Below are 49,305 nucleotides of genomic sequence, written 5' to 3'. Positions count from 1 at the left end.
AACACCGGTGATCTGCTGATCTTGCAGAATGAAACCAATGCCCAGGTCGAAGCGGCGCAGCTGGGGCGCAAGCTTGGCTTGACCGTCTGTTATGCCGCAGCCCCGTTTCAGGCACAGGCCGTTCAGGGCGTTCTGCCTTTTCTGGATTTTCTGATCCTGAATGAGGTGGAGGCCGAGCAACTGCGTCAGGAAACCGGTCTGAGCATCGCCGATCTGCCTGTTCGGCATGTCATCGTTACCCTCGGCTCAAAAGGCGCGAGGTACTTGCAGCAGGGCAACGATCCGGTCGAGTTTCCCGCGCATAAGGTGCGGGCGGTGGATACCACAGGGGCAGGCGACACCTTCACCGGCTATGTGCTGGCAGGCATGGATCGCGGAATGCCAATGGAACAGGCCATATTGCAGGCAAACCGCGCCGCAGCTCTGATGGTCATGCGGCACGGAACGGCGGATGTCATTCCCGATCTGAAAGAAGTGCGTGACGCATCCTTTGACTAGGACCCTGCAAATGGCGCTTCCCCGCCCCAAAGCTGCTTGACGCGCGCGTCACGACCACAGGCTTTGCGATACGCTTTGTAGGCGTTGTGCTGACGCTTTGGTCCAAAGCGGGTAAGGACCAGTTTGTTGCCTTTGTAATAATTCTGATGATACGCCTCGGCGGGGTAAAAGGGTCCTGCGCTCAGAACCGGGGTGACAATGGTCTGCCCCAGTGCTTGCTGCGCGTCTGTTTTGGCTTGTTCCGCCAGCGCCTTTTCTCCTGTGTTAGAGACGAATATCGCAGTTCGATAGCTTTCGCCCCGGTCGCAGAACTGGCCACCGGCGTCTGTCGGGTCAACCGACCGGAAAAACATGCTCAGCAACGATGCGCGAGAGACCCGCGCCGGATCGAACGTGATCTGAACCGCCTCGTAATGGCCGGTCCCCCCTTTTGAAACCTGATCATATGTCGGGTCCGCAGATGTCCCGCCGGTGTACCCCGACACCGCATCGATAACGCCGGGCACGGATTCGAAATCGGATTCCACGCACCAGAAACACCCTCCGGCCACCGTCAGCGTTTCGGTTCCTGCAGCCGGGGCAGGCAGCGCGCGCAACAGGGCAGCCAATGCAATCAGTGTAAACAGAAGGGCTGGTCTGACGGTTTCGAAATAAGCAGTCCGCATCATGTCAGGTCTCCTTTTAAGATGAGATTGACGCGGGTTCGACCGCCTTGCAATTGCCTGTCATGCAATGTCACGCGCTGGTGAGACGAGTTTATCGTCTGCGATCACCTGTATACGGCTCATTTGATGGGTGGGCGAAACCTCCGCTCATTTGCAACAGATCATGCGCGACAGGTATCCCGATGCGGAACTGCGATACACCGCGGGTGGAACCGCCAGTCTGGCTGGACTCGGACCAAAGGCCAGCTTTGCGGCAAATTCAGCCCAGCAGTTGCCCCAGCTTCATCGCAACACCCATATTGCCCGAGATCTTGAGCTTGCCCAAAGCAACGCCGGTCATCGGGTTCAGCTTTCCGGTCAGCAGCTTGGTCAGGTTTTCCTGCGAGATGCGGATTGTGCAATCCGTGTCCCGGTCCTGCGTCGATGCCTGATTGTCCGCCAGAACAATCACACCGTCCGCGCCGCAATCGAATTTGAGCGAACCGTCAAAGCTTTTGCCGTTCAGCCCTTTTTGAATTCCATCGGCGATGTCCTGAAGCATTCGGGATCCTTTCACGGTTTCCGAATGCGTAATGCGTCAGGTGCCGAACAGGCAAGGCTGACCCAACTGGAACTTCTGATCACGATGCGCCGAGGATCTGAACCGTCCGGTCACAAGGCTTACCGCCATAGAAGGCGTCCAGAACAGCACGAAACTCGGGCGGAGCATCTGCCACAGACGAAAACAATGTTATCGAAGATCGCAGCTTTTTCGCGTCAATCCCGCCCAGAATGTCGCTGGCATCGCGTCCTGCGTGCAGCAACATCAGCGAGGCCGCCTGCCTAAGCCGGTCGCGCAGTTCCGGGTGGTTCAGATAGCGTGTCGCCTCGTCCAGATCTTCAATGCCGTAGAGCTGTGCCATATGGGATTGGCCTAGCTCGGCCAGTTGCGGAAACACGAACCACATCCAGTGGCTGGTTTTCTGCCCCTGTTCAAGTTCGCGCAGGACATCGGCCCAAACCGTGTCCTGCGCCTCGATGAACATGTCGAGTTCGTCGTCGCTATCGTCTTCGTCGATCACTTGGACAGGCGCTTGTTGCGCGCAGCCAGCAGTTTCAGACGCAGCGCATTCAGTTGGATAAAGCCTGCCGCATCTTTCTGATCGTACGCACCTGCATCCTCTTCGAAGGTCACATGCGCCTCAGAGTACAGCGAATGATCCGACCAGCGACCCACGGTCGAGGCCAGACCTTTGTACAGCTTCACGCGAACGGTGCCGGTGACATGCTCTTGCGACCTGTCGATGGCGGCTTGCAGCATCTCGCGCTCGGGGCTGTACCAGAAACCGTTATAGATGAGTTCCGCATATTGCGGCATCAGCTGGTCTTTCAGATGCATCGCGCCACGATCCATGGTGATGGATTCAATGCCACGGTGCGCTTCCAGCAGGATGGTGCCGCCGGGTGTCTCGTAGATACCGCGCGACTTCATGCCTACAAAACGGCCTTCGACCAGGTCCAGACGGCCAATACCGTGCTTGCCGCCGTATTCGTTCAGCTTGGTCAGGATCGTAGCCGGGCTCATCGTCTCGCCGTTGATGCTGACCGCGTCGCCTTTTTCAAAGCCGATCTCGATGAACTCAGGCTCGTTCGGGGCGTCCTCGGGGTGGACGGTTCGCTGATAGACATAGTCGGGCGCCATATCGGCAGGGTCTTCCAGAACCTTGCCCTCGGATGAGGTATGCAGCAGGTTCGCATCGACCGAGAACGGCGCCTCACCACGCTTGTCCTTGGCAATCGGAATCTGGTTCTGCTCGGCGAATTCAAGCAGCTTGGTACGGCTGGTCAAATCCCACTCGCGCCAAGGGGCGATCACCTTGATATCGGGGTTCAGCGCATATGCTGCCAGTTCGAACCGGACCTGGTCATTGCCTTTGCCGGTTGCACCATGGGCGACGGCATCAGCACCGGTTTCGGCAGCGATCTCAATCAGGCGTTTCGAGATCAGCGGCCGCGCGATCGAGGTGCCCAGCAGGTACAGACCTTCATATTGCGCATTGGCACGGAACATCGGGAAGACGAAATCGCGGACGAATTCCTCGCGGATATCCTCGATATAGATGTTCTCGGGCTTGATCCCCAGCAATTCGGCCTTTTGGCGCGCGGGCTCCAGCTCCTCGCCCTGACCCAGATCGGCAGTGAAGGTCACGACCTCACAGCCATACTCGGTCTGCAGCCATTTCAGAATGATCGAGGTATCAAGGCCACCGGAATAGGCCAGAACAACTTTCTTGGGCGCGGACATCTGACTTCCCTTTATGCGTAGAACGATTGGCCCCTAGCGGGTTTTGGACGCGGGGGCAAGTTGTGAGGATTGACGCAGTACCTGAAATGGGGTGAAACGGGTGCAGAGAATAACAAGCATTGGTTGAAGGGGCGGTTTAAAATGTTGGGATGGCAGATTTTCTTGCATTCTGTGCGGATGGTATTTGGAAACATCAAGCAGGTGCTACAGATAACGGTTGGCCCTGCTCTAATTGCGACAATCATCATCGTGGGCGTGTTTTTGGCGCTTGGTATTCCGCTTGAGGCGCTTGAAGACAACACAGGCGCGTTGCCGCCAGGTGCAACCGCAGGTTCAGCCTTTGTCTTTGTGGTCGTTTTACTGGCGGTAATGTCCGTTACCATGTTCTGGATCGCGGTGTCATGGCACCGCTTCATCCTGATGGAAGAATATCCCACGGGAATACTCCCGACATTCCGCTTCGACAGGATTCTGGCCTATTTCGGTCGCTTTCTGATGTTGGGAATTTTGATGGCCATTGCATTCCTTCCGATGGGCTTTGTTATGTCAGCACTGAGTGGCGGCTCAATCGGATTCGCGCTTGTCGCTGTTTATGCCATCTTTCTGGTTGTCTGCTTTTATCGCCTTTCTATCGTCTTGCCAGCGGCAGCTATCGGGCACCCGGCGACTCTGGCAGATGTATGGAACAGCACTCAGGGTGCATCGGGGGCTATTATTGTTCTTTTGATCGTGAATTTTCTGTTCCAATTTCTGGTTCAGCTAATATTCACCGGGTTGGCGTTTATTCCTCTGTTAGGCATCTTACTGACATTGTTTTTTGGAATGCTGATCCTGCCGTTGATCAACGTCAGCATCCTGACAACCATGTATGGCATCTTTATTGAAAAACGCCAACTCTCCTGACCCGCGTACACATATGTATTCCTTGCCCTTATCGCGCTGATGGGGCAGGGAATGCCGCATGACTGACTTCATGACTCGCGCCCGCGCCGCCGAAAAGGCGATGCGCTCTGTCTTCCCGGCAACGCCGTTGCAGCGCAATGCCCACCTGTCCGACCGTTACGGGGCGGATATCTGGCTCAAGCGCGAAGACCTGAGCCCGGTGCGCTCCTACAAGATCCGCGGTGCGTTCAACGCAATGCGCAAGCAGCAGGGGCAGGACCTGTTCGTCTGTGCCAGCGCGGGCAATCACGCGCAGGGCGTGGCCTTCATGTGCAAGCATCTGGGCGTCCGGGGCGTGATCTTCATGCCGGTCACGACGCCTCAGCAGAAGATCCAGAAAACCCGCATTTTTGGCGGGGATAACGTCGAGATTCATCTGATCGGTGACTATTTCGATGACACGCTCGCTGCCGCTCAGGCGTGGTGCGTACAGCAGGGCGGGTATTTCCTGTCGCCTTTTGACGATGCCGATGTGATCGAAGGACAGGCGTCGCTGGCGGTTGAAATCGAAAGGCAGATGGGCGGTGCGCCCGATCACGTTGTGCTTCCCGTGGGCGGAGGCGGCATGTCTGCCGGTGTGGCTACATGGTTCGGGGATCGCACCCATTGCCTGTTCGTCGAACCGGCCGGAGGGGCCTGTCTGCGCGCAGCCCTGGCGGCGGGGCATCCTGTTTCGCTGGATCGAGTGGATACCTTTGTCGATGGCGCGGCGGTCGGGCGGATCGGTGAAAAGCCGTTCGAGTTGTTGAAATCACGTCACCTGTCGGATGTTCTGGTCCTGTCCGAGGATCGTATCTGCACCACCATGATCGAGATGCTGAATGTCGAAGGCATCGTGCTGGAACCTGCGGGGGCGCTGGCGATCGAGGCAGTAGGCGATATCCAAAGCTTTGTGCGCGGAAAGACCGTAGTCTGCCTGACATCCGGCGGCAATTTCGATTTCGAACGCTTGCCCGAGGTCAAGGAACGCGCACAGCGGTATTCCGGTGTGAAAAAGTACTTCATCTTGCGCCTGCCGCAGCGACCCGGTGCCCTGAAGGAGTTCCTGAATATTCTCGGCCCCGAGGATGATATCGCGCGGTTTGAATACATGAAGAAATCGGCGCGCAATTTCGGTTCGGTTCTGATCGGGATCGAAACCCGCAAGCCCGAAAACTTCATGCGCCTGTTTGCCCATCTGGACGATGCCGGGTTCACCTATACCGACATCACCGAGGACGAGACGCTGGCACAGTTCGTGATCTAGCTCAGGTTCTTGTTCAGCTCAGCTTCAAACATGGTTTTCGAGCTGTTGAAAGCGGCCAAAAGCGCCGGCAGATCAACCTCGGCCCCTTGCCCTGCTGCGGCCTGCCGTTCCCCATCCTGGCAGAGTTTCGAGAATTGATCGAACCCCAGGCTCAACGCGCTTCCTTTCAGGAAATGCAGGTTCTGTTCCAGCTCGGCCCGGTTGGTATCGCGGCGCAGGCGGGTGATCACGTCCTGCACCTCTTCCAGAAATATCTCTACCACCTCATCGAATTCCTCGGGGCCGACTTCATCCCGCAACTGCCTGACTCTGGCCCAGTGGATCATCCTATACACCAGCTAATGAATGGTCATGGTTCTGAATAGACGCGTCCGGTAAAAAGCAGGTTAACGGGGCCACGCTTCGGCAATCGTCACTCTTCACCGGATGTTAAATCAGTCGGCGATAGGGTCGCCATAAGTGACGAAACTCATCAGAGCTGAGGGTAAATGGTGCCGGGGGCGAGTCTTGAGGAAACCAGAACTGATCTGGATTTCGGCGCGATCCGCACGGTGCTGGTGGTGGATGACAGCCGCTTGCAACGGCGCATTCTGGTGGCCTCGCTCAGGAAATGGGGGTTCGAGGTGATCGAGGCCGATACAGGCCATGCCGCTTTGGCGCTTTGTGTCGATAATCCGCCCGATCTTGTGCTGAGCGACTGGGTCATGCCGGGGATGAGCGGCCTTGAATTCTGCTGTGCCTTTCGGGCCTTGGAAACGGATCAATACAGCTATTTCATCCTTCTGACATCCAAAAGCGAAAAGCAGGAAGTCGCGCGCGGTCTGGATGCCGGGGCCGACGATTTTCTGATCAAGCCGCTTGAGGCGGACGAACTGCGCGCCCGGATTTCAGCTGGTGCGCGCATTCTGGACATGCAGCGCGAGCTCTCCCAGAAAAACCGCCTGATTGAATCCGCGCTCAAGGAACTCAGGCTTGCGCATGACGCGATCGACAAGGACCTGATGCAGGCGCGGAAAATTCAGGAATCGCTGGTTCCCGAACTGACCCGGACATTCGGCAAATCGCGGGTCAGTTTGTTGCTGAAACCTTGTGGTCATATCGGCGGTGATCTGGTGGGGATGTTCTCGCCCGGGGTGAACCGGCTTGGGTTCTACAGCATCGACGTATCCGGGCATGGTATCACCTCGGCCATGATGACGGCGCGATTGGGGGGATATCTGTCCAGCAAGCATTTCGATCAGAACGTCGCGATGGAGCGGAGGTTCGACAAGTTTTACGCACTTCTGCCACCAGAACATGTGGCTGAAACGCTCAATTCCCGGCTGATGGCCGATGAAGGTATCGAAGAGTATTTTACGATGGTCTACGCCATCGTCGACCTGCGCAACGGGCATCTGAAGATGGTGCAAGCCGGGCATCCGCATCCCCTGCTGCTGCGGCAGGGTGGTCGCGCTGAGTTTCTTGGTGACGGAGGCTTGCCCATAGGATTGATCGAAGATGCGAGCTTTCGACAAATCGAAACGCAGATGCAGCCCGGCGACAAGCTGCTTTTGTACTCGGACGGGTTTACCGAATGCCAACTGGCTGGTGGCGGTTTGTTGGACGAAGACGGTTTGCGTCAGATGGCCCAACAGAGCATCTCGGAAAGGGGCGGGTCAGAGTTTCTGGACGACTTGTTCTGGCGTTTGACGCAAGTGATGTCACCGAAAGACGGTATCGGAGACGACGTCTCGGCCGTCTTCTTTGAATATAACGGACCTTAAAGCGAGCCGAGGTGTATTTCGGCAAAATGCCGGTCACCGTCATTTCCCAGTAAACCGACGGCGTCGGCGGTTTCCATCCACAACGCTTCGTGAAACGCCTCGGTCGGCGGGCCTATGCGGCGTACGGGGCGGGCGCGATAGATTAGGCAGACCTTCTCGGCCCACAGGTCGTATTCCGGCATATAGGTGAAGCGTCGAAAGGCGCCAATCCGTCGGGGTGCAGCAATAAGCCACCCGGTTTCTTCAAAGACTTCACGATGCAGGGCGGTAACAGGTGATTCGCCCGGATCAATACCCCCGCCGGGCAATTGCAGGTCGGGTCCGGGTTCTGTCTGGCAGGTCAGCAAAAGGTGACTTCTGCGGGGCAAAAGTGCGTAAACACCGACCCGTCGCGTGTATTTCCGCCCCGGCTCTGGGGTTTCACCGAACCGCCTGATCATGTATGGCCCCTTAAAACCTAATCTGTTCGACCTATATGGTGCCGGTATGCCAACCTGTGGCGCGTAAGGAAACCCCATGTCTCTTGGAACGAAAATCGCGTGGGACGATACCGTCCTGCCCTTTCAACTCGATGTATCGGATATGCGTGGCCGTGTGGCTCGTCTGGATGGTGTGCTGGATGGCATCCTGAAGCAGCATGACTACCCCGAACAGGTCGAGGCGCTGGTGGCCGAGATGGCCCTGCTGACCGCATTGATCGGGCAGACGGTTGCGCTGCGCTGGAAGCTGTCGTTGCAGGTGCAGTCCAAGGGGCCGGTGCGCATGATTGCGACCGACTATTACGCACCCAAGACCGAAGGCCAGCCTGCGCAGATCCGGGCCTATGCCAGCTTTGACCGTGACCGGCTCACCGATACGGCCCCCTTCGATCAGGTGGGCGAAGGGTATTTTGCCATCATGATAGATCAGGGCAAAGGCACGCAGCCCTATCAGGGCATCACTCCGCTGACCGGAGCCTCTCTCAGCGCCTGCGCCGAGGCCTATTTTGCGCAGTCCGAACAGCTGCCAACCCGGTTCTCGCTGAGCTTTGGCAAATCGACCGAGCCCGGCGTGAATGAACACTGGCGTGCCGGTGGTATCATGTTGCAGCATATGCCCAAAGCCTCGCCATTCGCCGCCTCGGGGGAAGGCAATGGCGAGATTCTGACCGCCAGCGATCTGGTCGACGGCGAAGAGGGCGAAAACTGGGGCCGGGTCAATATCCTGCTGGACACAGTCGAGGATCTTGAGTTGATCGGTCCTTCAATTGCGCCGACTGAATTGTTGGTCCGGCTATTCCACGAAGAACAGCCACGGGTCTATGATGCGCAGTCCGTGCAGTTTGGCTGCACCTGCTCCGAAGACCGGGTGCGGCAGAGCCTGTCGATCTATTCGGCAAAGGACCTCGAAAAGATGACGACGCCCGAAGGTCAGGTCACTGCCGATTGCCAGTTCTGCGGCGCACATTACGTGCTTGATCCGTCAACGGTTGGCTTTGAAGCCGAAGACCGCAAGGGTGCTTGACCCGATTGAACAGATCCGGACGGCACTGCGCCGTCCCGGTCACGGGTCCAGCGACTTTGACCTGAACCCGGACACTGTCCTGCCGCCCGGGCGCCGCCTGCGCCCGGCGGGGGTTCTGGTTGCAATCTCGCTTGCAGATGACACCCCTCGGGTGATTCTGACGAAACGGTCCTCGGCCCTCAAACACCATCCGGGTCAGATCGCGTTCCCCGGCGGCAAACAGGATGAAGGGGATGCAGATGTCACGGCTACGGCCCTGCGCGAAGCACAGGAAGAGATTGGTCTTCCCGCGGATCTTCCAGAAATTCTGGGTTACCTGCCGACGCATGAAACAGTCACCTCTTTCACGGTTACACCCGTGGTGGCCGTTCTTCGAAAGGGATTCCAACCTGTTCCGGAACCCGGCGAAGTCGACGAAGTCTTTTCGACCCCCCTTGCGCATCTCTTGAATCCCAAGAACTATCTGGTTGAATCGCGCCGCTGGCGTGGCCAGAAACGCAGATATTACACAGTTCCGTACGGCCCTTATTACATATGGGGCGCGACGGCCCGCATATTGCGCGGGCTTGCTGCACGGGTGAATGAATGATGCAGATTGAAGAACTTTGGGTCAGCGAACCGGCGACCCAAAAGGTATGCGCCGCCCTGACCTCATCCGGGGCGCAAGCGCTTTTTGTGGGCGGGTGCGTGCGCAATGCGCTGCTGGGCGCGCCGGTTTCGGATATCGACATTGCCACTGACGCCCGGCCTGAACAGGTTGTCGAGATGGCGCAGGCTGCGGGCCTCAAGGCCATCCCCACCGGTATCGACCATGGCACGATTACAGTGGTCAGCGCCGGTATCCCGCACGAGATCACCACTTTCCGGCGTGACGTCGAAACTGATGGCCGCCGCGCCGTCATCGCCTTTTCCGATCACGTCGAAGAAGATGCCGCGCGGCGCGACTTTACCATGAATGCGCTTTATGCACTGCCAGATGGCACCGTGTTAGACCCGCTTGGCGGGCTTCCCGACCTTCAGGCCCGGCGCGTGCGGTTCATCGGCGAGGCTCAAGATCGCATTCGCGAAGACTATCTGCGGTCACTGCGCTATTTCCGGTTTCACGCCTGGTATGGTGACCCGGATGCCGGTTTCGACCCGGACGCGCTGGCTGCCATTGGTGCCAATCTTGATGGGCTGACCTCGTTGTCGCGGGAACGCGTCGGGGCCGAGCTGCTGAAACTGCTGGGCGCGCCTGATCCGGCCCCGGCCATTGCGACGATGCGCAGCACCGGCGTATTGGCGCAATTGCTGCCGGGCGCGGATGACCGGTCGCTGGCACCGCTGGTCGCTTTGGAAAATGCGGCAGGTGCCGAGCCGAACCCCCTGCGTCGTCTGGCGGCTATCGCGACGCCCGATGATGCCGCAACCCTGCGCCTGAGCCGTTCGCAACTGCAACGCCTGACCGGAATGCGGACCGAAGCGCAGTCAACCACCAGCGTGGCTGAACTGGGCTATCGGTATGGTGACGAAGGCGGTTTGAACAAAACCCTTTTGCGGTGCGCCTTCTTTGAACAACCCTGGTCCGAAAACTTCAGACAGGACCTGCACGCAGGTGCAGCCGCGCGTTTCCCGATACAGGCCAAGGACCTGATCCCCGGGTTCACCGGCCCGGCGCTGGGCCAGAAACTGGCCGAGCTTGAAAGCCTCTGGATCGCGTCGGGTTTTGAGCTGTCACGCGAAGACTTGCTTGCAAGCTGATGTTTAGTCTCAAAAGGGGATGACAACTTTTGCCCATTGTGGTTAGGTGCGCCCGTCATATGGATGGAGGAATGCGAATGTATTACGGGATCTGGTTCGGCTAAAGCCGGGACACTTGCCCCGTAAAGGGTGGTGTTCAGGCGCCATCTGTCTTCGCATGTCTTTTTCTCTGCTCAATCGGAGCACACTCCATGTTTCGCTATTTCGAAAACCTTGTTGACCCTTTTGTCGCCTATCATGAGGCTGACACGCCGCCGACCCGGCTGTGGCCGTTCCTGCTGGACTATTCGCGCCCGTTCTACCGGGTCTTTGTCTGGGCTGCGCTGATTTCCATTATCGTCGCCGGTGTCGAGATCGGGTTGATCTATTATATGGGTCGTGTCGTCGACCTGTTGGGCGGTACCCCAACCGAGGTTTGGCAGAACCACGGGACCGAGCTGTTGTTGATCGCGGCCTTTGTCCTGTTTCTGCGCCCTTTGTTGCATCTTGTCGATGTACTGATCCTGAACAACACGATCCTGCCGAACTTTGGCACTCTGATCCGATGGCGCGCCCATAAACACGTTCTGCGTCAGTCGGTTGGCTGGTTCGAAAACGATTTTGCAGGGCGGATTGCCAACCGGATCATGCAGACACCGCCCGCAGCGGGTGAGGTGATCTTTCAGGTCTTTGACGCGATTTCCTTTTCACTGGCCTACCTGGTCGGTGCGGCGATCCTGCTTTATGTAGCGGATGCGCGCCTGTTGATCCCGCTGCTGATCTGGTTTGTGTTCTACGCGATGCTGGTGCGCTGGACGGTTCACCGTGTCGGGCCGGCCTCCAAGGCGGCCTCCGATGCGCGGTCAACTGTTACCGGCCGCGTCGTGGACAGCTATACCAACATTCATTCCGTCAAGATGTTCGCCCATGGCCCGCAAGAGCTGGACTATGCCCGCGAAGCGATCGAGGAAACGCGCCGGACATTCCAGATCGAGATGCGGATTTTCACCATCATGGATGCGGTTCTGGTCACCCTGAACGGGGTGCTGATCGTGGGTGTCGTGGGCTGGGCAATTGCCTTGTGGATGCAGGGTTCCGCTTCGGTCGGCGTCGTCGCGGCAGCAACCGCACTGACCCTGCGCCTGAACGCCATGACCGGATGGATCATGTGGGCGCTGACCAGCTTCTTCCGCCAGCTTGGTATCGTGGCTGAGGGGATGGAGACCATTGCCCAACCCATCGATCTGCTTGACGCGCGCGACGCCAAACCCCTGCGGTTGACCAGGGGTGAGATCCAGATCCGCAATCTCTCGCACCATTACGGGCGCGATGCCGGTGGGCTTGACCACATCAACCTGACCATTCAGCCCGGCGAAAAGATCGGCCTCATTGGGCGGTCGGGTGCCGGAAAATCGACTCTGGTAAAGCTGCTTTTGCGATTTTATGACGTCGAACGCGGTGCCATTCTGATTGATGATCAGAACATTGCGGGTGTCACACAGGACAGCCTGCGCAGCCATATCGGCATGGTCCAGCAAGATAGTGCGTTGCTGCATCGCTCTGTGCGTGACAACATCCTTTACGGTCGTCCGGACGCGACCGAGGCGCAGATGATTGCCGCAGCCAAACAGGCCGAAGCGCACGCGTTCATCCTTGACCTGCAAGACCCGCAGGGGCGCACCGGGTATGATGCGCATGTGGGTGAGCGGGGCGTAAAGCTGTCCGGTGGTCAGAGGCAGCGGGTAACGCTGGCCCGGGTGATCCTGAAGGACGCGCCAATACTTTTGCTGGACGAGGCGACATCGGCGCTGGATTCCGAGGTCGAAGCATCAATTCAGGAAACCCTCTACGGAATGATGCAGGGCAAGACCGTGATTGCCATCGCCCACCGTCTCAGCACCATTGCGCAGATGGATCGCATTCTGGTGATGGACGGGGGCCGCATCGTCGAAGAGGGCGCGCATTCTGATCTATTGGCGCAGGGTGGCCTTTACGCGCAGTTCTGGGCGCGGCAATCTGGCGGCTTCATGAACCCGGAGGCCGCTGAATGAAGATTGCCGATCTCATCTATCCGTTCAGGACCACAGAAACGCCCCCGCCGCAGACATTGGGGGCGTTCATTCGCTGGAGCCTTTCGGGCGCGTGGCCCATGCTGTTTGTCGCCGCGTTCTTTTCGGCCCTGGCTGGCGCGATGGAGGCTGGAACAGCGTGGATTCTGGGGCGTGTGATCGATGTGGCAACATCCAGCGGGCCCGAGCATTTCATGACCGCCGGGAATATGTGGATGATCTTTGGGGCGGTGGTGTTCTTCATGCTGCTGCGCCCGATCCTGTTTGGGCTGTCTTCGATTTCGAACAACTATATCGTGATGCCCAACATCACGCCTTTGGTGCTGGCCAAGCTGAACCGCTGGACGCTGGGCCAGTCTGTCACCTATTTCGACGATGATTTCGCCGGGCGCATTGCCCAGAAACAGATGCAGACGTCGAACGCCATGGCCTCGGTCGTGTCCGAAACGATCAGTGCGATTGTGTTTGCGTTGGCGTCGCTAGCGGGCTCTTTGCTTTTGTTAGGGTCTATTCATCCTTTGGTGATGCTGCCCTTTGCAGCCTGGCTGGTGGTCTATTTCCTTCTGGTGCGCTGGTACCTGCCGCGTATTCGCATACGCTCGGCTGCACGTGCAGGGGCGCGGGCGATGGTTTCGGGGCAGGTGGTCGACACGATCACCAACATCAAAACCGTCAAGCTTTTTGCGCACTCGGATTTCGAAGATCAGGCCGCGCGGCACTCGATGGTCGAGCTGCGGAAAAAATCACTGGCGTTCGGCAAGCTGTCGGCCAGTTTCCGGTTCGTCCTGATGGCGCTTGCCGGCATTCTGCCTGTTCTCCTGCTGGGGGCGACGCTGTGGTTATGGCAGTTCGGAATGGCAACCGCCGGTGACATCGTTGCCGCTGGCGCGGTGTCGGTTCGGATTTCGCAGATGACCGGATGGGTCAGCTTCACGTTGATGGGGCTCTATGCCAATGTGGGTGAGATCGAAAACGGGATGAAGACGCTGGCCAGACGGGACAGGGTCGAGGATGCGCGCAGCGCGAAAGATCTTGATGTAACCGAAGGATCCATCTCGTTTGAAGATGTCAGCTTTGCATACGGTCGGGATGTGGGCGGTGTTACGGACCTGACGCTTACCGTGCAACCGGGCGAGAAGCTGGGAATTGTCGGTGCCTCAGGGGCGGGCAAATCAACACTCGTTTCGCTGCTTCTTCGGCTCTATGATAGGGAAAACGGCGCTATTTGCATCGACGGGCAGGACGTGTCGCAGGTCACGCAGGACAGTTTGCGCCGCCAAATCGGCATGGTCACGCAGGAAACGGCGATGTTCAACCGGTCCGCCCGCGAAAACATCCTCTATGGCCGCCCGGACGCGTCCGAGGCCGAGTTGATCAAGGCCGCAATCAAGGCCGAAGCGCATGACTTCATCCTGAGCCTCAAGGACGCCCAGGGCCGTACCGGCTATGACGCTCATCTGGGCGAGCGTGGCGTAAAGCTCAGCGGTGGCCAAAGGCAACGGATCGCCCTGGCTCGCGCTATTCTTAAGGACGCGCCCATTCTGGTTCTGGACGAGGCAACCTCGGCCCTTGATTCCGAGGTCGAGGCGTCGATTCAATCGGCGCTTCATCGGGTGATGCAGGGCAAAACCGTTCTGGCCATCGCCCACAGATTGTCAACGCTCAGCGAGATGGACCGGATCATCGTTCTGGATCAGGGGCAAATCGTGGAAACCGGAACCCACGAAGACCTTTTGGATCAGGGCGGGCTTTACGCCCGGTTCTGGCATCGGCAATCTGGTGGCTTCATTCAGGCAGAAGCTGCCGAATAAGGGTTTTGTTGCACCCAAAGCCCGGATATCAGGCGCCTCATGACGCAGTATTACACAATCACCCGGCTTGGCCATCAGGGCGACGGCATCGCTGATGGGCCCGTTTATGCCCCGCGCACCCTTCCGGGTGAGGTTGTCAGCGGCACCCTTGTTGATCAGGTGCTGACCGATATCCGCGTCGAGGTGCCGTCTGATGACCGGGTAAAGGCCCCGTGTCGCCATTACAAAGCCTGCGGTGGCTGTCAGTTGCAACACGCCTCTGATGCGTTTGTCGCCGACTGGAAGCTGAGCATTGTCCGCAACGCCCTGTCCGCGCAGGGGGTTGAGGCGCCGATGCGTCCGATACACACATCTCCCGAACACTCACGCCGACGCGCCACGATTGCCGTCAGGCGGACCAAGAAAGGCACATTGGCCGGGTTCCATGGACGTGCATCGGACACGATCACCGAAATCCCGGATTGCCGTTTGCTCGATCCGGCCCTGATCGCCGCCATCCCCGTGGCCGAGGCGCTGGCGGTTCTGGGTGGCAGCCGCAAGGGCGTCTTGGCCGTCACGCTCACCCTGTCCGAGGGCGGGCTGGATGTGGCCGTCAAGGGCGGCAAGCCCTTGGATGGGCCGCTGGAGCTGGCACTGGCGCAAGAAACCGAAAAACACGGTCTGGCGCGGCTCAGCTGGGATGGTGAAGTGATTGCCATGCGCCACGCTCCGGTTCAGCGCTTTGGAGCCGCCGCCATCACGCCGCCGCCCGGTGCCTTCCTTCAGGCGACCAACGACGGAGAACAGGCTCTATTACAGGTCGTTTCCGAGGCAACACGGGGTGCGAAACGGATTGTTGACCTGTTTGCGGGCAGCGGCACATTCTCATTGCCTCTGGCAGAAAAAGCCGAGGTTCACGCGGTCGAAGGTGCCGCAGACATGATGCAGGCACTGGATCAGGGCTGGCGCAGGGCGCAAGGTCTGAAACGCGTGACGACCGAGGCCCGCGACCTGTTCCGCCGTCCGTTGATGCCGGATGAACTGAAATCGTTTGACGCAATCGTTCTGGACCCGCCCCGCGCCGGTGCCGAGGCGCAGGTGGCCGAGCTGGCAGAGGCCAGACGCCCGGTGATTGCCTATGTCTCGTGCAACCCCGTCACCTTCGCGCGCGATGCAAAAATATTGGTTAACGCTGGCTATACCCTTGAATGGGTGCAGGTCGTTGACCAGTTTCGATGGTCGTCACATACGGAACTTGCTGCGCGGTTTACCCTGAACGCCGCATCTTGATCAGACAGGAGAAAGCGACCCATGGGTTTCAGACAGCGTCTGCTGAACATCATCGAAGCGCCTGCATTCGGGCAATTCATAACGGCTGTCATCATCTTTAACGCAGTGCTTTTGGGGATGGAGACGTCGCCGACCCTGATGGAAGCCGCCGGGCCGCTGATCGTGATGCTGGACAAGCTGTGCCTTGCGATCTTTGTGGCGGAAATTACCATGAAACTGATCGCGACCGGGCGCAGGTTTTTCACAAACGGCTGGAACAATTTCGATTTCCTGATCGTCGGCATTGCGCTTGTTCCCAGCGCCGGAGGCCTGTCCGTTTTGCGAGCCCTGCGAATCCTGCGGGTATTGCGCGTGATTTCCGTTGCGCCAAGACTGCGCCGGGTGGTTGAAGGGTTCATCTCGGCCCTGCCGGGAATGGCCAGTGTGTTCCTGCTGATGGCAATTCTGTTCTATATCGGTGCCGTGATCTCGACCAAGCTGTTCTCGGCAACCTTCCCGGATTGGTTCGGCGATCTTGGCCGGTCAGCCTATACACTGTTTCAGATCATGACGCTGGAAAGCTGGTCGATGGGGATCGTCCGCCCAGTGATGGAGGTTTATCCCTATGCCTGGCTGTTCTTCGTCCCCTTCATCATGGTCACCACCTTTGCGGTGGTGAACCTATTGGTGGGTCTGATCGTAAATTCCATGCAGGACGCGCACCATGCAGAGGATGAGGTCAAAACTGATGCGTATCGTGATGAGGTTCTGGAACGCTTGGAGAGCATCGAGCGGCATCTGACCGAAAACTTGAACATCAAAAAGTGATTTCAGTTTTCGCATTTTTTGGCATAATAAGCCCCAAAAAACAAAGCAGGCAGTGAAACATGGATCGTCGAGCATTCGGATTGGGGGCGATGGCAACGCTGGGCCTTTCGGCTTGTGCATCAGCCCGACCAAATTTTCTGACTTATGATGGGCCCGAGGTCACCTCGCTGGTGGTCAACAAGGGCGCGCGCAAACTTTATTTGTTGCACCACGAAAAAGTCCTCAAGGAATATGATGTGGATTTGGGGTTTGCGCCGCAGGGCACAAAAACCAAACGCGGAGACGGCCGCACGCCCGAAGGAAGTTACCTGATCGATCGGCACAACCCCAACAGCCGGTATCACCTGTCTATCGGGATTTCGTATCCCAACTCTCAGGACATCGCCAAGGCCAAGGCTGAGGGAGTTGATCCGGGTGGGGACATCTTCATTCACGGGCAGCCAAATCTGCGATCCGAGTTCAAACGCGCCAAGAAAACTCCGGATTGGACCGCGGGATGCATCGCGGTCAAGAATGACGAGATCGAAGAAATCTATGCGATGGTCAACCGAGGGACGCTGATCACTCTGCGCCCTTAGGGGGCACAGGCGCCCACGCTGCAATCCCGAATGTTTCATAGTCGTGCTGGTAGACCTCGGATGCCAGCGCTTCAAGCTGTTCGTCATAGATCTGATCCAGCGTATACGGAACATCTTGCGCGCACGGGCCGGGAACCGGCGGATTGGGGTGGCCTGTTGAGCGGGCCAGATCCGGCAGAGCCGTGATCAGCTCCTCTTCCCGCAGAATCACGTCGGGCATCAGAAAGCTGGCAATGCCATCCAGCGTGCGGGACTGGCTGCACCACGTCCCGTCAACGCGGATCGGCGTCTGACCTTTGAGGTTCATGCGCAGGAACCCGAGGAACGCCAGAAATGCATCCCGATGCTGTTCGACCGAGTAATTGTTGTCGCGCACCTGCCCTGGGATCGGCAGGTCAAGGCGGTTGCGCAGATAATTGCGGACCATCTTGTAACTGCCCGGCCCGGTATCCAGAATGTACTGGCAGAACGCCGAATGCGCCCGTGCCAACGGGTGGCGCAACACGGTGAACTTTCGGTGTCCGGGGTGGTCTTGCATCCAGACGCGGATTTCCTTGCGGTTCCGGTTTGTGACCAGATCGTCCGTAGAACAGCCATCCAGGCTGGCCATCCATTGCGCAATAACAGGCTCTATGCCGCCGCGAATGGGCAAATACATCAATGCTGATCTGGCTGCGGCGACGTATTGCGGCACCGCCGCGCCCCGGTTTGGTTCGAAACGGGCGGGCTGGTGCAATCCGAACCTGTCCAGCTTGGACAGGGCGTCTTGCATCTCATCGGGGTTGGTGACTTTCGATACGGCAGGAGCCGGGTTTTGCGGTTTCAGAGTATCGTCAAGTTTGCTCAGCCGCGCCTCAACCCCCAGCCATGCGGCCAGACCGTTCAGAACGTCCAACTCGGCCAGGTCGTCATAGGTAATGAAAAAGGCAGTCTGACCGGTCTTCTGTAAATGCCGCCGCAACATGTGCTGGTGGCTGTGGACCTGATCCAGATACTCAGAAAACTCGGCCCCGTCGAACGCAACCTGTGCATCGACGCGGCGCTTCACGTTCTTCAGCTGCCATTGCTGCGTGGCGCGCGCGATCTTCAGGGACAGAAAACTGTCCAGCGGATTGCGCGTGAGAATGATCTTGGCACAGCGCGGATCGTTCAGCACTGGCTTCAGAATGCGTGGATCGTGGTCCTGGAAATACCGAAAACCGTTCAAGTCGCCCGGTGCCGAACGGATTGCCGTCAACAGCCGCATCGGATCTGCATCGCGGTCTTCCAGCGACAGACCCAGAAGGGTATCGGATTTCAGGTTGCCGGCAAAATGCGGGTTGAAGGCTTCGCCGTGGCAGGAAACCCCGTCCAGCGCGTTCAGATTGGCCTCAAGCAGGTTCGACCCTGTGCGCATGGCAGCCAGAACAACGAAGTAGTCAAAATTGGCTGGCATGGATGATTACTGCACCAGATAGGGTTTGCGATAGGGTTTCGTCTGACGGCCGAACACATCGTCCGAAGGAAAATCGCCCATCAGGTAAGGGTGCATTCCCTGGTTCTTGAGGTTTTGCAGGAACTTCCCGAACCCGGACAGATCGACCATGGTGGGCACTTCGGTCAGGTGGCTGGCCTGATGCGCGCCAATCTCGTCCAGGATTGTCTGCAAGGGCTCCATCGGTGCTTCAATGAAATCGGCCAGAGACCAGCTGCGCATCCGCGCTTTGGTCCAGACCGAGGTCAGTACCTCAAGCTGTTTGGTTTCGATCTGTTGCAGACGCGCGGCCTCGCACCGGATATCCGAAAAATTCAGGTTCGACCGGAATAGCGGAATCGCCCAGGCCCCGGTGATGACCGAGATTTGCGCATTCTTGTCCCGCGCCAGAAACCAATTGATGTCCTGCGTGTCGCGGGGGCTGAACTGGAAACACTGGCGTTCGCCGCGTGTGTTCCAGATCAGATTCGACAGAAAGGCCGTCGGATTGTAATCGCGCAGCAAAGCACAATCGCTAAGCGCACCGTTTGTGATGGTTTCACCCTTTGCAAATTCCGCACGCTCGGGTCCAAACAGATGCCCGTGCACGCGTGTGCCAGTGGCCGCGGCCAGCCAATCTTCGAAATCTTCAAACAGTTCGGAAAAGCCCTGAAATACGGAATAGGGTGACGAGGTAAGGCCGTTTTCACTGCCGTGCCGGGGAAACCGGCTTTGCATGTAAAGCCCGTCACGCCCCCGTGTCCGCCGCTCGACCGCCTTGGAAAACACGCGGTCAATCTTGCCGGGATTGGGTTCTGCCGGTTTCATCGCACTGGCCTGATCGGTCAGAAACGCCTGATACAGCCGTTCCGCACGGGGCCAGATCTTGCGGGCAACAAAACAGTCTGATCGCCGCAGCAATTGCAGATGATCGTCGTAGAAAATGTGCGGGCGGCCCTGATAGTCAAACTTGGACAGGGTCAGGGATCGGCTCTCGATATGTGTGGAATACAGCCGCGCCAATGTCTGGAAATAGCTTTCATCCGGAATCCACACATGGCGGAAGTAGCTGTCATATTGTTTGCGCTTGGGGTCCTGCAGAATGGCAGACAGTGTTTGACGGGTCAGGCACCACCACTGGCTGCCCATATGCGGGACCAGACCGTCGGGGATTTTCCTGCGAAACCCGACCGCGCGCTGAAGCTTTACATATGCGTCGAACAATCCGCGCTGTTTTCGCCAGGAAAACGGGAACCGTAGCGTAAACCTCTCATGATCCAACCCGCCGATTGTCCAGCTGACATCAGACGTTGTCGCGCTTTCGATGAAATCGACACGAGGCCGGTCGGCCAGGTAATCGATCAGCTCCTGAACCGGGCGCAGCGGCAGGCAGGCCCCCGACGACAGGAATATGTGGCGCGTTTCCGGAAACCGCTCCAGCATCAGTTCGGACGCGCTTTGTGAAGCAGCAACGATGCCCCACCCGCCCCAGTCGCATTGATGCCGGTCAGAAAATGCGATCCGGGGGTTGTCGGAACAGGACGCGACGCATCGCGCAAATTCTTCACCGGGCACCTTGCGATCCACATGGATCACAACCGGGCATCCGGCAGCGGTCCAATGGCGCGCGACCTGTTCGGCCCGGTCCAGCGAGGTATGAACCAGCATGACGATGCCCAGACCGCTCATGCCCAGTTTCCTTTTGACATCAGGCCCAGAATCTCAAGCTGCCGCCAGTTGATATAAGCCTCAGACCATTCGCACCAGAATACGGGCTTGTCTTCAAGCTGTGCGGCATAGGCCTTGTATTCGCCCGAACCGCTATAGTGCTGGCTGCGCTGCAATTCTTCGCATGCCTTGTCGCCAAGGGTGTCGATCAGCTTGGCATGAAGCAACGAACCGCTGGCCTTTTCCCCACCCCATTCGTCGTAAACCTGATTCAGCCCGCGCGGCAAAAGCGAGTGGGTCGAGCTGACATAGACATACCGCCGATCCCATTTGACCAGCGGGATCTTGTTCAGTGCCGGGGCTTTGGATGGCTTGTCGCGAAAGAACACCCGCGCCCGCGCGCCCCCCTGAATCCACAGGTTCTTGTAATCGGGGTTCTTGGTGATCGTGTAATTCCCCGGATCGAACCACCGTGCGATTTCAAAGGGATCCTGCCCCTCGCGATAGGTTTCGGCATCGACAGGCCCTTCGGGATACATGTCGATCAGCATGGTGCCAAAGCTGCGCACGGCGCTTCCGTCCAGCCAGTCTGTCAAGGCGCGGATCGGGCGGGTGTCGCAGAAGGGGTAGATAAAAAACTCATCCGGGTCGACGCTCAGAACCCAATGTCCATGCGCGTATTTGCGCAATAGGTAATTCGACCAGTCAAGACCATAGCTTGCACGTTTGTAGCTGCTTGTTGTCCGCCAGACCGATACATCGGCCTGCTCTTTCAGGAATTCGAAACTGCCGTCATCGCTGTCATTGTCGATGAACAGAAAATGGTCGATGCCCAGTTTGCGGTAATATTCCAGAAAGTAGGGCAGGCGAATTTTCTCGTTTCGCACAACGCTCATCAACAGGATATCGTCACGGCGGATGGCAGACGTGTTGGTGCTGGCGGGCTTAAGTTCGCGCCGACGTCTGAGGCAGCGCAGAATACGGCGCTTGCGCCGCAATCTCATCTTGTATGAATCAAACAGGCTCACGCGACTGCCCAACCTTTATTATGACGCGAGCTTTCCCCGAACCTGCCGTGACCGCTGGTGCGACAGGACATTGTGGGTTTATGCCACTTCTACCTCTTCTGAGGCAACTTTTTTAAACCCCGGAAATGGTAAAGGTGCCGTTGATCCCCCTCGATTTGTTTTCAACGCCAGCCGCCGTCGCGCATCAGCCCCATTTCCAGCAACTGCGACCAGCCGGTATAGCGCACCGATTGCGGGGTCCACATGTCTGGTTGATTGAGTATCTGATCGTAATACGCGCCGAACTGGTTCGGGTCATGAAAATGCTGGCGGCGCAGCATTTCAGTTTTGGATTTTTCAATAATGTCCGGTAGAAATTTCGTGTGCAGCAGCACGCCGGACGGGGTGTCGCCGCCCGGCCCGTCATACTCTGCGTTCAGACGACGGGGCAGGGCGGAATGGCACGAGTTTACATAGGCATAGCGCCGCGACCACCGCATGAGCGGGATCTTGTTCAGCGTCGGGGATCGCTGCTGCGCTTGGGCAAAAAACACCCGCTCGCGTGCGCCGCCCTGAACCCACAGGTTTCCCATCGGGCTTTGCCGCTGCGCACGATACGGGCCTGCGTCAAACCAGTTCAGCACCTTGATCGGATCCGTTTCCGGGTCATAGGTTTGGTCGCCCAACGGCCCCTTTGGATACAGATCCAGCATCAAAGCGCCAAACCCGGCCCGCCCCTGCCGGTCCAGCCATTCTGTGAGCTCATGCAGAGATTGGCGGTCGTGCCGGGCATAAACCAGCAGCTCATCCGCGTCGACCATCAGGCACCAGTGGCCATGGCCGTATCGCATCTGTAGCCAGCTCAGCCAGTCCAGCCCAAAGCGTGATCCGCGATAGCTGGACCGGGTCTGCCAAAGGGAAACATCCGGTTGCCCTTGCAGGTATTCAGCCGAGCCGTCATCGCTGCCGTTGTCGACGATCAGAAAATGGTTCACGCCCAGCTGGCGATAGTGACGGAAGAACCAGGGCAGGCGGGTGATTTCATTCCGCAAGGTGGTAAAGGCCAGAATGTCGTTGCCCCGTATCCTGCTTGTCTGATCTTTCAGGCAGGTCAGTTGATGTCGGCTGCGCATCGAGCGCCAAAGAAGGCGTCGCCGTTTCCAGCGCAACCGGTATTCCTGTCGCCAACCGATATCAGGGAGTGTCTGAACCGTATTGGACGTCACCGGGGCCTCATTTCTCGTAGTGGCCGTTCTGATGCCAGCGCCAGGCATCCGCAATCATCGTCTCTAACGTTGACCTTTTCGGCTTCCATCCCAGTTCGGTTTGGGCGCGGACAGAGCCGGAAACCAGCTTGGTGCAATCGCCCGCCCGACGGGCACCGACCGAATACGGCACCGGGCGGTTGGTGACGGACTTGGAATGCTCGATCACCTCAAGCACGGAAAACCCCGAGCCGGTGCCCAGATTGAAAACACGGCTTTCTTTACCCTGCTCCAGCCAACCCAGCCCCAGAACATGCGCGTCGACCAGATCACAGACATGGACATAATCGCGGATACATGTGCCGTCGGGCGTATCGTAATCGGTGCCAAAAACGGTCAAACCCTCGCGCTTGCCGTCAATCGCATCCAGCATCAGGGGGATTAGATGGGTTTCAGGCCGGTGAAACTCGCCCACTTCGCCTTCGGGATCGGCGCCGGCAACGTTGAAATACCGGAAAATGACATGGCGCAGCCCATGGGCCGCTTCGAAGTCCCTCAGGATATCCTCGATTGCGCGCTTCGATGCACCATAGGCATTTAGCGGGTGTTGGGCGGTTGCCTCGTCCAGCACCACATTGTCATGCTCGCCGTAAGTGGCGCATGTGGATGAGAACACGAAATCCAGACAGCCCGCCGCAACCGCAGCCTCGATCAGCGTCAACGATCCGGTGACATTGTTCGACCAGTACAACCCGGGCTGCCGCATCGCGTCGCCCACCTGGCTGAGCGCCGCAAAATGCATCACCGCAACCGGCTTATGCTTGGCAAATACCTCGTCCAGGCGTGCCCGGTCCAACAGGTCGCCCTGTTCAAACGGACCGTATTTCACTGCATCCTGCCAGCCGGTGACCAGATTGTCATAGGCCACGGGAACATAGCCCGCCTGCGCAAGCGCCTTGCAGGCATGCGACCCGATATATCCGGCACCACCGGTCACGAGGATTGGTTTCATGAAACGTCCTTTGGATCCAGATTGCCTGTCATCGAGATATGGGAACCGCGGGGCGTCATGGGCAAAACCGGCTACTCCAGCCCCATCGCAGCCATCATCTCTTCGATCTTGGGCACGTCCTGCGGGTTGTTCAGCTCCCAGAACTGACGGCCCTTGGCGTCAACCTCGACGCACAGAACCTTGCGGCCATTTTCCATGAACCTGAGCTGTTCAAGACCTTCCAGCTTTTCCAGAGGGCCTGTTGGCCAGCCCGGATAGGCCGCCAACGCATCAGGCCGATAGGCATAGACGCCGACATGGTGAAACACCGGCGTGGGTTCATCCCCGCCATAGGTCTCCGAGGTGAAAGGCACGACCTCTTTCGAGAAATACATCGCGCTGTTGTCGCGCCCAAACACGGCGGTTGTTCCGCCAACACGGCCATGTTTGCGGTCATTCAGCAGGCTGTTCAAAGCATCCCCGTCGCAACGCAGGACGGGTGTGGCCACGCCAGCGTCGGGTGCCGCGCGCAGCCCTGTGATCAGGTCCTCGACAAACCAATGCGGTGTCAGGGGTGCATCGCCCTGAAGGTTGACCACGATGTCATACCCGCTGCCCAGAACCTTGTGGGCCTCAGCGCAGCGTTCGGTGCCGTTCTGGCAGTTTTCCGAGGTCATCACCACCTCGGCGCCAAAGCCTTCGGACAGCTCGCGGATGCGGTCATCATCGGTTGCGACCACAACCCGGTCCACGCCCGCGACAGAAGTGGCTGCTCGCCAGGACCGTTCGATCAGTGTCATCGAAACGCCGGTCGCGCCGGTCAGCGGCACCAAAGGCTTGCCCGGATAGCGGGTCGAGGCATAGCGGGCGGGGATGGCGATCAGAACTGACATCAGGCCTCCTTCAGCTTAACACCCGGAGCGTACGCGATAAAAAACGGGTTCGCATAGCCCTCTTTGCCATAGAGAAGCGGCGCGTGATCGTCAAACCGCACAACCCGGCCTCCGGCCCCGGCCAGTACCGCGTGCCCTGCCGCCGTGTCCCACTCCATCGTGCGCCCGACCCGCGGATAAAGATCCGCCTCGCCCGTCGCAACCAGACAGAACTTGAGAGACGATCCCGCGCTTTTGCTGTCCCTGACCTGATACTTGTTGATGTAATCCTCGGTGGCCTGATCCCGGTGCGACTTTGACGCCACGACCAAAAGCGCGGAATTGTCCGGGTTAGAGACTGCTATTGGGGTCAGGGTGCCGGGTGCATCCTTGTCAAACGCGCCCGTTTCCTCGACCGCCTGACCATCGGGCTGCGTATAGAACATGCGACCCCGCGCCGGGGCATAGACCACGCCCCGTGTCGGCGTTCCGTTCTCGACAAGTGCGATGTTGACGGTGAAATCGCCACGGCGGTTGATGAATTCCTTGGTGCCATCCAGCGGATCGACAATCAAAAAGGTGTCCCCCTTTTCGGAATGCGAGGCGGCCTGTTCTTCGGTGATCAGCAGGATATCGGGGAATGCCTGACGCAACCCGGCTGAAATCAGCGCATCGGCTGCCTCATCCGCTTCGGTCACAGGGCTGGAGTCTGATTTGACTTTGACGTCGAAATCGTCTGCCTCATAGATTTCCATGATCCTGTCGCCAGCCTCAAGGGCCAGACGCCGGATGACGGGAATAAGCGCGTCGTAGGTCACAAAAATGCTCCGTTCCTGTGGTTTGTTGATCCAAACTCGTGACCGACTTATGATGCGACGGTTACCGAACGGCAAGATATTCATGCCAGGTTAGGGACGACGAGGCAGGAAAGACCCTTTTAGTGTTCTATTACAAGCGCAATCAAACGCTGCTGGGCGGTGCACTGACGACTGCGGAACTGGTGTTCCACGCGGTGGTGCGGAACGTGCGCGCGCAGCATCCGAATGCGGTGATCGCGATTATGCTTAACGTCGTGCAATTGCTGGTGATGATGGTCACGTTCTATCTGCTCATGTCGCTGATGGGCCGGGGCGGGGTCGCCAGGATCAGGGGCGAATTTCTGCTGTATGTCCTGTCAGGCGTGTTCCCGTTCATGCTGCACATACAGTCGATCGGCGCGATTTCCGGGGTTGGGTCATCCAATAACCCGATGATGCTGCATTCGCCGATGAACGTAATGGTCACGATTCTCGCTGCGGCCTTCAGCACTTTCTACAAGTTTCTGCTGGCCATGTTCATCATCCTGTTCGTCTACAGTGTCGCTGTTGCTCCGCTTGAGGTGCAGAACCCTGGCGGCGCCTTTGCAATGTTGGTGCTGGCCTGGTTTACCGGCTGCGCGGTGGGGCTTGTGTTCATGGCACTGAAACCGTGGGCCCCGACGACCGTTTCGATGCTGACCAATATTTACCGGCGGCTGAACATGGTGTTTTCCGGTAAGATGTTTATTGCGAACGCACTGGGTGGCGGGCTTTTGATGATGTTTGCCTGGAACCCGCTGTTTCACATCATCGACCAGACCCGCGGGTTCGTGTTCCGCAACTATTATCCAAGAAACACAAGCTGGGAATACGCGGCCTGGGTCGGAATCGCCCTGTTGATGATCGGTCTTATGGGCGAATTCTTCACCCGTCAGCACGTCTCAAAAAGCTGGAATGCGCGCCGCTAGCGCGCCACCCGCAGCGTAAGGTTGATGCGCCCGCCTTTGGGCAGCAGGCGCGAGGATCCGAACCTGATCCGATCCACACCGTGATATGCCAGCCGCGCCGGACCGCCCATAACAACAACATCCCCCGAACTCAGCCAGATCGCCTCGGTCTTGCCGCCGCGCGTCGTGTTGCCGATCCGAAACAAGGCATCATCGCCCAGCGAAACCGACAGGACGGGCCATGAAAAATCGGCCTCGTCCTTGTCCTGATGCAAGCCCATTTTTGCACCTTCCCCGTAATAGTTGACCAAACAGCAATCTGGGGCCTGCTCGGTGCTGACCAGATCGCGCCAGATATCCAGAATGGCGGCGGGGATTTCCGGCCAGGCACCACCTTTGGGGTGCTGATCCTGATACCGGTACCCGGCCTTGTCGGTCACCCAACCCAGATCGCCAGCCGAGGTCATCCGAACCGACATCTCCTTGCCTGAGGGGGTAACAGGCCGGAACAGGGGCGCAGCTTTCAGAATCGGGCGCAAATCCGCGATCACCCGCGACTGGGCCGCAGGATCAAGATAGCCTTTCCTGATATCGAACCCCCGCAAAACCAATCGCGCCATTCCGGAAACCCCAATCCTTTCCAATTCCTTGCCAAAAAAGGCATCAGAATCCCTAAAACCTGCGTTCTACGGTGCTTGCAGGCCTCTGGTCTCGCCCTTATATACGCCGGGACGCGCGATGGTAGTGCTGTCGCGCACATCAGATCGGGGACGGGATGCCGTAACGGGTCCTGCCGTCGAGACATCGCCTTGAAGAGAAAGGGATTGCAAAAATGGGAAAAGTAATCGGGATTGACCTCGGGACCACAAACTCGTGCGTGGCCATCATGGACGGTTCGCAGCCGAAGGTTATCGAAAACGCCGAAGGGGCGCGGACCACGCCCTCGATCGTCGCCTTCACTGAAGATGAGCGGCTGGTCGGTCAGCCTGCAAAGCGTCAGGCGGTCACCAACCCCGACAACACGATCTTTGGCGTCAAGCGTCTGATCGGTCGTCGTGTGGATGATGCCGAAGTCGAAAAAGACAAGAAGATGGTGCCTTATACCATCGTTGATGGTGGCAATGGCGACGCATGGGTTCAGGCCCGCGGTGAAAAATACTCCCCAAGCCAGATTTCGGCCTTCACTCTGGGTAAGATGAAGGAAACCGCGGAAAGCTATCTGGGTGAGGAAGTCACGCAGGCGGTCATCACCGTTCCGGCATACTTCAACGACGCACAGCGTCAGGCCACCAAAGACGCCGGTAAAATCGCCGGTCTGGAAGTGCTGCGGATCATCAACGAACCGACAGCTGCCGCGCTGGCCTACGGTCTGGACAAGCAGGAAACCCAAACCATCGCGGTTTATGACCTTGGTGGCGGTACCTTCGACGTGACCATTCTGGAAATCGACGACGGCCTGTTCGAGGTCAAATCGACCAACGGTGACACCTTCCTGGGTGGTGAAGACTTTGACATGCGCATCGTCAACTACCTGGCGGATGAGTTCAAAAAGGAACACGGTGTCGATCTGTCTGCTGACAAGATGGCCCTTCAGCGTCTGAAAGAAGCCGCGGAAAAAGCCAAGATCGAACTCAGCTCGACCTCGCAGACCGAAATCAACCAGCCGTTCATCTCGATGGGTTCGAACGGTCAGCCGCTGCACATGGTCATGAAACTGACCCGTGCCAAGCTGGAATCTCTGGTCGGCGACCTGATCAAGAAGTCGATGAAACCGTGCCAGGCTGCTCTGAAAGACGCCGGTCTGTCGGCTGCTGACGTGGACGAAGTTGTTCTGGTCGGTGGTATGACCCGGATGCCGAAAGTGATCGAAGAAGTCACCAAGTTCTTCGGCAAAGAGCCGCACAAGGGTGTGAACCCGGACGAAGTGGTTGCCATGGGCGCCGCCATTCAGGCCGGTGTTCTTCAGGGCGACGTCAAGGACGTGGTTCTGCTGGACGTGACCCCGCTGTCGCTGGGCATCGAGACGCTGGGTGGCGTGTTCACTCGCCTGATCGACCGCAACACCACGATCCCGACGAAAAAGTCTCAGGTCTTCTCGACTGCCGAGGACAACCAGAACGCCGTGACCATCCGCGTGTTCCAGGGCGAACGTGAAATGGCTGCGGACAACAAGATCCTGGGTCAGTTCAACCTCGAAGACATCCCGCCCGCACCGCGCGGCATGCCCCAGATCGAGGTGACCTTCGACATCGACGCCAACGGCATTGTCTCGGTTTCGGCCAAGGACAAAGGCACCGGCAAAGAACAGAAGATCACCATCCAGGCATCGGGCGGTCTGTCCGACGAAGACATCGAAAAGATGGTAAAGGACGCCGAAGAGAACGCGGAAGCCGACAAGGAACGCCGCGAGCTAGTCGACGCCAAGAACCAGGCGGAAAGTCTCATCCACTCGACCGAAAAGTCGATGGAAGAGCATGCCGATAAAGTCGACCCGACCACGATCGAAGCCATCGAACTGGCCATCGCCGCACTCAAGGACGAGCTGGAAACCAACAATGCCGACAAGATCAAGTCTGGCATCCAGAATGTCACCGAAGCAGCGATGAAGCTGGGTGAGGCCATCTACAAGGCGCAGTCCGAAGAGGCCGAGGACGAGCCTGTCGCAGCGGATGCCGCACATGGTGATGACGATATCGTCGATGCCGAGTTTGAAGATCTGGACGACGAAAAGCGTAACTAACGGGTAACCGGGCCAATGTGGGCCGGTCCGGATGCCGGGCCGGCCTATTTACGTTGAGGCAGAAGGAAATACTGATGTCAAAACGCGACTATTACGAAGTGCTCGGTGTGTCCAAGGGCGCTTCGGCGGATGAGATCAAGAAAGGTTTTCGCACGAAAGCCAAAGAGTTGCATCCGGACCGCAACAAGGACAACCCGGATGCCGAGGCGCAGTTCAAGGAAGCCAACGAGGCTTATGACGTGCTGCGCGATGCCGATAAAAAGGCGGCCTATGATCGCTTTGGCCATGCCGCATTTGAAAACGGCATGGGCGGCGGTGGTCGGCCTGGCGGCGGCTTTGGGCAGGGCGATTTCTCCAGCGCGTTCTCGGATGTATTCGACGACCTGTTCGGCGATTTCATGGGCGGGCAACGTGGTGGTGGCGGCCGACGCGCCGCGCGCGGCTCGGACCTGCGCTATAACCTGCGTGTATCGCTGGAAGAGGCGTTCTCGGGCCAGCAGAAAACCATCAATGTACCTACAGCCGTGGCTTGTTCCTCCTGCGAAGGAACCGGTGCAGAAGGCGGGGTCGAGCCGACAACCTGCCCCACCTGTTCCGGTATGGGTAAGGTGCGGGCGCAACAGGGCTTCTTTACGGTCGAACGAACTTGCCCCACCTGTTCGGGTCTGGGTCAGATCATCAAGAACCCCTGCAAATCCTGTAAGGGTGCAGGCCGCGTCGAAAAAGATCGCGCTTTGTCGGTCAACATCCCTGCCGGTGTCGAAACCGGCACCCGTATTCGACTGGCGGGTGAAGGCGAGGCCGGAATGCGTGGTGGCCCTCCGGGCGACCTCTACATCTTTGTGGAAGTGTCTGATCACAAGTTGTTCGAACGCGACAGCGTAAACCTTTATTGCCGTGTACCGGTCAGCATGGCCAAGGCCGCGCTGGGCGGATCGATCGAGGTTCCGACAATCGATGGCGGGCGTGGGCGGGTGCAGATCCCGGCTGGCAGCCAGTCGGGTCGGCAAATGCGTCTTCGCGGCAAAGGCATGCCCGCATTGCGCGGCGGCGGTGTTGGCGACATGTTCATCGAACTGGCGGTTGAAACCCCGGTCAACTTGACCACCCGCCAGAAAGAACTTCTGCGCGAGTTTGATGACCTGGGCGAAGACAACCACCCGGAATCAAAAAGCTTTTTCTCATCCGTCAAATCCTTCTGGGACGGTATGAAAAGCTGACAACCAGGGTTACCCGGGGGCTCTGCCCCCGCCGCCCGTTCCGGGCGCCTCCCCCGGGATATTTCCAGCCAGATGAAGCAGGGATCCGTTATTCATCTGGCTCTAAATATCCCGGAGCGCGAGGCAGAGCCTCGCAAAACACTCCCTAAAGACACTCAATTGGCCTTATCAGATGACCAAAAGTGGCAATGCATTTGCCAAATTGGGTCTTGATTCCGACCGTCGACCCTGAAATTGTCCACGACAACCGTTGGGGTGCCCGTATCAGGGCTGAGAGGCGCAGCCGCGCTAACCCATCGAACCTGATCCGGGCAATTCCGGCGTAGGGAACGGTCTTATGAACACAGACGTTTTCCTTACCTCGTTGCCCAAAAAAGATGGAGCGACGAAATGGCGGCAATTGCCCTGACCATTGCTGGGTCTGACAGTGGCGGAGGCGCCGGGATTCAGGCCGATCTGAAAGCGATGTCCGCGTTGGGTGTATTCGGCGCAAGCGTCATTACCGCCATTACAGCGCAGAACACGCAAGCCGTCACTGCGGTGCATGGGGTTCCTCTGGATGTCATTGCTGCTCAAATCGACGCGGTGCTGAGTGATCTGGACGTGAAGGCCATTAAGATCGGTATGCTTGCCACGCCAGAGATCATTCACGCAGTGGCTCGAGGTCTGGAAACGTTCAAGGGCCCCATAATTCTTGATCCCGTCATGATCGCAAAATCCGGAGATGCCTTGCTGGCGCAGGAAGCGGTCCGGACGCTGCGCGAAGTGATGGTGCCAGCAGCGACTGTGCTGACACCCAATCTGCCCGAAGCGGCGTGTTTGCTGGATGCGACACCGGCGCAATCACCGGACGAGATGGCCGCACAAGGCCAGGCCCTGTGTGATCTGGGCGCAGGTGCGGTTTTGATGAAGGGCGGGCATGGGTCCGGCGATGTCTGCCACGATCTGCTGGTCGACCCCTCAGGTATCGTGGCCGCGTTTCAGGCCCCGCGTCAGAACACGAAGAACACCCACGGAACCGGATGCACCCTGTCGTCATCGATCGCCGCCGGACTGGCCAGGGGCCTGCCGCTGAGGGATGCGGTCGCGCAGGCGCATGATTATCTCCAAGGGGCCATCGCGCGGGCGGATGAGCTGAAGATTGGTGCCGGGCACGGCCCTGTGCACCACTTCCATCGGATCTGGCCCGCGTGACGCTCTGGTCGGTCATAGGTGCAGGCGTTGCGGGTCTGGCCGTGGCCAGTGAGCTTGTGTCACGCGGCGCAAGGGTGCAGGTTTTTGATCCGGGCGGCCCGCCCGGCCCGCATGGGTGTTCCTGGTGGGCCGGTGGGATGCTGGCGCCTTGGTGTGAATATGAAAATGCGGAAGAACCGGTTCTGCGGCTGGGGCAGGAAGCCATCGAATGGTGGGTGCAGCGAACGCAGGTAAACAGAAGTGGAACCCTTGTTGTTGCCAACGCACGTGACCTGCCCGACCTGCGTCGGTTTGCACGCAGGACCGAAGGGTTCAGCGAGTTTGATCGCGCGAAAATAATCAAATTAGAGCCTGATCTGAGCAAGTTTAGCAAAGCTCTGTATTTTGAAAACGAAGCGCACCTTAATCCTCGCCAGGCATTGCGCGATCTGCATCGTCACCTGCAAGGCGCAGGCGTGGAATTCCACCGAAAGCTGGCTCCGGCGCAACTGGACAACGCCATTGACTGCCGGGGCCTGCACGCGCGCGAATATCTGCATGACCTACGCGGCGTGAAGGGTGAAATGCTGGTTCTCCGCTGCCCCGATGTGAACGTTTCGCGCCCGGTGCGGCTGTTGCATCCGCGGATGCCGCTCTACATCGTTCCGCGCGGGGACGGCGTCTACATGCTGGGTGCAACCATGATCGAATCCGAGGACAGCAGCCGCATCACCGCCCGCTCGATGCTGGAACTGCTCAGCGCGGCCTATGCCGTGAACCCGGCCTTTGGCGAGGCCGAGGTGCTGGAGATCGGTGTCGACCTGCGCCCCGCTTTTCCGGACAACCTGCCGCGTATCCGGCGCTTGGGTCGGACAATCTATGCCAATGGGCTGTATCGCCATGGCTATCTGCTGGCCCCTGCATTGGCGCGGGGTGTCGCTGATCTGGCATTGGACAACACACATTCGGAGATGGTCGATGAAGATCGTGCTTAACGGCGAGACGCGGGACGTGCGCGCTGAAACCCTGTCGGATCTGTTGCTGGAATGCGGCTTCTCGGGCCGTGTGGCCACCGCAGTGAACGAAGATTTCGTGCCGTCAAGCCTGCGCATTGTGCACAAACTGACCGATGGCGACCGGATCGAAGTTGTCGCGCCGATGCAGGGGGGCTGAGGATGAGAACGTTCTACGGCATCGAGTTGCCGAACCCGCTGATGCTGGGCACCGCCCAATATCCCAGCCCCGCCATTCTGGAACAGGCCTTTCGCGAAAGCGGTGCGGCGGTTGCAACGGTATCGCTGCGGCGGGAATCCGGCGCGGGGCAGACATTCTGGCAGATGATCCGTGAGCTGGGTGTTCTGATCCTGCCAAATACGGCTGGCTGTCATACGGTGAAAGAGGCGGTGACCACAGCCCATATGGCGCGCGAAGTGTTTGACACCAAATGGATCAAGCTGGAACTGATTGGCCACACCGACAGTTTGCAGCCGGATGTGTTCCAGCTGGTCGAGGCTGCGCGAATCCTGACCGAAGACGGGTTTGAGGTGTTTCCCTACACCACCGATGATCTGATCGTGGGCGAACGCCTGCTGGAAGCGGGGTGCGAAGTGCTGATGCCGTGGGGCGCGCCTATCGGGTCTGGGCGTGGGCTGAACAACGAATACGCCCTGCGGTCGATGCGGGCCGAGTTCCCCGACACGCCGCTGGTGGTGGATGCGGGGATCGGCCTGCCCAGCCACGCGGCCCACGCGATGGAACTGGGCTATGATGCCGTTCTGCTGAACACAGCTGTGGCCCGTGCCGGTGATCCCGTTCTGATGGCCAAGGCGATGGCGCAGGCAATCCATGCCGGACAACTGGCCCATCAGGCAGACCCAATCGAGGCGCGTGATATGGCCGAGCCTTCGACCCCTGTTGTTGGAAAGGCCTTCCTGTCATGACGCTGGACCGTTTCTATCCGATCTTTGATCACGCGGATTGGCTGCGGCGGATGCTGCCCCTGGGTGTCAAACTGGTGCAGTTGCGTATCAAGGATCAGCCGGATGAGGTGGTGCGCGATCAGATTGCCACCTCGCGCGATCTGTGCCGCGACTATGGGGCGGTTCTGGTGATCAACGATTACTGGCAGCAGGCCATCGATCTGGGTTGTGACTGGGTTCATCTGGGGCAAGAGGATCTGGATGACGCAGACCTGAAATCCATCCGAAAAGCGGGTCTAAAGCTGGGTGTTTCCACTCATGACGATGATGAGCTTGAGCGGGTTCTGGCCATGGATCCTGATTACGTGGCGCTGGGCCCGGTCTATCCGACCATCCTGAAAAAGATGAAATGGCATCAGCAGGGCCTGCCCCGCGTGACCGAATGGAAGGCGCGGGTTGGGGACATTCCTCTGGTCGGTATTGGCGGCATGAGCGTCGAGCGCGCAGCAGGGGTGCTGGCAGCGGGGGCCGACATTGTCTCGGCCGTCACGGACATCACGCTGAACACCGACCCCGAAGCGCGGGTGCGTGCTTGGATCGAGGTCAGGAGATGAGCCGGTATGTCCGCCAAACGCTGCTGCCCGAGGTTGGGATCGAAGGACAGGGCCGCCTGACTGCGGCCCGTGTTTTGGTGGTCGGCGCAGGTGGTCTGGCCGCGCCGCTTCTGCCGCTATTGGCCGGAGCCGGAGTGGGGCATATCACGATTGTAGATGGTGATATCATTGATCTGTCGAATCTGCATCGCCAAACGTTGTTTTCAGAAGAAGATTGCGGGCAGTCAAAGGCTGAACGCGCCGCTGACCGATGCCGTGCGTTGAATGCCGAAATCGATGTGATTGCCAAGAAACAGGCTCTAACAGGGGAAAATGCGCCCAATCTGGTGTCGCAGGCGGATATTATCCTGGATTGTGCCGACAGCTATGCGGTCAGTTATATGCTGTCGGATACTTGTCTGGCACAAGGCAAGCCACTGATCAGCGCCTCGGTGCTGGGGCTTTCAGGATATGTGGGCGGCTTTTGCGGCGGTGCGCCTTCTCTGCGTGCCGTTTTCCCCGACGCACCGGAAAGTGGCGCAAGCTGCGCCACGGCGGGTGTTCTGGGTCCCGTTGTCGGTGTGATCGGGTCCATTCAGGCGCAGATGGCGCTGAGCCTGATCTTGCGGCTTGACCCATCACCCCTAGGGCAGATGGTGCAATATGATGCGCGAACCCTGCGCAGCACCGGGTTTCGTTTTGATGACGCGCCGGAACCGTCAAGCTGTTTCCGCTTTCTCTCCGCCAGTCAGTTGAGGGAGACAGACCAGATTATCGAACTGCGTGACCCGAACGAAGCTCCGGTTCCGGCTCACCCGAATGCAACGCGCATTTCACCCGAAGAAATACAAAAAATAGACCCAAACAAGGGGCAACGCCTCGCCCTTTGCTGTGCCACCGGGCTGCGCGCATGGCGCGCTGCCGAGAAAATCCAACCGATTTGGCCGGGCGAGATTGTGCTCGTCGCGGCCTCAGCCTCCTGAGAAAAGGAAACGTGTGATATGAAAAAGCTGATGACAGCCCTTGCCCTTCTGGCCGCCGCGCCAGCCTGGGCCGAAGACAAAATGACCGTCCTTCTGGACTGGTTTATCAACCCTGACCACGGGCCCATCATCGTGGCGCAGGAAAACGGCTATTTCGCCGAACAGGGGTTGCAGGTCGAAGTCGTTGCCCCCGCCGACCCATCCGCACCGCCGCGTCTGGTGGCTGCCGGTCAGGCGGATCTGGCGGTATCCTATCAACCGCAACTGCATTTGCAGATCCACGAAGGGCTGCCACTGAAACGGGTCGGCACGCTCGTCGCGACGCCCCTGAACTGCCTGCTGGTTCTGAAAGACGGGCCGATCAAATCGCCCGCTGACCTCAAAGGCAAGAAAATCGGCTTTTCCGTCGCCGGTGTGGAAGAGGCCATCCTCAGCACCGTGCTTGGCAAATACGACGTCGCGCTGGATGATGTTGAGATGATCAACGTGAATTTCTCGCTCTCACCCTCGCTGATGACCGGTCAGGTGGATGCGGTGATTGGCGCCTATCGCAACTTCGAGCTGAACCAGATGGATATCGAAGGCCGCCCCGGCACCTGTTTCTATATCGAGGAAGAAGGCGTGCCGTCTTATGACGAACTGATCTATGTCGCCAACCCTGATACGATGGACAAAGACAAGATCGCCCGTTTCCTGGCCGCGACCGAAAAAGCGACTCAGTACATCGTCAACAACCCCGAAAAAAGCTGGGAGGTCTTCTCAGCCACTTCACCCGAACTGCAGGACGAGCTGAATGCGCGCGCATGGGTCGACACGCTGCCGCGCTTTGCCCTGCGTCCCGCCGGGTTTGACGCTGGCCGTTATGCCCGGTTCGAGGCATTCCTGAACGACAGCGGCATGATCGACACCGTCCTGCCCGTCAGTGACATTGCCATCGACGTAACCGCGCAATGAGCGATTATGGCAAAGCCTTTGCGCTGATGCGCGATGCGGCGCAGGGGCCGTGGCGGGATTACACCCGCCACGCTTTTGTCGAAGCCCTGAAAGACGGCACCCTGCCACGCCCGGCGTTCCTGCACTATCTGCGTCAGGATTACGTGTTCCTGATCCATTTTGCGCGCGCCTGGGCGCTGGCCGTGGTGAAATCGGAAACACATGCTGAAATGCTGGCAGCGTCGCGTACCGTGAACGGCCTGATCAGCGAAGAGATGAAGCTGCATATCGGTATTTGCGAAGCAGAAGGCATTTCGCAGTCCGATCTGTTTGCAACGCCGGAACGGCCCGAGAATCTGGCCTATACCCGCTTTGTTCTCGAGGCGGGCTATAGCGGTGATCTGCTGGATCTTCTGGCAGCACTTGCACCCTGCGTCATGGGATATGGTGAGATAGGCACCCGCCTGGCTGAGGAGGCAACATCAACGACCTACCGTGGCTGGATCGATACCTACGCGGACGAGGGCTACCAGAGCGCCTGCACCGCCGTGGGCGAATTGCTGGATTCGGCTCTAACAAGGCGGATTGGGGCGGATTTCCAAACGTCGCCTCGCTGGGATCGTCTGTGCAGGACGTTCCGCACGGCCACGGAGTTGGAAGTCAATTTCTGGCAGATGGGTCTGACCCCATGACCCCGGCGCCCGATCTGACCATCAGCGGCACAGCCATGATCGATGGCGCGACTCTGTTCGCGCCGCTGACCCTGACGCTTGACGCAGGGGCGTGGACCTGTCTGCTGGGTGGATCGGGTGTTGGCAAAACCACGGTTTTGCGGCTGATTGCCGGGCTGGAAACCGGGGCTGAATTCACGGGCCGGATCACCGCCAGCGATGGCCAGTCGGTTTCAGACCGGGTTGCTTATATGGCGCAGGACGACCTGTTGCTGCCTTGGGCGAGTGTTGCGCAAAACGTCTCACTGGGCGCGCGGCTGCGGGGCGAGAAAGTTGACCTTGACCGGCGCGACCGCCTGATCGAACGGATGCGCTTGCAGGACCATATGACCAAGAAACCGCCCGAGCTTTCGGGCGGGCAGCGTCAGCGCGTGGCACTGGCCCGCACCTTGATGGAAGACCGGCCGATTGTGTTGCTGGATGAACCCTTTTCAGCCCTTGATGCCCGAACCCGTGCCGATATGCAGGATCTGGCCGCCGAGGCGCTGCGGGGCCGCACTGTCCTTCTGGTAACCCACGATCCGGGCGAGGCCGCGCGTCTGGGGCAATCCATCGTCGTCATGACACAGCACGGGCTGACGCCGTGCGATCCGCCGGTTGCTCCAGCCCCGCGCAGCGTGGACGATCTGCAGACGCTGGAAACACAAGGCGCGCTTTTGCGGCTGCTGCGGGAGGGCGGGGTATGAAGTCCCTCTCTGTTCTGGCAGCAACCCTGTTTGCCATTGCCATCTGGCAGGGGATCGTGACCCTGACCGGATTGCCAAAGTTCATCCTGCCCGGCCCCGTGGTGGTTGCCGAGACCTGGTGGCAGAACCGCTGGCTGATTGCCGAACACACCTGGATCACAGCCATTGAGGTCATTATCGGCCTTGCCTGCGGCACGCTGCTTGGCGTTGTCACTGCATTGCAGCTGGCCAATTCCCGCGTCGCACGAGTTTTGGTGCAGCCAATGCTGGTGTTCACGCAGGCCCTGCCGGTCTTTGCACTGGCCCCGTTGCTGACCCTGTGGCTGGGTTATGGCCTGTTGTCCAAGGTCGCGATGGCGGTCCTGATCATCTATTTCCCGATCACGTCGTCCTTTTTTGACGGTTTGATGCGGACACCGCAGGGGTATCTGGACCTTGCACGCACGATGCAGGCCAGCAAGCGCACTGTGTTGTGGCACATCCGTATCCCTGCGGCGTTGCCGTCTCTGGCCTCGGGGATGCGGCTGGCGGCGGTGTATGCGCCGATCGGTGCCGTGATCGGTGAATGGGTCGGTTCATCGCAAGGTCTGGGATATCTGATGCTGCTGGCCAATGGCCGTGCCAAGACGGACCTGATGTTTGCGGCGATGCTGACTCTGGGCGTATTTTCGATCCTTCTGCACATGATTGTCCGCCGCGCCACCGCGCGTATGGCAGGAGAGGCTCATTAACCTTTCGGAAAGTGATTCTGCGTCAGGGTAAACGCATGACACAGGACGCCTTTGCCGAAGCCCCCATGCTGTTTGATACGGACGAAGCGCCAGCGCAGCCGCTGCCGAATGGTCGGTTACCCTCCTACATCAAAGACCATCGCAAGCGGCTGCGCGAACGGTTCATGGCGGGCGGATCCGCAGCGATCCCGGATTATGAGTTGCTGGAGCTGGTTTTGTTCCGGTCCATCCCTCGGCAGGATGTGAAACCATTGGCGCGGGCATTGATGAATGCCTTTGGCGATTTCAACCGTGTGTTGACAGCACCCGAAGAACGGCTGCGGCAGATCAAGGGCGTTGGTGATACGGTCATCACCGATCTGAAAATCCTCGAAGCCTGCGCGCATCGGATGGCACGGGCGCGGGTGATGCAACGACACGTAATATCCAGCTGGGACGCGCTGCTGGATTATTGCCACACGACAATGGCGCATCGCGAGACCGAGCAATTTCGCGTTTTCTATCTGGATCGCAAGAACGTCCTGATCGCGGATGAGGAACAGGCCAAAGGCACCGTGGATCACGTGCCGGTCTATCCGCGCGAAGTGGCGAAACGGGCGTTGGAACTGAATGCCTCGGCCCTGATATTGGTGCACAACCATCCTTCGGGCGACCCAACGCCGTCACAGTCAGATATCGACATGACCAACCGCATTCAGGATGCCTGCTCCGCCCTGGGGCTGACCCTGCATGACCACCTGATCATCGGCAAATCGACCGAGCTCAGCTTTCGTTCCGAAGGGTATCTCTAGCGGCTACTGCACCCAAATCTCGACCCGCCGGTTGACCTTGCGGCCCCATTCGGTGTCATCGCAGGCCATGGGCATCGCTTCACCAAATCCTTCGGCGGTGACCGTGATACTATCAGGGATCGGGGCTTCAAGCGCGGCGATAACCGCGTTTCGCACGGTTTGCGCGCGCCGTAGGGCGATGCGGGCATTTGAAACGGCACCCCCGTCCCCATCGCTGAAGCCTGCAAACACCACCTTGCGCGCCTGCAACGTACCCGCGTCCAGCATTTGCGCCAGTTGCTGAATATTGGCGCGCGACTGCGCGTCCGGGCGGGACGATCCGGGTTCGAACCGGACCGACAGGGACAGGCGCGACAGCGGGCGCAAGGTTTCGATCATGCGCTGCAACTCCTCCAGTCCGACCTCAGTTCCGCCGGTGACGACCGCATTGGCAAGCCGGTCCCCCTGCACGCCAACCGGCAGGGTTTCAGCAGATTGATCCACATATCCTGCGTCACGTATCGCCACCTGTGCCTCGGGGCTTTGGCTATAGGCCAGAAACTGTCGCGCAATCCGGGGCAGGCGGCGTTCCGGCAGATACAGGAACATGGGCATATTCAGCGGGTAATCTTCGGTCTTGATTGACTGGCGGGTCGCGGCCAGAGGATGCCCGCACCCGCCTGTCAAAGGCACAGCGCGGGTGCCATGGGCCGATGCCTTGCTGGCGATACCGATGGAAAACGGATCCTTTGCCACAGCCGCGGTCAGGTCATGTATGCGATTGTGGCGGATCGCCGTATCGGTCAGCACCACACCGGCGGTTTTCAGAACCTGATCCTCGACCGCCTGCGCCAGACCCGACCCGGCCTCTGGCACATGCAGTGCAATAGGGGCATCCGGCCCACCCAGCTGCGCCCAGTTGCTGACCTCGCCGGACAGAATGCGGGCCAGATCCGCCAGCGAAACCTGTCGCATCACGCTGTCGGGGGCCACGACCGGGACCATGGCATCCAGTGCAATGACCCGTGATCGCCGCGAGCGTTTCAGATCACCCAACCCCGCAGCTTCGGCAGCCTCCCGCTCGGCCTCGCGCATCTCGCGCAGGGCCATCACGATATCCGCCCGGTCTGCGATCAGGTCGCTGAACCCGCGATCCGTGGTGCCCACGTCAAAGAAAAACCGCGCAAGCGGCGCCGACCGGCCTGCCTGATGCAACTCGTAAATAAAGGTGTCCTCATCCACGCGGGCGGGGGTCGCGGTCAGGTCTTCCTGACGGGCAAAGCCGATGATCAGGGCGGGCAGCACCGTTTCGGCCATCACCGATGATCCGGAAAACTGCACTTCGGCGACGAAATCGATCAGGTTGGGGCAGGCGGGTCCCTCGCATGTGACGCCGGAACCATCCACGGTCAACGTCCCGAATTGCGTATCGACGCGATAAAACTCACCGTCAAAGCTCAGCAGATTGCCTGTCACTTCGACCTTGCCATCATGCGAGGTCAACGTGATGTCCTGCCCAAAAGCACCGGTCGCCACCGCCACGGAAAACAGCGCAGCCACCGCCACACGGAAAAATGTCATAAGAGGTTCAAGCCTGCCTGCGGATTACTTTGCCGCGATTGTCAGGTCTGAGAGCAGATTATTCAACACCAGAAACTCGCCCGAGCGCGAACAATCCGGCAAGGTCACGGACATGTCGCGCGACCGCAGGCGGCGGTCCGACAACAGCTCCAGCGACTGCACGTTCAGCGTGTGGCCGCAGTTTGCATCGGTCACTTCGGCCTCGACGGTCAGGTCAATCGTGCCCGACTGATCCGAAGTGCTGGCCGGGAAAGAATACACTTCGATATTCTGAGTAATCCCGGAATCGGATTGACCCAAGCGCATAACCTTACCGGCGCCTTCGGCAGATGCGTCATCCCAGACATGGCCATCCGCGCTATAGCTGGCGCCAAATTCCAGCGCGTGAATCTGCAACTCGGTATCACCCTGCCATTGCAGGACAACACGATCAAAACCGGCGATTTCGGGGACGTGAGTGGTGGCGACGGTGCCTGTTTCATCTTCGAAGGAAAACAGGAAAATCGCATATTCCGAAAGGGCCGGGATCGCCATATCCAGCGCGCCGCTGGCGTCAGTCATCTGGCTAACAGTGAGGCCGCTATGGTGAATTTCAATCTGCTCATTCTTGTGGCACGGCGCTTTCAGCGACAGGTGCGCCAAGGCACCGGGCGCTGCGGTCGCGTGCGCGCTGATCCTGCAACTCGATGTTCTGGGGACAGCGGGTACAGCGCGGGGTGCCGGTGTGACATTGACCGGATCGGCATCTGATACTGTAGCCGACGTCAGCACGATACCGTCCAGCCCCGACACAATCGAAGACTGATCGGCAACGGAGGCCACATCAACACCGCCCTGCGCGCGGTTCTGCTGCGCAGCCGGTCCGTTCTGCATCAGATAGCCTATGCCCAAGGCACAAGCGACCGTTCCGCACATGGTTACGTAGTTGCGAACTACAAACAAGACACCCTCCCCAGTTGAAGGAGCAGCTTGCACTCTCGCCACCAATCGCGGCCAATTTGTGGCCGCGAGACGGACTCATTGTGATGAAAGGGTGTTAACGTTAGGTCAATCTGCCGTGGCAGTGTTTGAACTTCTTTCCGGATCCGCAGGGGCACAGGTCGTTTCGCGACGGGTTACCCCAGGTTGACGGATCGCCCTCATCAAACCCCGGCAGGGCATCGCCTGACGCCGCCGCTTCGGCCTTGGCCTCGGCTTGGCTTGCGGCTTTGTCCACGGCCTGTTGTGCCTGCGCCTGTTGCGCCGCCATCTGCGCCAGCATTTCCTTCTGCTCTTCTTCGGTCAGTGGCCGCACGCGCGACAATTGCTGTGTCACGGTTTCCCGCAAACCGTCCAGCATGGTTTCGAACAGCTGGAAGCTTTCGTTTTTGTATTCGTTCAGCGGATCGCGCTGGGCATAGCCGCGGAAACCCACGACCGAGCGCAAGTGTTCCAGCGTCAGCAGATGCTCGCGCCATTTGGCATCGATGGTCTGCAACAGCACCTGCTTTTCGATGTTGCGCATGTTTTCGGGACCAAAGGCAACCGCCTTCTGGGCCATCATCTCATCTGCGGCCTTAACCAAGCGCTCCCGCACTTGCTCATCATCCACGCCTTCTTCGGCAGCCCAGTCCTGAACCGGGGCGTCGATGGTCAGCTTGTCCTTGATCGCCGCATGCAGACCGTCGGTATCCCACTGATCCGCATAGGATTTCGGCGGCATGTATTCGTCAATGAGATCGTCAATCACCTGCTCGCGCATATCCGAGACGATCTCGGACAGGTCATTGGCCGACATGATTTCGCGGCGCTGGCTAAAGATCACCTTGCGCTGATCGTTCATCACGTCGTCGAATTTCAGAACGTTCTTGCGCATGTCGAAGTTGCGGCCCTCGACCTTGGACTGCGCGCGTTCCAGCGACTTGTTCACCCAGGGGTGAATGATTGCCTCGCCTTCTTTCATGCCCAGCGTGGTCAGCACCTTGTCCAGCCGTTCCGAGCCAAAGATGCGCATCAGGTCGTCTTCAAGGCTCAGGTAGAACACGGTACGGCCCGGATCGCCCTGACGGCCCGAACGGCCGCGCAGCTGGTTGTCGATGCGGCGACTTTCGTGGCGTTCGGACGCCATCACATAAAGGCCTCCTGCGGCCAGAACCTTTTCTTTTTCTTCCGCGTGGCGTGCTTCTTCTGCGGCACGCAGGTCTGACGGATCAGCCTCGGGGTTGTCCGCCATCGCTTGCAGCACCTTCATTTCGACATTGCCGCCCAGCTGAATGTCTGTACCGCGACCGGCCATGTTGGTGGCGATGGTCACCGCGCCCAGACGGCCGGCATCGGCAACGATCTGCGCCTCCTGCTCGTGCTGGCGGGCGTTCAGAACATTATGCGCGATGCCTTCCTTGGTTAGCATCTGGCTCAGCAGTTCCGATTTCTCGATCGAGGTCGTGCCCAGCAGGACCGGCTGGCCCGTTTCCTGCGCCTTCTTGGTTTCTTCGATCATCGCGCCGTATTTTTCCATGGCGGTGCGATAGACCTGATCGTCCTCGTCCACACGGGCAATCGGCTTGTTGGTCGGAACCTCGACCACGCCCAGGCCGTAAATCTCGGCAAATTCCTCGGCCTCGGTCAGGGCGGTCCCGGTCATGCCGCCCAGCTTTTCGTAAAGGCGGAAATAGTTCTGGAAGGTCACGCTGGCCAGCGTCACGTTCTCGGGTTGAATCTGCACGTTTTCCTTGGCTTCGATGGCCTGGTGCAGACCCTCGGACAGGCGGCGGCCCGGCATCATGCGGCCGGTAAACTCGTCGATCAGAACGACATTGCCGTCGCGCACGATGTAATCCTTGTCGCGCTGGAACAGCTTGTGCGCGCGCAGACCCTGATTCACGTGATGCACAACGGTCGTGCTTTCCGGGTCATACAGCGAATGGCCTTCGGGAATCAAACCGGCAGCCAACAGCTGCTGCTCCAGAAACTCGTTGCCCTCATCCGTGAAGGTCACGTTGCGGGCCTTTTCGTCCAACGTGTAGTGTTCGTCGGTCAGGCTCGGGATCAGCGCATCGATGGCGGTATACAGGTTCGAGCGGTCCTGTGCCGGGCCCGAGATGATCAGCGGCGTCCGCGCCTCGTCGATCAGGATCGAATCGACCTCGTCCACAATCGCGAAATTGTGGTGCTTCTGGTAAACCTGCTCCAGATCGGCCTTCATATTGTCGCGCAGATAGTCAAAACCCAGCTCGTTGTTGGTGGCATAGGTGATGTCGCATTTATAGGCGGCCAGTTTCTCTGCATCGGGCTGGCCCGACCAGATCACGCCGGTGGTCATGCCCACGGCAGCAAACACCTTGCCCATCCATTCCGCGTCGCGCTTGGCCAGGTATTCGTTCACCGTGACCACATGCACGCCCTTGCCGGTCAGCGCGTTCAGATACGCCGGGAAGGTCGCGACCAGTGTCTTGCCCTCACCCGTCTTCATTTCCGAGATGTTGCCCTGATGCAGGAACACACCGCCCATCAGCTGTACGTCAAAGGCGCGCAGTCCCAGCGCGCGGCGGGCACCTTCGCGCACGTTGGCAAAGGCTTCGGGCAGCAGATCGTCAAGGCTTTCGCCATCCAGCGCGCGTTTGCGCAGGTCTTCTGTCTTGTCGATCAGGTCCTGATCGGACAGCTTCTCGAACTCGGGTTCCAGCGCGTTGATCTTTTCGATCAGGGGGCGGGTCGCCTTGATCTTGCGGTCGTTCGGTGTTCCGAACACCTTTTTGGCGAGCGTTCCGAGTCCCAGCATGTTCACTCCAGCGGATCTGTTCTTGTCTTGGTTTTTGACAGGCTTGCCCACCTTGCGCGCAACCCATAGATACGGGGGGTGAAAGGCGGCCCTGTCCAAGGCTTCAAAGCGATGTAAGCGGCAGGTTCCAGAGTGTCAACGCTGCGCCCTGCCGCGGCAAGGAAATAGGATGATTCAATGCCCAAAGGCCTCACTTTTCTGCCATCGCTGGCTCTGACCGCCATGATGGCCTTGCCGCTGGCCGCCGAAACCCAGCCGGATGCATCCACCGTGGTGGCGCGTGTGAACGGAGATGAGATCACTTTGGGTCACGTGATCGCTACCGTTGCCGCCCTGCCGCCGCAATACCAGCAGGCCGAAGATGACGTATTGTTCGACTTCGTGCTGGAACAGCTGATCCAGCAGCAATTGCTGGGGCAACAGCAGGATGGGCTGAACAAACTGAACACGCTGCGGCTGAAAAATGAAGAACGCTCACTTCTGGCGGTTCAGACCGTCACAGCCCTGACCGATACCGTTGTCACGGACGAGGCCATTCAGGCAGCCTACGACGCGCAGTACAACGATTTCGCGGGTGAGGACGAATTCGATGCCAGCCACATTCTGGTCGAGACCGAAGAACAGGCCAACGACCTCAAGGCGCAGCTTGATGACGGCGCCGATTTCGCCGAACTCGCGCGCGAGCACTCCACCGGTCCGTCCGGCCCCAATGGCGGCGCGCTGGGCTGGTTCGGCAAGGGCCAGATGGTACCGGAATTCGAAACAGCCGTGGTCGCGCTCGAAAAAGGGCAGGTGTCCGACCCGGTTCAGACGCAGTTCGGCTGGCATGTGGTCAAGCTGAACGACAAGCGCAAAACCGAAGCGCCCGCGCTGGACGCCGTGCGCGAAGAGCTTGCACAAACCGTTCAGCAGGACGCCATTCAGGCGCGCATCGATGAACTGACACAGCAGGCCCAGATCGACCGCCCCGCTTTGGAAGGTGCCGGACCCGAAGTCCTGCGCCAGCTGGACCTGATTCAGGAGTAACCCCCGTGGCCAAGATCACCAAGGTTTCGCCGCTGGCGCCAGCGTCCTTCCCTGATTTGCCTGCAATTGACGGTGTGCGGTTCGCCACCGTCGCGGCGGGCGTGCGATATCAGGGCCGCACCGATGTCATGCTGGCCGTGCTGGACCCGGGCACATCTGTGGCCGGGGTCTTTACCCGTTCGGCCACACGGGCGGCACCGGTTCTGGATTGTCAGGACAAGATCGGCGGGCCCAGTGACGGCCCGGCGGCGATCCTGGTGAACTCGGGCAATGCCAATGCATTTACCGGGCATTATGGTCAGACCTCGGTGGCCGAAGTAACGCAGGCCGTCTCGAAGGCGACTGGTGTTCCGGTCGAGCGGGTCTTTACCTCCTCCACCGGCGTGATTGGTGAGCCGCTGGCTCATGACCGCATCATTGCCAAGCTTGAAACGCTGAAGGCGGGTCTCAGCCGTCACGCGATCGAAGATGCCGCACGCGCGATCATGACCACGGACACCTTCCCGAAAGGGGCCGTTGCGCAGGTCGAAATTGATGGCAAAACAGTCTCTATTGCGGGGATTGCAAAGGGTTCGGGCATGATCGCGCCAGATATGGCGACGATGCTGGTCTATATCTTCACCGACGCGCAGGTCGAACAATCGGCGTTGCAGGCGATGCTGGGCGCGCAGACAGACCGGACGTTCAACAGCATCACCGTGGACAGCGATACATCCACCTCGGACAGCCTGCTGCTGTGCGCCACCGGCGCTTCGGGTGTGGACGCCACCGGCAACGCGGCCTTCGCCGAGGCGCTGGAAGCCGTGATGCTGGATCTGGCCCAGCAAGTGGTGCGCGATGGCGAAGGTGCCACGAAATTCGTCGAAATCCGCGTAAAAGGGGCCGCAACAGACGCTGACGCCAAGATCCACGGCCTTGCCATCGCCAACTCTCCGCTGGTCAAAACCGCCATCGCGGGCGAAGACCCGAACTGGGGTCGTATCGTCATGGCCATCGGTAAATCCGGTGCCGCGGCGGACCGCGACCTGCTGAGCATTTCCTTCGGCGACATCCTTGTGGCCGAAAAAGGCTGGGTCAGCCCCGATTACAGCGAAGACACAGCTGCCGCTTATATGAAAGGTCAGGATCTGGTCATCGCCGTTGATCTGGGCCTGGGCGAAGGCAATTCCACCGTCTGGACCTGCGATCTGACGCACGGATATATCGAGATCAACGCGGATTACCGCTCGTGAAAACCGTGTTGGTCTCTGCTGTCGCCCTGATCGACATCGAGGGCCGGGTGCTGTTGGCCCAACGCCCCGAGGGCAAATCCATGGCCGGTCTTTGGGAGTTTCCCGGCGGCAAGATCGAGCCCGGCGAAACCCCCGAGGCCGCCCTGATCCGCGAATTGCACGAGGAACTGGGCATCGACACCTGGGCCTCGTGCCTTGCCCCCCTGACCTTCGCCAGCCACAGCTATGATGATTTCCACCTGCTGATGCCTCTGTTCGCCTGCCGCAAATGGCAGGGCATCCCACAGTCGAAAGAGGGGCAGGCGCTGAAATGGGTCCGCGCAAATGACCTGCGCAATTACCCCATGCCGGCCGCGGATGTGCCCCTGATCCCGATCCTGCGGGATTGGTTGTAGGGGCTCAAAAGGCGTCAGGCGCTAACGGCCCGAATTTCGGCTTGGCGGATTTATTTGCCGATTTGTGGTAGTGTTCGAGTGCTTTCTCAATGGTGAAGGAGTACCTCGTTATGATTGCAAGTCGAGTTGGAAAGCTTTGGGGGTCCAGGATTGCTTTGATTTTGGCCTTATTTGTTTTGGCGGTTCATAGTGCCAAAGCAGATGATGCGAAGACTGCGATAACGGTCATGATCGAAGAACAGGCCCGAATTGACCGCTACGTCGAACTCGATTTTGCACGGCAAGATCTTTTGTTTCACCAGACGAGCACGATCCTGGCCCTATACGGTGATTACAACTCCTACACCAAATCGGACGGCACTCAGGCCAATGGCTCTGACATGACGCGATTCAGAAATCGGGTCACTGAATACGTGCCTGCTGCCATCGTGGATTTCCGCCGAAAGTCCCAAAGAGACAAAACAATTTCAGAGGATGAGGCAAGCAAGGCGGAAGCCGCCGAAGCCTTGATGGAAGAGATGCTTTTGGCCGCAGGTGAAATCATTGAACTTTGCGACGCCAACAAGCCCTATGAGGCAAGTCTCGTTTACCGCGATAAGACAATGCCCTTGAACACGAAACTTTTGGGGTTGCTGTACACGTTGCGCTCAACATCTGTTGGTCGTTTTAAAAAAGCAGCATTAAAAGCTAAGTATCAGTAACCGCGCCAACCTGCCGAAGGTCGAATTCTGTTTGCCGGTCCGGCGTCCCTGCTGCACACAGGACCTGTTTGGTACGGTAATTGCGTGGGACGAACGGGTTCCTCGTAACAGTCTGCATTTGTACATATTGTACAAAACGTAACATCACCCTTCTGCACCTGTTACAATTCGTAAGAATTGAGAAAACATCAGGCAAAACTTGACGCTGATCGTGCGGGTGTCCCAAATCGGGGCACTGGCATCCGGGGGCTTTCCCGGATCCGCCATTTCCGGCTTAGAGGAGGCCGGATGGGGAGGAGAAAAAGATTGGCTCAGACGCAGTCGGGCGCCGAAGGGTTGCACTCCCTTCCGGCGCTTCTACACCGCAACGCGACCCAGTTCGGGGATGCCCCGGCCTATCGGGAAAAAGAATTTGGGATCTGGCAATGCTGGACCTGGGCTGAAGCGGCCAAGGAAATTCGCGCGCTCGCTCTTGGATTTCTTGAAATTGGCGTTGAGCGCGGTGACCACATTGCCGTGGTCGGACGCAACCGGCCAGCGCATTACTGGACCATGGTCGCGGCACAGATGGTCGGTGCAATTCCGGTGCCTCTGTATCAGGACGCAGTCGCCGAAGAGATGACCTATGTGATGGAGCATTGCGGCGCGAAATACGTCGTCTGCGGTGATCAGGAACAGGTCGACAAGGTCATCGAAATTCAGGAAAAAGTGCACCAGATCAAGCACATCCTCTATACCGACAAGCGAGGGATGCGGAAATACGACCACAGCCAGATGAACGCGCTGGAAGACCTCATGGCCGAAGGTCAGGCAGGACATCAGCGGTTTGATGCAGAGCTGGACAAGCGCATCTCTGAGATCACCTATAACGACACCTGTGTCATGCTTTATACCTCGGGCACAACGGGCAAGCCCAAGGGGGTGGTTCTGTCGAACCGCAACGTGATCGAAAGCGCCAAGAATTCAGCGATCTTCGACCATCTGACCCGCGATGAAGATATCCTCTCCTACCTACCAATGGCATGGGTTGGGGATTTCATCTTTTCCATCGGTCAGGCCTATTGGTGCGGGTTCTGCGTGAACTGCCCGGAAAGCGCCGACACGATGATGACCGATCTGCGCGAAATCGGGCCGACCTATTTCTTCGCCCCGCCGCGCGTGTTTGAAAGCCAGCTGACCAATGTAATGATCCGGATGGAGGATGCGAGCAAGCTGAAACAGCGCATGTTCCATCACTTCATGGCGCATGCCAAAAAGGTGGGCGGCAAGTTGCTGGATGGCAAACCCGTCGGCTTTGGCGACCGGATGAAATACGCGCTGGGTAACCTGTTGGTCTATGGGCCGCTCAAGGATACGCTGGGCTATGGCCGGTTCCGGGTTGGCTATACAGCGGGTGAAGCGATCGGACCGGAAATCTTTGATTTCTATCGATCTTTGGGCATTAACCTGAAACAGCTTTACGGTCAGACCGAAGCAACCGTGTTCATCACCGTACAGCCGGATGGTGAGGTTCGGGCCGATACGGTTGGCGTGCCCGCGCCGGATGTTGAGATCAAGATCGACGACAAGGGCGAGATCCACTACCGCTCGCCCGGCGTGTTTGTCGAATATTACAACAACCCGGATTCCACGGCATCAACCAAAGATGCCGAAGGCTGGGTGGCAACGGGTGATGCCGGGTTCATCGAGGAAAGCTCGGGCCATCTGCGGATCATCGACCGGGCCAAGGACGTGGGCAAAATGGCCGACGGGTCCATGTTCGCGCCGAAATATGTCGAGAACAAGCTGAAGTTCTACCCCGATATTCTCGAGGTCGTTCTGTTCGGAAACGGCAAGGATCGCTGTGTGGCCTTCATCAATATTGACCTGACAGCGGTCGGCAACTGGGCGGAACGCAACAACGTGGCCTATGCGTCCTATCAGGAACTGGCGGGCCATCCGCGTGTGTTAGAGACGATCAAGGCGCATGTGGAAGAGGTCAACAAATCGGTAGCGGCTGATGAAATGCTGTCCGGTTGCCAGGTGCATCGCTTTGTG

General features: G+C 58.8%; 48 protein-coding genes and 1 riboswitch. Of the genes, 31 read left to right on the top strand and 17 right to left on the bottom strand.

Translation table 11 applies throughout. The features are described from left to right. On the top strand, nt 1-498 hold a 498-nt coding region (locus AC2FNC_RS12465), incomplete at its 5' end, for a PfkB family carbohydrate kinase (protein ID WP_496715491.1). Here the strand turns inward: AC2FNC_RS12465 and msrA are convergent. The 4 genes from msrA to AC2FNC_RS12445 all read right to left on the bottom strand — a co-directional run bounded on the left by msrA (nt 495) and on the right by AC2FNC_RS12445 (nt 3,447). Next, on the bottom strand, nt 495-1,166 hold the full coding sequence (gene msrA / locus AC2FNC_RS12460; RefSeq protein ID WP_480474382.1) for a peptide-methionine (S)-S-oxide reductase MsrA: 672 nt from the start codon (nt 1,164-1,166) through the stop codon (nt 495-497). The genes AC2FNC_RS12465 and msrA overlap by 4 nt on opposite strands. 256 nt (nt 1,167-1,422) lie before the next feature. Then, complete coding sequence (locus AC2FNC_RS12455) at nt 1,423-1,704, bottom strand: SCP2 sterol-binding domain-containing protein (RefSeq protein WP_267363740.1); 282 nt, start codon at nt 1,702-1,704, stop codon at nt 1,423-1,425. A gap of 79 nt (nt 1,705-1,783) precedes the next feature. Then, nucleotides 1,784-2,188 carry a DUF1810 domain-containing protein gene (locus AC2FNC_RS12450; protein ID WP_496715492.1) on the bottom strand — a complete coding sequence of 135 codons (405 nt, stop codon included), beginning with the start codon at nt 2,186-2,188 and terminating at the stop codon, nt 1,784-1,786. A gap of 32 nt (nt 2,189-2,220) precedes the next feature. Then, nucleotides 2,221-3,447, bottom strand: a complete 1,227-nt coding sequence (locus tag AC2FNC_RS12445; protein ID WP_496715490.1) for an argininosuccinate synthase — start codon at nt 3,445-3,447, stop codon at nt 2,221-2,223. A 201-nt stretch (nt 3,448-3,648) separates the two neighbouring features. Here AC2FNC_RS12445 and AC2FNC_RS12440 point away from each other — a divergent pair, with 201 nt between their 5' ends. Both AC2FNC_RS12440 and ilvA read left to right on the top strand, forming a co-directional pair. After that, nucleotides 3,649-4,350: a hypothetical protein gene (locus AC2FNC_RS12440; RefSeq protein ID WP_496715489.1), complete on the top strand. Its 702-nt coding sequence runs from the start codon at nt 3,649-3,651 to the stop codon at nt 4,348-4,350. A gap of 58 nt (nt 4,351-4,408) precedes the next feature. Then, complete coding sequence (gene ilvA / locus AC2FNC_RS12435) at nt 4,409-5,635, top strand: threonine ammonia-lyase IlvA (protein WP_480606652.1); 1,227 nt, start codon at nt 4,409-4,411, stop codon at nt 5,633-5,635. On the opposite strand, the gene AC2FNC_RS12430 is transcribed toward ilvA, so the two are convergent. Then, nucleotides 5,632-5,961: an Hpt domain-containing protein gene (locus tag AC2FNC_RS12430; RefSeq protein ID WP_480622666.1), complete on the bottom strand. Its 330-nt coding sequence runs from the start codon at nt 5,959-5,961 to the stop codon at nt 5,632-5,634. The two genes, ilvA and AC2FNC_RS12430, sit on opposite strands and share 4 nt — an antisense overlap. Nucleotides 5,962-6,123: 162 nt before the next feature. Here AC2FNC_RS12430 and AC2FNC_RS12425 point away from each other — a divergent pair, with 162 nt between their 5' ends. Further along, nucleotides 6,124-7,398, top strand: a complete 1,275-nt coding sequence (locus AC2FNC_RS12425) for a PP2C family protein-serine/threonine phosphatase (RefSeq protein WP_496715487.1) — start codon at nt 6,124-6,126, stop codon at nt 7,396-7,398. On the opposite strand, the gene AC2FNC_RS12420 is transcribed toward AC2FNC_RS12425, so the two are convergent. Further along, nucleotides 7,395-7,838, bottom strand: coding sequence for an NUDIX hydrolase (locus AC2FNC_RS12420; RefSeq protein ID WP_480494015.1), 444 nt, complete (start codon nt 7,836-7,838; stop codon nt 7,395-7,397). The two genes, AC2FNC_RS12425 and AC2FNC_RS12420, sit on opposite strands and share 4 nt — an antisense overlap. A 76-nt stretch (nt 7,839-7,914) precedes the next feature. Between AC2FNC_RS12420 and hslO the strand changes: the two genes are divergently transcribed. From hslO to AC2FNC_RS12380, 8 genes are all read left to right on the top strand, one after another. Beyond that, nucleotides 7,915-8,901, top strand: coding sequence for an Hsp33 family molecular chaperone HslO (gene hslO, locus AC2FNC_RS12415; RefSeq protein WP_480474375.1), 987 nt, complete (start codon nt 7,915-7,917; stop codon nt 8,899-8,901). Next, complete coding sequence (locus tag AC2FNC_RS12410; RefSeq protein ID WP_480482502.1) at nt 8,894-9,490, top strand: CoA pyrophosphatase; 597 nt, start codon at nt 8,894-8,896, stop codon at nt 9,488-9,490. The genes hslO and AC2FNC_RS12410 overlap by 8 nt, the downstream gene beginning before the upstream one ends. Beyond that, on the top strand, nt 9,487-10,641 hold the full coding sequence (locus tag AC2FNC_RS12405) for a CCA tRNA nucleotidyltransferase (protein WP_496715485.1): 1,155 nt from the start codon (nt 9,487-9,489) through the stop codon (nt 10,639-10,641). The genes AC2FNC_RS12410 and AC2FNC_RS12405 overlap by 4 nt, the downstream gene beginning before the upstream one ends. A gap of 191 nt (nt 10,642-10,832) precedes the next feature. Beyond that, entirely contained in the window at nt 10,833-12,671 is a 1,839-nt protein-coding gene (locus AC2FNC_RS12400; protein ID WP_480474372.1) for an ABC transporter ATP-binding protein, read from the top strand. Further along, the gene (locus AC2FNC_RS12395) at nt 12,668-14,500 is read left to right on the top strand and encodes an ABC transporter ATP-binding protein (RefSeq protein WP_480518202.1); all 1,833 of its coding nucleotides are present in this window, start codon (nt 12,668-12,670) and stop codon (nt 14,498-14,500) included. Before AC2FNC_RS12400 ends, AC2FNC_RS12395 begins: the two co-directional genes overlap by 4 nt. A gap of 39 nt (nt 14,501-14,539) precedes the next feature. Continuing rightward, nucleotides 14,540-15,769 (top strand): class I SAM-dependent RNA methyltransferase, encoded by a 1,230-nt coding sequence (locus tag AC2FNC_RS12390; protein WP_496715483.1) that lies wholly within the window; start codon nt 14,540-14,542, stop codon nt 15,767-15,769. Between the two features lie 21 nt (nt 15,770-15,790). Next, the gene (locus AC2FNC_RS12385) at nt 15,791-16,576 is read left to right on the top strand and encodes an ion transporter (protein WP_480474369.1); all 786 of its coding nucleotides are present in this window, start codon (nt 15,791-15,793) and stop codon (nt 16,574-16,576) included. A 59-nt stretch (nt 16,577-16,635) separates the two neighbouring features. Further along, nucleotides 16,636-17,154 carry a L,D-transpeptidase family protein gene (locus AC2FNC_RS12380; protein ID WP_480474368.1) on the top strand — a complete coding sequence of 173 codons (519 nt, stop codon included), beginning with the start codon at nt 16,636-16,638 and terminating at the stop codon, nt 17,152-17,154. On the opposite strand, the gene AC2FNC_RS12375 is transcribed toward AC2FNC_RS12380, so the two are convergent. The 7 genes from AC2FNC_RS12375 to cysQ all read right to left on the bottom strand — a co-directional run bounded on the left by AC2FNC_RS12375 (nt 17,138) and on the right by cysQ (nt 25,168). After that, nucleotides 17,138-18,589, bottom strand: a complete 1,452-nt coding sequence (locus tag AC2FNC_RS12375; RefSeq protein ID WP_496715482.1) for a nodulation protein NodH — start codon at nt 18,587-18,589, stop codon at nt 17,138-17,140. The genes AC2FNC_RS12380 and AC2FNC_RS12375 overlap by 17 nt on opposite strands. 6 nt (nt 18,590-18,595) lie before the next feature. Continuing rightward, nucleotides 18,596-20,296 carry a DUF5927 domain-containing protein gene (locus tag AC2FNC_RS12370; protein WP_480554320.1) on the bottom strand — a complete coding sequence of 567 codons (1,701 nt, stop codon included), beginning with the start codon at nt 20,294-20,296 and terminating at the stop codon, nt 18,596-18,598. Further along, nucleotides 20,293-21,279, bottom strand: coding sequence for a glycosyltransferase family 2 protein (locus tag AC2FNC_RS12365; protein WP_480518263.1), 987 nt, complete (start codon nt 21,277-21,279; stop codon nt 20,293-20,295). Before AC2FNC_RS12365 ends, AC2FNC_RS12370 begins: the two co-directional genes overlap by 4 nt. A gap of 185 nt (nt 21,280-21,464) precedes the next feature. Then, nucleotides 21,465-22,508 (bottom strand): glycosyltransferase family 2 protein, encoded by a 1,044-nt coding sequence (locus AC2FNC_RS12360; RefSeq protein WP_480554321.1) that lies wholly within the window; start codon nt 22,506-22,508, stop codon nt 21,465-21,467. 7 nt (nt 22,509-22,515) lie between these two features. Then, complete coding sequence (galE, locus tag AC2FNC_RS12355) at nt 22,516-23,499, bottom strand: UDP-glucose 4-epimerase GalE (RefSeq protein WP_480518192.1); 984 nt, start codon at nt 23,497-23,499, stop codon at nt 22,516-22,518. Nucleotides 23,500-23,570: 71 nt separating this feature from the next. Continuing rightward, entirely contained in the window at nt 23,571-24,371 is an 801-nt protein-coding gene (locus AC2FNC_RS12350) for a 3-deoxy-manno-octulosonate cytidylyltransferase family protein (RefSeq protein ID WP_267364430.1), read from the bottom strand. Then, the gene (gene cysQ / locus AC2FNC_RS12345; RefSeq protein WP_496715481.1) at nt 24,371-25,168 is read right to left on the bottom strand and encodes a 3'(2'),5'-bisphosphate nucleotidase CysQ; all 798 of its coding nucleotides are present in this window, start codon (nt 25,166-25,168) and stop codon (nt 24,371-24,373) included. Before cysQ ends, AC2FNC_RS12350 begins: the two co-directional genes overlap by 1 nt. A 122-nt stretch (nt 25,169-25,290) precedes the next feature. On the opposite strand from cysQ, the gene AC2FNC_RS12340 reads away from it, so the two are divergent. After that, on the top strand, nt 25,291-26,115 hold the full coding sequence (locus tag AC2FNC_RS12340) for an ABC transporter permease (RefSeq protein ID WP_480482477.1): 825 nt from the start codon (nt 25,291-25,293) through the stop codon (nt 26,113-26,115). Here AC2FNC_RS12340 and AC2FNC_RS12335 read toward each other — a convergent pair. Further along, complete coding sequence (locus AC2FNC_RS12335; RefSeq protein WP_496715479.1) at nt 26,112-26,714, bottom strand: alpha-ketoglutarate-dependent dioxygenase AlkB family protein; 603 nt, start codon at nt 26,712-26,714, stop codon at nt 26,112-26,114. The two genes, AC2FNC_RS12340 and AC2FNC_RS12335, sit on opposite strands and share 4 nt — an antisense overlap. Nucleotides 26,715-26,926: 212 nt before the next feature. Here AC2FNC_RS12335 and dnaK point away from each other — a divergent pair, with 212 nt between their 5' ends. The 13 genes from dnaK (at nt 26,927) to radC (ending at nt 38,594) form a co-directional block, all read left to right on the top strand. Beyond that, nucleotides 26,927-28,834 carry a molecular chaperone DnaK gene (dnaK, locus tag AC2FNC_RS12330; RefSeq protein ID WP_480474360.1) on the top strand — a complete coding sequence of 636 codons (1,908 nt, stop codon included), beginning with the start codon at nt 26,927-26,929 and terminating at the stop codon, nt 28,832-28,834. A 74-nt stretch (nt 28,835-28,908) separates the two neighbouring features. Further along, complete coding sequence (gene dnaJ, locus AC2FNC_RS12325) at nt 28,909-30,054, top strand: molecular chaperone DnaJ (protein ID WP_480474359.1); 1,146 nt, start codon at nt 28,909-28,911, stop codon at nt 30,052-30,054. 241 nt (nt 30,055-30,295) lie between these two features. Continuing rightward, nucleotides 30,296-30,400: riboswitch (TPP riboswitch) on the top strand. A gap of 44 nt (nt 30,401-30,444) precedes the next feature. Next, a complete protein-coding gene (thiD, locus tag AC2FNC_RS12320; protein WP_480518182.1) occupies nt 30,445-31,248 on the top strand; it encodes a bifunctional hydroxymethylpyrimidine kinase/phosphomethylpyrimidine kinase in 804 nt (267 codons plus the stop codon). After that, complete coding sequence (locus AC2FNC_RS12315) at nt 31,245-32,222, top strand: FAD-dependent oxidoreductase (RefSeq protein WP_496715477.1); 978 nt, start codon at nt 31,245-31,247, stop codon at nt 32,220-32,222. Before thiD ends, AC2FNC_RS12315 begins: the two co-directional genes overlap by 4 nt. Continuing rightward, nucleotides 32,206-32,400, top strand: a complete 195-nt coding sequence (thiS, locus tag AC2FNC_RS12310) for a sulfur carrier protein ThiS (RefSeq protein ID WP_496715475.1) — start codon at nt 32,206-32,208, stop codon at nt 32,398-32,400. The genes AC2FNC_RS12315 and thiS overlap by 17 nt, the downstream gene beginning before the upstream one ends. A gap of 2 nt (nt 32,401-32,402) precedes the next feature. Next, nucleotides 32,403-33,167 (top strand): thiazole synthase, encoded by a 765-nt coding sequence (locus tag AC2FNC_RS12305; RefSeq protein ID WP_480474355.1) that lies wholly within the window; start codon nt 32,403-32,405, stop codon nt 33,165-33,167. Beyond that, nucleotides 33,164-33,760, top strand: coding sequence for a thiamine phosphate synthase (locus AC2FNC_RS12300; protein WP_480622651.1), 597 nt, complete (start codon nt 33,164-33,166; stop codon nt 33,758-33,760). Before AC2FNC_RS12305 ends, AC2FNC_RS12300 begins: the two co-directional genes overlap by 4 nt. After that, on the top strand, nt 33,757-34,722 hold the full coding sequence (locus tag AC2FNC_RS12295) for a ThiF family adenylyltransferase (RefSeq protein WP_496715473.1): 966 nt from the start codon (nt 33,757-33,759) through the stop codon (nt 34,720-34,722). The genes AC2FNC_RS12300 and AC2FNC_RS12295 overlap by 4 nt, the downstream gene beginning before the upstream one ends. Nucleotides 34,723-34,740: 18 nt before the next feature. Next, on the top strand, nt 34,741-35,676 hold the full coding sequence (locus AC2FNC_RS12290) for an ABC transporter substrate-binding protein (RefSeq protein ID WP_480474352.1): 936 nt from the start codon (nt 34,741-34,743) through the stop codon (nt 35,674-35,676). Continuing rightward, the gene (tenA, locus tag AC2FNC_RS12285) at nt 35,673-36,347 is read left to right on the top strand and encodes a thiaminase II (protein WP_480518170.1); all 675 of its coding nucleotides are present in this window, start codon (nt 35,673-35,675) and stop codon (nt 36,345-36,347) included. Before AC2FNC_RS12290 ends, tenA begins: the two co-directional genes overlap by 4 nt. Then, nucleotides 36,344-37,072 (top strand): ABC transporter ATP-binding protein, encoded by a 729-nt coding sequence (locus tag AC2FNC_RS12280; RefSeq protein ID WP_480474350.1) that lies wholly within the window; start codon nt 36,344-36,346, stop codon nt 37,070-37,072. Before tenA ends, AC2FNC_RS12280 begins: the two co-directional genes overlap by 4 nt. Further along, complete coding sequence (locus AC2FNC_RS12275) at nt 37,069-37,803, top strand: ABC transporter permease (RefSeq protein ID WP_480518168.1); 735 nt, start codon at nt 37,069-37,071, stop codon at nt 37,801-37,803. The genes AC2FNC_RS12280 and AC2FNC_RS12275 overlap by 4 nt, the downstream gene beginning before the upstream one ends. Nucleotides 37,804-37,838: 35 nt before the next feature. Continuing rightward, nucleotides 37,839-38,594, top strand: a complete 756-nt coding sequence (gene radC, locus AC2FNC_RS12270; RefSeq protein ID WP_209506928.1) for a RadC family protein — start codon at nt 37,839-37,841, stop codon at nt 38,592-38,594. 3 nt (nt 38,595-38,597) lie between these two features. Here radC and AC2FNC_RS12265 read toward each other — a convergent pair whose 3' ends face one another. The 3 genes from AC2FNC_RS12265 to secA all read right to left on the bottom strand — a co-directional run bounded on the left by AC2FNC_RS12265 (nt 38,598) and on the right by secA (nt 43,914). Then, nucleotides 38,598-40,154, bottom strand: coding sequence for a phosphate ABC transporter substrate-binding/OmpA family protein (locus AC2FNC_RS12265; protein ID WP_496715471.1), 1,557 nt, complete (start codon nt 40,152-40,154; stop codon nt 38,598-38,600). A 24-nt stretch (nt 40,155-40,178) separates the two neighbouring features. Continuing rightward, nucleotides 40,179-41,096, bottom strand: a complete 918-nt coding sequence (locus tag AC2FNC_RS12260; RefSeq protein ID WP_496715470.1) for a hypothetical protein — start codon at nt 41,094-41,096, stop codon at nt 40,179-40,181. A 100-nt stretch (nt 41,097-41,196) separates the two neighbouring features. Continuing rightward, nucleotides 41,197-43,914 carry a preprotein translocase subunit SecA gene (gene secA, locus AC2FNC_RS12255; RefSeq protein ID WP_480554334.1) on the bottom strand — a complete coding sequence of 906 codons (2,718 nt, stop codon included), beginning with the start codon at nt 43,912-43,914 and terminating at the stop codon, nt 41,197-41,199. Nucleotides 43,915-44,091: 177 nt separating this feature from the next. Here secA and AC2FNC_RS12250 point away from each other — a divergent pair, with 177 nt between their 5' ends. The 5 genes from AC2FNC_RS12250 to AC2FNC_RS12230 all read left to right on the top strand — a co-directional run. Then, a complete protein-coding gene (locus tag AC2FNC_RS12250; protein ID WP_267363935.1) occupies nt 44,092-44,940 on the top strand; it encodes a peptidylprolyl isomerase in 849 nt (282 codons plus the stop codon). Nucleotides 44,941-44,945: 5 nt separating this feature from the next. Further along, nucleotides 44,946-46,172, top strand: a complete 1,227-nt coding sequence (argJ, locus tag AC2FNC_RS12245) for a bifunctional glutamate N-acetyltransferase/amino-acid acetyltransferase ArgJ (protein WP_496715468.1) — start codon at nt 44,946-44,948, stop codon at nt 46,170-46,172. Continuing rightward, nucleotides 46,169-46,567 (top strand): 8-oxo-dGTP diphosphatase MutT, encoded by a 399-nt coding sequence (mutT, locus tag AC2FNC_RS12240; RefSeq protein WP_267363933.1) that lies wholly within the window; start codon nt 46,169-46,171, stop codon nt 46,565-46,567. Before argJ ends, mutT begins: the two co-directional genes overlap by 4 nt. 110 nt (nt 46,568-46,677) lie before the next feature. Beyond that, nucleotides 46,678-47,268 (top strand): hypothetical protein, encoded by a 591-nt coding sequence (locus AC2FNC_RS12235; RefSeq protein ID WP_480826511.1) that lies wholly within the window; start codon nt 46,678-46,680, stop codon nt 47,266-47,268. A 306-nt stretch (nt 47,269-47,574) separates the two neighbouring features. Beyond that, on the top strand, nt 47,575-49,305 hold a 1,731-nt coding region (locus AC2FNC_RS12230; protein WP_496715467.1), incomplete at its 3' end, for an AMP-binding protein.

This window comes from Ruegeria sp. BHSA123 (assembly GCF_059613425.1).
This window is presented reverse-complemented; position numbering and strand designations above follow the sequence as displayed.

What these genes read in the sequence shown, in the direction of transcription:
- msrA (WP_480474382.1), bottom strand. Translation starts at nt 1,166, where the DNA reads ATGATGCGGACTGCTTATTTCGAAACCGTCAGACCAGCCCTTCTGTTT.
- AC2FNC_RS12455 (WP_267363740.1), bottom strand. Translation starts at nt 1,704, where the DNA reads ATGCTTCAGGACATCGCCGATGGAATTCAAAAAGGGCTGAACGGCAAA.
- AC2FNC_RS12450 (WP_496715492.1), bottom strand. Translation starts at nt 2,188, where the DNA reads ATGTTCATCGAGGCGCAGGACACGGTTTGGGCCGATGTCCTGCGCGAA.
- AC2FNC_RS12445 (WP_496715490.1), bottom strand. Translation starts at nt 3,447, where the DNA reads ATGTCCGCGCCCAAGAAAGTTGTTCTGGCCTATTCCGGTGGCCTTGAT.
- ilvA (WP_480606652.1), top strand. Translation starts at nt 4,409, where the DNA reads ATGACTGACTTCATGACTCGCGCCCGCGCCGCCGAAAAGGCGATGCGC.
- AC2FNC_RS12430 (WP_480622666.1), bottom strand. Translation starts at nt 5,961, where the DNA reads ATGATCCACTGGGCCAGAGTCAGGCAGTTGCGGGATGAAGTCGGCCCC.
- AC2FNC_RS12425 (WP_496715487.1), top strand. Translation starts at nt 6,124, where the DNA reads ATGGTGCCGGGGGCGAGTCTTGAGGAAACCAGAACTGATCTGGATTTC.
- AC2FNC_RS12420 (WP_480494015.1), bottom strand. Translation starts at nt 7,838, where the DNA reads ATGATCAGGCGGTTCGGTGAAACCCCAGAGCCGGGGCGGAAATACACG.
- hslO (WP_480474375.1), top strand. Translation starts at nt 7,915, where the DNA reads ATGTCTCTTGGAACGAAAATCGCGTGGGACGATACCGTCCTGCCCTTT.
- AC2FNC_RS12405 (WP_496715485.1), top strand. Translation starts at nt 9,487, where the DNA reads ATGATGCAGATTGAAGAACTTTGGGTCAGCGAACCGGCGACCCAAAAG.
- AC2FNC_RS12400 (WP_480474372.1), top strand. Translation starts at nt 10,833, where the DNA reads ATGTTTCGCTATTTCGAAAACCTTGTTGACCCTTTTGTCGCCTATCAT.
- AC2FNC_RS12395 (WP_480518202.1), top strand. Translation starts at nt 12,668, where the DNA reads ATGAAGATTGCCGATCTCATCTATCCGTTCAGGACCACAGAAACGCCC.
- AC2FNC_RS12390 (WP_496715483.1), top strand. Translation starts at nt 14,540, where the DNA reads ATGACGCAGTATTACACAATCACCCGGCTTGGCCATCAGGGCGACGGC.
- AC2FNC_RS12385 (WP_480474369.1), top strand. Translation starts at nt 15,791, where the DNA reads ATGGGTTTCAGACAGCGTCTGCTGAACATCATCGAAGCGCCTGCATTC.
- AC2FNC_RS12380 (WP_480474368.1), top strand. Translation starts at nt 16,636, where the DNA reads ATGGATCGTCGAGCATTCGGATTGGGGGCGATGGCAACGCTGGGCCTT.
- AC2FNC_RS12375 (WP_496715482.1), bottom strand. Translation starts at nt 18,589, where the DNA reads ATGCCAGCCAATTTTGACTACTTCGTTGTTCTGGCTGCCATGCGCACA.
- AC2FNC_RS12370 (WP_480554320.1), bottom strand. Translation starts at nt 20,296, where the DNA reads ATGAGCGGTCTGGGCATCGTCATGCTGGTTCATACCTCGCTGGACCGG.
- AC2FNC_RS12365 (WP_480518263.1), bottom strand. Translation starts at nt 21,279, where the DNA reads ATGAGATTGCGGCGCAAGCGCCGTATTCTGCGCTGCCTCAGACGTCGG.
- galE (WP_480518192.1), bottom strand. Translation starts at nt 23,499, where the DNA reads ATGAAACCAATCCTCGTGACCGGTGGTGCCGGATATATCGGGTCGCAT.
- AC2FNC_RS12350 (WP_267364430.1), bottom strand. Translation starts at nt 24,371, where the DNA reads ATGTCAGTTCTGATCGCCATCCCCGCCCGCTATGCCTCGACCCGCTAT.
- AC2FNC_RS12335 (WP_496715479.1), bottom strand. Translation starts at nt 26,714, where the DNA reads ATGGCGCGATTGGTTTTGCGGGGGTTCGATATCAGGAAAGGCTATCTT.
- dnaK (WP_480474360.1), top strand. Translation starts at nt 26,927, where the DNA reads ATGGGAAAAGTAATCGGGATTGACCTCGGGACCACAAACTCGTGCGTG.
- dnaJ (WP_480474359.1), top strand. Translation starts at nt 28,909, where the DNA reads ATGTCAAAACGCGACTATTACGAAGTGCTCGGTGTGTCCAAGGGCGCT.
- thiD (WP_480518182.1), top strand. Translation starts at nt 30,445, where the DNA reads ATGGCGGCAATTGCCCTGACCATTGCTGGGTCTGACAGTGGCGGAGGC.
- thiS (WP_496715475.1), top strand. Translation starts at nt 32,206, where the DNA reads ATGAAGATCGTGCTTAACGGCGAGACGCGGGACGTGCGCGCTGAAACC.
- AC2FNC_RS12305 (WP_480474355.1), top strand. Translation starts at nt 32,403, where the DNA reads ATGAGAACGTTCTACGGCATCGAGTTGCCGAACCCGCTGATGCTGGGC.
- AC2FNC_RS12300 (WP_480622651.1), top strand. Translation starts at nt 33,164, where the DNA reads ATGACGCTGGACCGTTTCTATCCGATCTTTGATCACGCGGATTGGCTG.
- AC2FNC_RS12295 (WP_496715473.1), top strand. Translation starts at nt 33,757, where the DNA reads ATGAGCCGGTATGTCCGCCAAACGCTGCTGCCCGAGGTTGGGATCGAA.
- AC2FNC_RS12290 (WP_480474352.1), top strand. Translation starts at nt 34,741, where the DNA reads ATGAAAAAGCTGATGACAGCCCTTGCCCTTCTGGCCGCCGCGCCAGCC.
- tenA (WP_480518170.1), top strand. Translation starts at nt 35,673, where the DNA reads ATGAGCGATTATGGCAAAGCCTTTGCGCTGATGCGCGATGCGGCGCAG.
- AC2FNC_RS12280 (WP_480474350.1), top strand. Translation starts at nt 36,344, where the DNA reads ATGACCCCGGCGCCCGATCTGACCATCAGCGGCACAGCCATGATCGAT.
- AC2FNC_RS12275 (WP_480518168.1), top strand. Translation starts at nt 37,069, where the DNA reads ATGAAGTCCCTCTCTGTTCTGGCAGCAACCCTGTTTGCCATTGCCATC.
- radC (WP_209506928.1), top strand. Translation starts at nt 37,839, where the DNA reads ATGACACAGGACGCCTTTGCCGAAGCCCCCATGCTGTTTGATACGGAC.
- AC2FNC_RS12265 (WP_496715471.1), bottom strand. Translation starts at nt 40,154, where the DNA reads ATGACATTTTTCCGTGTGGCGGTGGCTGCGCTGTTTTCCGTGGCGGTG.
- secA (WP_480554334.1), bottom strand. Translation starts at nt 43,914, where the DNA reads ATGCTGGGACTCGGAACGCTCGCCAAAAAGGTGTTCGGAACACCGAAC.
- AC2FNC_RS12250 (WP_267363935.1), top strand. Translation starts at nt 44,092, where the DNA reads ATGCCCAAAGGCCTCACTTTTCTGCCATCGCTGGCTCTGACCGCCATG.
- AC2FNC_RS12235 (WP_480826511.1), top strand. Translation starts at nt 46,678, where the DNA reads ATGATTGCAAGTCGAGTTGGAAAGCTTTGGGGGTCCAGGATTGCTTTG.